The organism is Trinickia camelliae, from assembly GCF_053525655.1.
Genome location: NZ_JBCHAA010000018.1, coordinates 57319 through 114302 on the forward strand (window position 1 = coordinate 57319; position 56984 = coordinate 114302).

The 56984-nt window shown below is 61.5% G+C and carries 54 protein-coding genes and 2 riboswitches (1 of these 56 running past the window's edge); of the genes, 19 read left to right on the forward strand and 35 right to left on the reverse strand.

The annotated features are described in order from the left end of the window. Positions 1 to 622 precede the first annotated feature (622 nt). The gene (locus AAHK20_RS26415; RefSeq protein WP_449184427.1) at positions 623 to 1645 is read left to right on the forward strand and encodes a ParA family protein; all 1023 of its coding nucleotides are present in this window, start codon (positions 623 to 625) and stop codon (positions 1643 to 1645) included. A gap of 274 nt (positions 1646 to 1919) precedes the next feature. Then, on the forward strand, positions 1920 to 2939 hold the full coding sequence (locus AAHK20_RS26420; protein ID WP_449184428.1) for a DUF2806 domain-containing protein: 1020 nt from the start codon (positions 1920 to 1922) through the stop codon (positions 2937 to 2939). Between the two features lie 189 nt (positions 2940 to 3128). Here AAHK20_RS26420 and AAHK20_RS26425 read toward each other — a convergent pair whose 3' ends face one another. Both AAHK20_RS26425 and AAHK20_RS26430 read right to left on the reverse strand, forming a co-directional pair. Beyond that, on the reverse strand, positions 3129 to 4127 hold the full coding sequence (locus AAHK20_RS26425; RefSeq protein WP_449184429.1) for an ABC transporter substrate-binding protein: 999 nt from the start codon (positions 4125 to 4127) through the stop codon (positions 3129 to 3131). A 144-nt stretch (positions 4128 to 4271) separates the two neighbouring features. Further along, positions 4272 to 5195: a LysR substrate-binding domain-containing protein gene (locus AAHK20_RS26430; protein WP_449184430.1), complete on the reverse strand. Its 924-nt coding sequence runs from the start codon at positions 5193 to 5195 to the stop codon at positions 4272 to 4274. A 110-nt stretch (positions 5196 to 5305) separates the two neighbouring features. On the opposite strand from AAHK20_RS26430, the gene gtdA reads away from it, so the two are divergent. The 4 genes from gtdA to AAHK20_RS26450 are packed head-to-tail and all read left to right on the forward strand — an operon-like array spanning position 5306 to position 9010. Next, entirely contained in the window at positions 5306 to 6355 is a 1050-nt protein-coding gene (gene gtdA / locus AAHK20_RS26435) for a gentisate 1,2-dioxygenase (protein ID WP_449184431.1), read from the forward strand. 45 nt (positions 6356 to 6400) lie between these two features. Further along, positions 6401 to 7099, forward strand: coding sequence for a fumarylacetoacetate hydrolase family protein (locus tag AAHK20_RS26440; RefSeq protein WP_449184432.1), 699 nt, complete (start codon positions 6401 to 6403; stop codon positions 7097 to 7099). A gap of 31 nt (positions 7100 to 7130) precedes the next feature. Next, positions 7131 to 7772, forward strand: a complete 642-nt coding sequence (gene maiA / locus AAHK20_RS26445) for a maleylacetoacetate isomerase (RefSeq protein ID WP_449184433.1) — start codon at positions 7131 to 7133, stop codon at positions 7770 to 7772. 29 nt (positions 7773 to 7801) lie between these two features. Continuing rightward, entirely contained in the window at positions 7802 to 9010 is a 1209-nt protein-coding gene (locus AAHK20_RS26450; RefSeq protein WP_449184434.1) for a 3-hydroxybenzoate 6-monooxygenase, read from the forward strand. Positions 9011 to 9077: 67 nt separating this feature from the next. Here AAHK20_RS26450 and wrbA read toward each other — a convergent pair whose 3' ends face one another. The 4 genes from wrbA to AAHK20_RS26470 form a co-directional block, all read right to left on the reverse strand. Next, entirely contained in the window at positions 9078 to 9677 is a 600-nt protein-coding gene (gene wrbA, locus AAHK20_RS26455; RefSeq protein WP_449184435.1) for an NAD(P)H:quinone oxidoreductase, read from the reverse strand. A 204-nt stretch (positions 9678 to 9881) separates the two neighbouring features. Next, positions 9882 to 10328 carry a hypothetical protein gene (locus tag AAHK20_RS26460; RefSeq protein WP_449184436.1) on the reverse strand — a complete coding sequence of 149 codons (447 nt, stop codon included), beginning with the start codon at positions 10326 to 10328 and terminating at the stop codon, positions 9882 to 9884. 220 nt (positions 10329 to 10548) lie between these two features. Beyond that, positions 10549 to 11055, reverse strand: a complete 507-nt coding sequence (locus AAHK20_RS26465; protein WP_449184437.1) for an Imm42 family immunity protein — start codon at positions 11053 to 11055, stop codon at positions 10549 to 10551. Between the two features lie 2 nt (positions 11056 to 11057). Continuing rightward, positions 11058 to 12233 carry a hypothetical protein gene (locus tag AAHK20_RS26470; protein WP_449184438.1) on the reverse strand — a complete coding sequence of 392 codons (1176 nt, stop codon included), beginning with the start codon at positions 12231 to 12233 and terminating at the stop codon, positions 11058 to 11060. A 580-nt stretch (positions 12234 to 12813) separates the two neighbouring features. Between AAHK20_RS26470 and AAHK20_RS26475 the strand changes: the two genes are divergently transcribed. Next, positions 12814 to 13518 (forward strand): hypothetical protein, encoded by a 705-nt coding sequence (locus AAHK20_RS26475; protein WP_449184439.1) that lies wholly within the window; start codon positions 12814 to 12816, stop codon positions 13516 to 13518. Positions 13519 to 13530: 12 nt separating this feature from the next. Here the strand turns inward: AAHK20_RS26475 and AAHK20_RS26480 are convergent, their stop codons facing one another. The 11 genes from AAHK20_RS26480 to AAHK20_RS26530 all read right to left on the reverse strand — a co-directional run bounded on the left by AAHK20_RS26480 (position 13531) and on the right by AAHK20_RS26530 (position 24967). Next, on the reverse strand, positions 13531 to 13896 hold the full coding sequence (locus AAHK20_RS26480; protein WP_449184440.1) for a response regulator: 366 nt from the start codon (positions 13894 to 13896) through the stop codon (positions 13531 to 13533). Positions 13897 to 13920: 24 nt separating this feature from the next. Further along, positions 13921 to 14874, reverse strand: a complete 954-nt coding sequence (locus AAHK20_RS26485) for a chemotaxis protein CheX (RefSeq protein ID WP_449184441.1) — start codon at positions 14872 to 14874, stop codon at positions 13921 to 13923. A gap of 24 nt (positions 14875 to 14898) precedes the next feature. After that, positions 14899 to 15438 (reverse strand): hypothetical protein, encoded by a 540-nt coding sequence (locus tag AAHK20_RS26490; RefSeq protein ID WP_449184442.1) that lies wholly within the window; start codon positions 15436 to 15438, stop codon positions 14899 to 14901. Continuing rightward, the gene (locus tag AAHK20_RS26495) at positions 15435 to 16169 is read right to left on the reverse strand and encodes a methyl-accepting chemotaxis protein (RefSeq protein WP_449184443.1); all 735 of its coding nucleotides are present in this window, start codon (positions 16167 to 16169) and stop codon (positions 15435 to 15437) included. Before AAHK20_RS26495 ends, AAHK20_RS26490 begins: the two co-directional genes overlap by 4 nt. A 61-nt stretch (positions 16170 to 16230) precedes the next feature. Further along, positions 16231 to 18645, reverse strand: coding sequence for an ATP-binding protein (locus AAHK20_RS26500; RefSeq protein ID WP_449184444.1), 2415 nt, complete (start codon positions 18643 to 18645; stop codon positions 16231 to 16233). A gap of 265 nt (positions 18646 to 18910) precedes the next feature. Continuing rightward, complete coding sequence (locus tag AAHK20_RS26505) at positions 18911 to 19585, reverse strand: response regulator transcription factor (RefSeq protein ID WP_449184445.1); 675 nt, start codon at positions 19583 to 19585, stop codon at positions 18911 to 18913. A gap of 171 nt (positions 19586 to 19756) precedes the next feature. Next, the gene (locus AAHK20_RS26510; protein ID WP_449184446.1) at positions 19757 to 20509 is read right to left on the reverse strand and encodes a maleate cis-trans isomerase family protein; all 753 of its coding nucleotides are present in this window, start codon (positions 20507 to 20509) and stop codon (positions 19757 to 19759) included. A 24-nt stretch (positions 20510 to 20533) separates the two neighbouring features. Further along, entirely contained in the window at positions 20534 to 21850 is a 1317-nt protein-coding gene (locus AAHK20_RS26515; RefSeq protein ID WP_449184447.1) for an MFS transporter, read from the reverse strand. 201 nt (positions 21851 to 22051) lie between these two features. Beyond that, positions 22052 to 22936, reverse strand: a complete 885-nt coding sequence (locus AAHK20_RS26520) for a LysR family transcriptional regulator (RefSeq protein ID WP_449184448.1) — start codon at positions 22934 to 22936, stop codon at positions 22052 to 22054. Between the two features lie 42 nt (positions 22937 to 22978). Continuing rightward, positions 22979 to 23944, reverse strand: a complete 966-nt coding sequence (locus tag AAHK20_RS26525; protein WP_449184449.1) for a D-2-hydroxyacid dehydrogenase family protein — start codon at positions 23942 to 23944, stop codon at positions 22979 to 22981. Positions 23945 to 24016: 72 nt separating this feature from the next. Beyond that, the gene (locus tag AAHK20_RS26530; RefSeq protein WP_449184450.1) at positions 24017 to 24967 is read right to left on the reverse strand and encodes a GlxA family transcriptional regulator; all 951 of its coding nucleotides are present in this window, start codon (positions 24965 to 24967) and stop codon (positions 24017 to 24019) included. A gap of 119 nt (positions 24968 to 25086) precedes the next feature. Here AAHK20_RS26530 and AAHK20_RS26535 point away from each other — a divergent pair, with 119 nt between their 5' ends. The 4 genes from AAHK20_RS26535 to AAHK20_RS26550 all read left to right on the forward strand — a co-directional run bounded on the left by AAHK20_RS26535 (position 25087) and on the right by AAHK20_RS26550 (position 27957). After that, a complete protein-coding gene (locus tag AAHK20_RS26535; protein ID WP_449184451.1) occupies positions 25087 to 25884 on the forward strand; it encodes an SDR family NAD(P)-dependent oxidoreductase in 798 nt (265 codons plus the stop codon). A gap of 54 nt (positions 25885 to 25938) precedes the next feature. After that, complete coding sequence (locus AAHK20_RS26540; protein WP_449184452.1) at positions 25939 to 26700, forward strand: SDR family oxidoreductase; 762 nt, start codon at positions 25939 to 25941, stop codon at positions 26698 to 26700. Between the two features lie 100 nt (positions 26701 to 26800). Continuing rightward, positions 26801 to 27208, forward strand: coding sequence for a nuclear transport factor 2 family protein (locus AAHK20_RS26545; RefSeq protein ID WP_449184453.1), 408 nt, complete (start codon positions 26801 to 26803; stop codon positions 27206 to 27208). Between the two features lie 26 nt (positions 27209 to 27234). Then, positions 27235 to 27957: a hypothetical protein gene (locus tag AAHK20_RS26550; RefSeq protein WP_449184454.1), complete on the forward strand. Its 723-nt coding sequence runs from the start codon at positions 27235 to 27237 to the stop codon at positions 27955 to 27957. A gap of 84 nt (positions 27958 to 28041) precedes the next feature. Here the strand turns inward: AAHK20_RS26550 and katE2 are convergent, their stop codons facing one another. The 8 genes from katE2 to AAHK20_RS26590 form a co-directional block, all read right to left on the reverse strand. Further along, entirely contained in the window at positions 28042 to 29481 is a 1440-nt protein-coding gene (katE2, locus tag AAHK20_RS26555; RefSeq protein ID WP_449184455.1) for a catalase KatE2, read from the reverse strand. Positions 29482 to 29708: 227 nt separating this feature from the next. Further along, positions 29709 to 30893 carry a thiolase family protein gene (locus tag AAHK20_RS26560; protein ID WP_449184456.1) on the reverse strand — a complete coding sequence of 395 codons (1185 nt, stop codon included), beginning with the start codon at positions 30891 to 30893 and terminating at the stop codon, positions 29709 to 29711. Between the two features lie 109 nt (positions 30894 to 31002). Further along, positions 31003 to 32559: a DHA2 family efflux MFS transporter permease subunit gene (locus AAHK20_RS26565; protein ID WP_449184457.1), complete on the reverse strand. Its 1557-nt coding sequence runs from the start codon at positions 32557 to 32559 to the stop codon at positions 31003 to 31005. A 17-nt stretch (positions 32560 to 32576) separates the two neighbouring features. After that, a complete protein-coding gene (locus tag AAHK20_RS26570) occupies positions 32577 to 33737 on the reverse strand; it encodes an HlyD family secretion protein (protein WP_449184458.1) in 1161 nt (386 codons plus the stop codon). 66 nt (positions 33738 to 33803) lie between these two features. Next, entirely contained in the window at positions 33804 to 35321 is a 1518-nt protein-coding gene (locus AAHK20_RS26575) for an efflux transporter outer membrane subunit (RefSeq protein WP_449184459.1), read from the reverse strand. A 402-nt stretch (positions 35322 to 35723) separates the two neighbouring features. After that, positions 35724 to 36164: a MarR family winged helix-turn-helix transcriptional regulator gene (locus AAHK20_RS26580; protein ID WP_449184543.1), complete on the reverse strand. Its 441-nt coding sequence runs from the start codon at positions 36162 to 36164 to the stop codon at positions 35724 to 35726. A 123-nt stretch (positions 36165 to 36287) separates the two neighbouring features. Beyond that, complete coding sequence (locus AAHK20_RS26585; RefSeq protein WP_449184460.1) at positions 36288 to 37205, reverse strand: LysR family transcriptional regulator; 918 nt, start codon at positions 37203 to 37205, stop codon at positions 36288 to 36290. A 67-nt stretch (positions 37206 to 37272) separates the two neighbouring features. Then, positions 37273 to 37737 carry an Lrp/AsnC family transcriptional regulator gene (locus AAHK20_RS26590; protein ID WP_449184461.1) on the reverse strand — a complete coding sequence of 155 codons (465 nt, stop codon included), beginning with the start codon at positions 37735 to 37737 and terminating at the stop codon, positions 37273 to 37275. A gap of 103 nt (positions 37738 to 37840) precedes the next feature. On the opposite strand from AAHK20_RS26590, the gene hppD reads away from it, so the two are divergent. The 3 genes from hppD to AAHK20_RS26605 all read left to right on the forward strand — a co-directional run bounded on the left by hppD (position 37841) and on the right by AAHK20_RS26605 (position 40476). Further along, positions 37841 to 38881 (forward strand): 4-hydroxyphenylpyruvate dioxygenase, encoded by a 1041-nt coding sequence (gene hppD / locus AAHK20_RS26595; RefSeq protein WP_449184462.1) that lies wholly within the window; start codon positions 37841 to 37843, stop codon positions 38879 to 38881. Between the two features lie 30 nt (positions 38882 to 38911). Then, on the forward strand, positions 38912 to 39331 hold the full coding sequence (locus AAHK20_RS26600) for a RidA family protein (RefSeq protein WP_449184463.1): 420 nt from the start codon (positions 38912 to 38914) through the stop codon (positions 39329 to 39331). A 131-nt stretch (positions 39332 to 39462) separates the two neighbouring features. Beyond that, positions 39463 to 40476: a carbon-nitrogen hydrolase family protein gene (locus tag AAHK20_RS26605; protein ID WP_449184464.1), complete on the forward strand. Its 1014-nt coding sequence runs from the start codon at positions 39463 to 39465 to the stop codon at positions 40474 to 40476. Positions 40477 to 40502: 26 nt separating this feature from the next. Here the strand turns inward: AAHK20_RS26605 and AAHK20_RS26610 are convergent, their stop codons facing one another. Continuing rightward, positions 40503 to 41579 carry a zinc-binding dehydrogenase gene (locus AAHK20_RS26610; RefSeq protein WP_449184465.1) on the reverse strand — a complete coding sequence of 359 codons (1077 nt, stop codon included), beginning with the start codon at positions 41577 to 41579 and terminating at the stop codon, positions 40503 to 40505. A gap of 121 nt (positions 41580 to 41700) precedes the next feature. On the opposite strand from AAHK20_RS26610, the gene AAHK20_RS26615 reads away from it, so the two are divergent. Further along, entirely contained in the window at positions 41701 to 42642 is a 942-nt protein-coding gene (locus AAHK20_RS26615; RefSeq protein ID WP_449184466.1) for an AraC family transcriptional regulator, read from the forward strand. A gap of 93 nt (positions 42643 to 42735) precedes the next feature. Further along, the gene (locus AAHK20_RS26620; protein WP_449184467.1) at positions 42736 to 45450 is read left to right on the forward strand and encodes a winged helix-turn-helix domain-containing protein; all 2715 of its coding nucleotides are present in this window, start codon (positions 42736 to 42738) and stop codon (positions 45448 to 45450) included. Positions 45451 to 45502: 52 nt separating this feature from the next. On the opposite strand, the gene AAHK20_RS26625 is transcribed toward AAHK20_RS26620, so the two are convergent. Further along, positions 45503 to 45919 carry a plastocyanin/azurin family copper-binding protein gene (locus AAHK20_RS26625; protein ID WP_449184468.1) on the reverse strand — a complete coding sequence of 139 codons (417 nt, stop codon included), beginning with the start codon at positions 45917 to 45919 and terminating at the stop codon, positions 45503 to 45505. A gap of 235 nt (positions 45920 to 46154) precedes the next feature. Here AAHK20_RS26625 and AAHK20_RS26630 point away from each other — a divergent pair, with 235 nt between their 5' ends. Then, positions 46155 to 47243: a TIGR03118 family protein gene (locus tag AAHK20_RS26630; protein WP_449184544.1), complete on the forward strand. Its 1089-nt coding sequence runs from the start codon at positions 46155 to 46157 to the stop codon at positions 47241 to 47243. A 75-nt stretch (positions 47244 to 47318) separates the two neighbouring features. Here the strand turns inward: AAHK20_RS26630 and AAHK20_RS26635 are convergent, their stop codons facing one another. Then, complete coding sequence (locus AAHK20_RS26635; protein WP_449184469.1) at positions 47319 to 47906, reverse strand: TMEM165/GDT1 family protein; 588 nt, start codon at positions 47904 to 47906, stop codon at positions 47319 to 47321. A 10-nt stretch (positions 47907 to 47916) separates the two neighbouring features. Further along, a riboswitch (yybP-ykoY riboswitch) is annotated at positions 47917 to 48098 on the reverse strand. A gap of 94 nt (positions 48099 to 48192) precedes the next feature. Next, positions 48193 to 48367, forward strand: a riboswitch (yybP-ykoY riboswitch). Between the two features lie 7 nt (positions 48368 to 48374). Between AAHK20_RS26635 and mntP the strand changes: the two genes are divergently transcribed. Next, positions 48375 to 48941 carry a manganese efflux pump MntP gene (gene mntP / locus AAHK20_RS26640; protein WP_449184470.1) on the forward strand — a complete coding sequence of 189 codons (567 nt, stop codon included), beginning with the start codon at positions 48375 to 48377 and terminating at the stop codon, positions 48939 to 48941. A gap of 20 nt (positions 48942 to 48961) precedes the next feature. On the opposite strand, the gene AAHK20_RS26645 is transcribed toward mntP, so the two are convergent. From AAHK20_RS26645 to AAHK20_RS26670, 6 genes are all read right to left on the reverse strand, one after another. Continuing rightward, a complete protein-coding gene (locus tag AAHK20_RS26645) occupies positions 48962 to 50143 on the reverse strand; it encodes a DUF445 domain-containing protein (protein WP_449184471.1) in 1182 nt (393 codons plus the stop codon). Between the two features lie 104 nt (positions 50144 to 50247). After that, a complete protein-coding gene (phaZ, locus tag AAHK20_RS26650) occupies positions 50248 to 51090 on the reverse strand; it encodes a poly(3-hydroxyalkanoate) depolymerase (protein WP_449184472.1) in 843 nt (280 codons plus the stop codon). A gap of 70 nt (positions 51091 to 51160) precedes the next feature. Further along, positions 51161 to 51583 (reverse strand): phasin family protein, encoded by a 423-nt coding sequence (locus AAHK20_RS26655; RefSeq protein ID WP_449184473.1) that lies wholly within the window; start codon positions 51581 to 51583, stop codon positions 51161 to 51163. Positions 51584 to 51652: 69 nt separating this feature from the next. After that, entirely contained in the window at positions 51653 to 53359 is a 1707-nt protein-coding gene (locus AAHK20_RS26660) for an alpha/beta fold hydrolase (protein ID WP_449184474.1), read from the reverse strand. 53 nt (positions 53360 to 53412) lie between these two features. Next, on the reverse strand, positions 53413 to 53889 hold the full coding sequence (locus tag AAHK20_RS26665) for a MaoC family dehydratase (RefSeq protein WP_449184475.1): 477 nt from the start codon (positions 53887 to 53889) through the stop codon (positions 53413 to 53415). Positions 53890 to 53918: 29 nt separating this feature from the next. Next, a complete protein-coding gene (locus tag AAHK20_RS26670) occupies positions 53919 to 55562 on the reverse strand; it encodes a fatty acid--CoA ligase (RefSeq protein ID WP_449184476.1) in 1644 nt (547 codons plus the stop codon). Positions 55563 to 55777: 215 nt separating this feature from the next. On the opposite strand from AAHK20_RS26670, the gene AAHK20_RS26675 reads away from it, so the two are divergent. Next, positions 55778 to 56458, forward strand: coding sequence for a Crp/Fnr family transcriptional regulator (locus AAHK20_RS26675; RefSeq protein ID WP_449184477.1), 681 nt, complete (start codon positions 55778 to 55780; stop codon positions 56456 to 56458). A gap of 25 nt (positions 56459 to 56483) precedes the next feature. On the opposite strand, the gene AAHK20_RS26680 is transcribed toward AAHK20_RS26675, so the two are convergent. Further along, positions 56484 to 56984, reverse strand: the 3' end of a protein-coding gene (locus AAHK20_RS26680; protein WP_449184478.1) for a porin. It continues 645 nt past the right edge of the window; 501 of the gene's 1146 nt are visible here — the last part of the coding sequence; the start codon falls outside the window, past its right edge — the gene reads right to left on this strand; it ends in the stop codon at positions 56484 to 56486.

The window sequence follows — 56984 nt, forward strand, 5'->3', positions numbered from 1 at the left end:
TACCATAAAAGACGGTAGTGTATTTGAGGAGGCCATACACCCTCGGCGTCAAGTGTACGTGACGCTTCGCGGCAACTAGTCACGACGTGTTGTCGGTGATAAACGCAATCAGGGCGCAAAGTTGCCTCACATTGGCCAGGAGAGTGCTACCTATCAGGCCTCGGCATCTTTCCCCTCCGCCGGCTATCGAGCTCGCCTCGATATGAGAGTGATTGCGCATTGGACTGCGAATACTTACCGACCCCATACGATCCTCGGAATCTCGCCGGCCATTGCCCCATACCGCCGGCGATACTCGGCCCGAAAGTGCCCCTCCCGGGCGTCTAACTGCACCGCGCAAAACGGCCGTCAGCTACGGGGCAGGTAGTCGTTCAGACGGGCCCCGCATGTTCCTTCGTTGATCCTTTCAACACAGCAGCCACAAACCATGCGCCGTTAAGGTAGGTCCGCTGCCTGTTGCCGGGACAATATGAATGTCGATCATCCCGTCTGACTTGACCGAAGCGCCAGTTGTAAGCGCCCGCAATCGGCCAAAAAGCCAATTCTTAGCAAAAAAGTTGTCTTGAAAAGCCAGCCATAACGTTATATTATTGGCTTTTAATCCACCAAAGCAGGAATTCGCATGGATATCCGGTACGCCTTCTGGAACAACAAAGGGGGAACGGGCAAGACGAGCTTGGCCTTTCAGGCAATTGCGGGCTACGCGGAGGTACACCCTAAGCGCAGAGTGTTGGCCGTGGATATGTGCCCGCAGGCCAACCTGTCGGAACTGATGCTCGGCGGCCTAAACAATCGGGGCAGCGAGCGGCTGCTTCAAGTACAGCAGAAAGCACCACGCTGCACCATCGGCGGTTACTTCCAAGCCCGGTTGCCGTCGCCGTATTCGATGCCGACGATCAACCCAGCAGACTTCATCACTCACGCCTGGCAGTACAACCCCGGCATCCCGAGGAACATCCACTTGGTTTGCGGTGACCCGCTCCTCGAACTGCAGTCAAATGCTGTTAACACACTGGCGAACAACCAGATCCCGGGCACGAACGCCTGGGTCAAGGTCATCGACTGGCTGAACGACTTTCTCTCCTTAGTCAGCAACGACTACGACACTGTCTTCATTGACTGCAATCCGAGCTTCAGCATGTACACGCAGATCGCGCTGTCTTCAGTGCAGCGGCTCGTGCTACCTGTGATGGCCGACGATTCGTCGCGGCGCGCACTTCAGAACGCGTTCTCCTTGGTGTACGGTCTTCAATTGCCTTCGGCCATCTACGCGGCCTACGCGTTCGGCACAAAGCTCACGAACGAGCGCCGCCAACTCCCAAAGGTTCACCTGATCGCGAAGAACCGGCTAACGCAGTACATGGGGGCCGCATCGGCATACTCCGCCGTGCTTACCGCTATCGATAGCGACGTCGCTCAGCTATTGAGGACGAACCCGGAAATCTTTGACTTTGCTGATCATGAAACCGGCTTTGTGGAGGTGCGCGACTTCCAGACCACGGGCGTGGTGGCCTTCGCCAAGGGCTTGCCTTTTTCGCAGCTCACCACAGGCCGCCAAAGCGTCAACGGGCAACGGGTAGACATCAAAGCCGATTACCTAGAAAACGCTCGACGTGCGATGGCAGGGCTAGTGGCCAAGCTCTGACCTCTGACGCAAAAGGCCATTACATGGTTGATAGGCCATGATGCGCTTCCCCGCTTTGACGTATCACCGAACCGGACTGCTCGAAAGCCGGCTGTGCCGGACAGCAACTGATGACCGAACCCAGAAGTTTCTCGATGTCGACAGTTTGCCGTTCAGCTAGCGACTTCGAGTTTCCGTAACCGAGGCAAAGCCGCTACCACTACTTGCCAAACCGGCCGCTCTAACAAAACCGCTCGCTGGCAGAGTGGCCACTTTATCGAATAGGACACGCGAAATGGATGACTTGCCGGACTCGGAGATCGAACCGGTGTCGGATGCCGACGATGGGATACTTGCGACGATAGTTGACGCAATCGGCACGCACTTCGGAAAGATGCCTGCCATGGTCACGAAGAACGTAGCTAAGGCGTTTAACCACCTAATGAAGTTGCCCAATGCTTATATCGACGGATGGGCAGCCGAGGTGAAAGCGACTTCCGAAGCGCGTGTTTTGGTAATAAAGGCAACAGGAAAGACTTTGGCCAAATCAATCGAAGTAGACCGATCGCTTGCCGCGGTCGCGACGGCAACCCACGCAAGCCGCATTCTCCGGCAACAAATCAACGCAGCGAAAGTTCTTCAGCAGACAGCCCAAGAGATTAAGCACGAAGATGCAGCCGCGATTGCTAGCGAACCCGAGGAGATTAGTGAAGACTGGTTGAACGCGTTCGAGCGCGAGGCCGTGGACATGAGTAGCGAGCACATGCAGAGATTGTTCGGCAAGATTCTTGCCGGCGAAATCAAGCGCCCCAAGTCATACTCAATCCGCACGGTAAAGCTGATGGCGCAGCTAGACAACCGAGCAGCGGAGTTGTTCCAAATACTCTGTTCATTGGCATGCACGCTCCAAACCGGGTCATATATCTTGGACTGCCGCGTGTTAACCCTTGGTCAAGATGCGGCGCAGAACGGTTTAAAGAAGTTCGGTCTAGGCTTTTCCGAATTAAACATCTTGTTCGAGTACGGGCTCATCATCAGCGACTTCGGGTCACAAATGATGTACGGGTCTACCTTCGTTCAAAACAATACGGTCGCCATTCCTTTTCGATACATGAGTCGTCACTTTGGCCTACTCCCGAAAGGGGTACTGACTTCAGCGCAAATGACAAACTTTCGCGTGAGCGGCGTGCAGCTAAGCCAAGCAGGCAAGGAACTCTTGGGCATCGTCGAAGTGACGGAGAATCTGCAATACACGGCCGATCTCACCAAGCACTTTGATAGCCTTGGTTATACGATGGTCCCCGTCAAAACTTGATGCGAATGGTCAGGCCGATAGATCAAGCCGTTGTCGAGTCGTGTTGCGGTTGATCTAACGCTGGACGCCTGCGGATTCAACCTGTCGATGCAACGCACAAGACAAAATCAACCACGAAATGCCGGCACCCATCATTTCGAATGCGCCCCCGTGTGCCCGCCAACTCACCAGCAGACACGCAACCCCCAATCAAATCTTGAAGCTCTCAAGACTGGCCGGATGAAACAACTCACGCGCTTCCAACCGTCGACTCGATAGCCCCTCCGCATGATGCCGAGCGAGAAACCGATCAACGACATGCTCGTTCGCCGCAAACCCATACGACCAAAAGTCAAACCCCATCAACTTCCGCGCCGCCCGCAACTGATCCTCCACAAACGGCAACGTCACCTTAGTCGCCGCCGTATCGCTTAGCCGCGCGAGCGCGAGCGCTTTCGATTTCTCAAACGCCTTCATCACCGCTCCAGGCAGCCACGGATGCTGCTCCGCCAGCGTCTTCCTGATCCCAAGCGTATGCATGATCGGAAACAGCTTCGTCCGCGCATACCAATCGGCAGCGGTCTTATGCGGATCGTCGAAGAGATACTTGACCTGCGGATGCCCTTGATCGAAGCACGAAGGCGCGCGCGGCCCGATAACAGCGTCGATCTTCCCCGCGGCCAACAAGCTGGAGATCGTCTCCCCTTCCGGCGCATCCTCGAGCTTGATATCGCCGGGCAGGTTCAGCGCGATTTTCTCGACCCTCGACGGGTCTTCATATCCGCCGCGCACCCAGGTCACATCCGACGCCTTCACGCCATATTCCTCTTCGAGGAACATACGAACCCAGACATTAGCGGTGAGCTGATACTCAGGCACGCCAATCCGCTTGCCTTTCAGGTCCTCGGGCTTCTCAATCCCGCGATCCGCGCGCACGTAGACCGACGTATGCCGGAACGCCCGCGACGGAAAAACGGGGATGGCGATATACGGCGACGTCCCCGCAGCGGTCTTCACCGAATAGCTGCTGAGCGATAGCTCGCAGATGTCGTAGTCCGCGTGCCGGAAGGCCCGAAAGAAAATCTCCTCGGGATCCTGCAGCATGAAAACGGGATCCACGCCGTCGATCTGGACATCGCCATCGACCAGCGGCCGTATGCGGTCATAGTTGCCGACGGCGATCGAAAGCTGGAGCTTGTGATTTCCCATTGCATCTCCTCTCTATATAGAACCAAGCGAAGCGTAAGCGACGGCTTGGCCATTCGAGTCGAGAGACCGGGTCGATCGCCGTCATTTCATCCTATATCGCATGATCCTACTGTGTATAATGCATTGTCAAGGATCATTGGGAAATCACGGCTGAGCATCGGCGGTCGCGCTGGCTCGCAAGCAGTCCAGCGCGGCGGAAACCGCGGTGCGGCTGAGGCTGTCGGGGCGCCAGTACATCGACACCGAGCCGAAGCCGGCAAGCTGCACGGGCAGGATCCTCACCGCGTTCATCCGCTCGAAACGCAGCGCGCCCCGATGCGACGCGACGCCAAGGAGGTCGGTGTGATTGAGAAGCGTGATGTTGAGCAGCGACGAATTCGATTCCACGCTACGGCTCGGCAGGGTCTGTCCGGCGGCTGCGAGTGCGGTCTCGAACGCGGTGCGCACGGGCGTGCCGCGAGGCCAGACGATCCACGGGTACGCGAGCAGGTCTTCCCAATCGACTGCGCCCTTCTCCGCCAAGGGATGCTGCGGCCGGCACACGAAATGAATCGGCTCCATGTAGAGGACCTCGGCTTCGATCTGCGGGTCAGCATTGTCCGGGGCCGAACGGCCGACGACGATGTCCAGTTCGCCGCGCACGAGTTGCGGAATCAGCTGGTTCATCGTGCTTTCGACAAGGCGCACCTGCGCTCGCGGCAGTCGCTCCAACAGCCGCGACACGGCGAGCGGCACCGTATCGCCGGACGCGACGCCCGAGGTGCCGATGGTCACGAGCCCGCTGCCGCCGTCGAGCAAGGCCTGCATGTCGTCGCGCGCGCCGTCGAGATGCGCCTCGATGCGCCGGGCGTGCTCGATCAGCGATTCGCCGAAGGCAGTCGGCCGCAGACCCCGCGCGTGCCGCTCGAACAGCGGCAGTCCGACATCCGCTTCAAGCTCCTTGAGCCACTTGGAGAGCGCGGGTTGCGTCGTGTTGAGGGCCGTCGCGGACTGGCTGAGGTTGCCGGTCTCGGCGAGGCTCACCAGGACCTGCAGATGCCGCAGGCGCAATCGATAAGTCCAGTCCATCGAGCCCCCCTCTTAGGTATATCCAAAACAATATGGATCAGAGCAATTCTTCATTTTACGAGGTATAGCTCGCGGACGTATAAATCAAGCAGACGCCTTAGGAGACATCGATGCCCGCCGACGCAACCGCGCGCGAACAACGCGCCGCCTACTACAAGCTGATCGCGCATCAGCAGATGGCCCCACTCTGGGAATCCCTCCACACCCTGGTGCCCCCTCGACCGAAGCCGCAAGCGCAGGCCGCGATTTGGCGCTACGCACAGATTCGCGATCTGGTGATGCAGGCCGGCGCGGTCATCAGTGCGGAGGAGGCGGTGCGCCGCGTGCTGGTGCTGGAGAATCCGGGGCTCCCGGGCAAGTCGAGCATCACGCCGAGCCTTTACGCGGGACTTCAATTGATCCTCCCGGGCGAGATCGCGCCGAGTCATCGTCATACGCAATCGGCCCTGCGCTTCATCGTCGAAGGCCGTGGCGCATGGACCGCGGTCGACGGCGAACGCACGACCATGCGTCCCGGCGACTTCATCATCACGCCGTCATGGACGTGGCACGACCACGGCAACCCGTCCATCGAGAATGGCGGCGAACCGGTGGTCTGGCTCGACGGGCTCGATATTCCGCTCGTCGCGAGTCTCGATGCTGGCTTTGCCGAGACCTACCCGGAAGCGACGCAGCCCGTCACGCGCGCCGAGGGCTACAGCTTTGCGCGCTTCGGCCACAACATGGCGCCGGTGCGGGAGCGCGTTTCGAACCCCACCTCGCCTATCTTCAGTTATCCGTACGAACGTAGCCGCGAGGCGCTCGACACGCTCTATCGCCACAGCGAGCTCGACGCGTGGGACGGCGTGAAGCTGCGCTACGTGAATCCCACGACGGGCGGCTGGCCGATGCCGACGATGGCGACGTTTATGCAGTACCTGCCCGCAGGCTTCAAGGGCCGAGCCTCGCGCAGCACCGACGCCACTGTGTATTGCGTTGTCGAAGGACACGGCACGGTCAACATCGGCGGCGCTGAGTTTGCATTCGCGGAGCACGACGTGTTCGTCGTGCCGTCGTGGCAAGCGGTGCAGTTGTCGGCGCAACGTGAAAGCGTGCTGTTCAGCTATTCCGACCGGCCCGTGCTCGCTGCGCTGAACCTGCTGCGCGAAGAGCGCATCTGAACGCGTTCTCTCTTTTTCTAATTCTGTACGAGCGAGTCGATCATCATGGCATTTGTTTTCCCGCCCGAAGCCCCCATTGGTATTCCCGTCGTCGGCAGTGACGACCAGTTCGCGGTGCGCCGGGTCTACTGCGTCGGCCGCAACTACGCAGCCCACGCGCGCGAGATGGGTTTTGATCCGGACCGCGAGCCGCCCTTCTTCTTCTGCAAGCCCGCCGATGCCGTGGTGCCGGTCGCGTACGGCGAAACGCTCGAGCTGGCTTATCCGGCGCAGACGCAGAACTACCACTACGAAGCGGAACTGGTCGCGGTCATCGGCAAGGGCGGCTCGGACATTCCGCTGGCTCAAGCGCTCAACCACGTCTGGGGCTATGCCGTCGGCGTCGACATGACGCGGCGCGACTTGCAGATGAAGATGCGCGAGATGGGCCGCCCGTGGGAAATCGGCAAGGCGTTCGACCGCTCGGCGCCAATCGGTCCGATTCATCCGGCCAGCTCGGTCGGTCATTTCGAGCAAGGCGCGTTGTGGCTGACCGTCAATGGCGAAACGAAGCAGAAAAGCGATGTGTCCCATCTGATCTGGTCGGTGGCTGAAACGGTCAGCGATCTGTCCAAGTACTTCCGCCTCGAGCCGGGCGACGTGATCTTCACCGGCACGCCGGAAGGTGTCGGCGCAGTGAAGCGCGGGGACGTGATGGCCGTCGGCGTCGAACGTCTCGGCGAATTGACGGTGCGCATCGTTTAAACCGTTTAAACCGAACCAGGCGGACGCTATCGTGCAGCTTCATAGCTTTTTCAATAGTTCGACGTCCTGGCGTGTGCGCATTGCGCTCGCGCTCAAAGGGCTCACCTACGACTATCTTCCGGTCGACATTCGTGCCGGCGCGCATCGCGAGCCGGACTATGTCGACCATGTCAATCCATCGGCGGCGGTGCCCGCGCTCGTCGACGACAACTTTCGCCTCGGACAGTCGCTCGCCGTCATCGAATGGCTGGACGCGCAGTATCCGGAGCCTCGGCTGATTCCGCTCGAACTCGACGCACGGATCCGTGTACTCGAATTGTCGTATCTGATCGCTTGCGACATTCACCCGCTCAACAACCTCCGCGTGCTGCGCTACTTGCAAGACGTGCTGCGCGTGACGCCGGAACAGAAGGATGCGTGGTACCAGCACTGGATCGCGCAAGGCATGGCCGGGGTGGAACGCTTGCTCGCGCGATACGGGCACGGCCCGTGGTGCTTCGGCGCGGCGCCCACACTGGCCGATTGCTGCCTCGTGCCGCAAATCGGGAACGCGCAGCGCATGGGCTGCGATCTCTCCGCCTATCCACGCAGCCTGGCGGTGTACCACCATGCGATCGAGCACCCGGCGTTCGAGATTGCACAGCCGGCGCGTCAGCCGGACTACAAGGCCTGAGGCTGCGGGCTTGAAGCAAGGAGACAAACATGAGTGAGACAAGCAAAGGCACACGCCGCGTGATCGTAGTCGGCGGCGGCATCGGTGGCCTCGCCGCAGCGCTAGCGCTGGCCCGGCAGAACATCAGCGTCGAATTGCTGGAACAGGCGCCCGAGATTGGCGAGATCGGAGCAGGCATCCAGCTCGCGGCGAACGCGTTCAACGCACTCGACGCGCTCGGCGTAGGCGAAGCGACCCGCCGTCGCGCGGTCTTCACCGACTATCTGAAGCTGATGGACGCCGTCGACGCCAGCGAGGTCGTGCGAATCGACGTCGGCGCACCATATCGGCAGCGCTTCGGCAATCCCTATGCCGTGATCCATCGCGCGGATATTCACCTGTCGATCCTCGAAGCGGTTCGCGAGAGTCCGCTGATCCAGTTCCGCACCAACACGCAGGTGCAGGCGATCGAGCAGGATGAACACGGCGCGACCGTCATCGATCAACGCGGCACCCGCTATCGCGCCGACGCGGTCATCGGCTGCGACGGCGTCAAATCCGCGGTGCGCGCCGCGCTGATCGGCGACGAGCATCATGTGACCGGGCACGTCGTCTATCGCGCGGTGGTCGACGTCGAGAACATGCCGCCGGATCTGCAGATCAACGCGCCGGTGGTCTGGGCCGGGCCGCATTGCCACCTCGTGCACTACCCGTTGCGCGGCGGCAAGCAGTACAACCTCGTCGTGACGTTCCATAGCCGGCAGCAGGAGCAATGGGGTGTCACCGACGGCAGCAAGGAGGAAGTGTTGTCGTATTTCGAGGGCATTCATCCGTTGCCGCATCAGATGCTGGACCGCCCGACCTCGTGGAAACGTTGGGCCACGGCCGATCGCGATCCGGTCGAGCAGTGGAGCGTGGGCCGGGTCACGCTGCTCGGCGACTCGGCGCATCCGATGACGCAATACCTCGCGCAAGGGGCCTGTCAGGCGCTCGAGGATGCGATCACGCTAGGCGCCGCGGTCGAAGCGGCCGATGGCGACTTTGAGGCCGCGTTCAAGCTGTATGAAAGAGCGCGCATTCCGCGCACCGCGCGGGTGCTGTACTCGGCGCGCGAGATGGGCCGGATCTATCACGCGAAGGGCGTGGAGCGCCTTGTGCGCAACTCGCTGTGGATCGACCGCACGCAGGAGCAGTTCTACGATGGGTTGCAGTGGCTGCACGGATGGCGTGCAGAGGATTGTCTGAAAGGTGTCGTCTAGTTTGCTGCATGCGGGCCGGGGCCCGCATGCAGCTCTCTCATAGATAGAGAGCGAGCCAGCGTAAGTTTCAGCCGAACAACTTGTTGGCTGTCTTGGCGATCAGTTCGCCCTGGTGGCGAGCGCCTTCGAGGTCGATCGCGCTCGGCTGGCGCTGACCTTGCGTACCCGCGACGGTCGTGGCGCCGTACGGAGAGCCGCCGACGATTTCGTCGATCGTCATCTGCCCTTGGTGACTGTACGGCAGGCCAACGATGGTCATGCCGAAGTGCAGAAGGTTGGCGATGATCGAAAACAACGTCGCTTCCTGTCCACCGTGCTGCGTGGCGGTCGACGTGAAAGCGCCGCCTACCTTGCCGTTCAGCGCGCCACGCATCCACAAGCCGCCGGCTTGATCCAGGAATGCCGCCATCTGCGACGAGATGCGCCCGAAGCGTGTCGGCGTGCCGACAACGATCGCATCGTAGTTGGCGAGATCGTCGACTACGGCAACCGGCGCTTGCTGGTTCAGCTTGAAGTGGGCGGCCTCGGCCACGCTCTGCGGCACCGTTTCCGGCACCCGCTTGACGTCGACCGTGGCGCCTGCCGAGCGCGCACCTTCGGCGACGGCTTCCGCCATGGTTTCAACGTGACCATACGAGGAGTAATACAGCACCAGAACTTTTGACATTTCTGCTCCTGTTTCTGTCTGCGGCGATGCCGCGATGGGAAGTGACGTGCTTGAGACAACGCGCACGACGAGTTTCATACACCCGTATAGGACCGTCGCCGATCGGTGAGGGTGCGGACTCAGCGTGCATGCTACTCCGCAATTCGGGGGGAGCGCGTGAAGCTCAAAGGCCGCTTGCCGCAGCGCCTCTTGCTTCTACCCCGATCAATCCGAATCACAACCGGCCATCTCGATGAATACCGCATTGCCTACATACGTTGTTTTATCGACGGTTCCAGGGCGCAGTACAGCGCAGGTGAGCGGCTGATCAAACAACAAGCAATCGTCGAGGTTGATCTCATACCAAGCCGCTCCCTGAAATTCTTCAATATCATCCTTCGTAGCTGCAAATCGAAAAACAGGTACAGACTCCCTCATGTTTAGCAAGTCGCACACTCTTGCAACAAAGAAATTCTCTCGCCCCTCGAATTGAAGCGCGTGCGCAAGATGAGTGGCATCGGCATCGAATATAGATTTGTCATCGATCCACCCGACCACCCAATCGCGCCTTGTTATCTCCTCAGCATTCAACCCACCGCTGTTCGAGAGAATCATCCTCACCTCAACCAAGGCACGAGCTTGTAGGTGCATCAACCTTTCACTTCGATCCATATCGGATCTCGTTCGTCGTACGGCCGTTTGCATTCTGAAATTCGATGGTCGTACGGCCGTCCTTGCTTGGGCGCAGTATCACCGCACTTCCACCATCCAATGTCCCGATGCTGACATCGCCTCGACCTGTGGATACGGTCTTCACATTTGAGCGTTGCATTACTAGGCACATCCCCCTGTGTATGGCCCACAGCCTCCACTTACCGGCGTTTCTAACTCGTCACTGGAATGTCTCCAACAGGCCATCGAGTTTTTCGCAGACCGAAGAAGCTATCGTATCGAATTCTCCTAGCGGTAACTCGATAGCCACCACGGTATTTCCTCCGTCCGCCGAACAAACAATCTTCGAAATCTCTCGCGCATCCACTAGGTAGATATGCCAAGCGTCGAAGATGTCAACGCGCGGACAAATGTCAAATTGTCCCGGCATTAACTCGGCAGGAATCAGCTTTGATATACCGTCGCCGCTTTCGTCCAAAGACTCCTGAATCAGGCGAAAAATTTCCTTCGTATCGCAAAGTGCCAGAGACGGTGCTGTACGGCTTCCTGCATCACCAATGATGTACTTCATCGAAAACAGGACATCACGCAATGAGGTTCCCTCATCAAAGCTCCCTACTTGTTCGCCACCGATCCAATAGCAAAATCTGCCAAACATCCACGCGCCACCAGGATCATCGTTCAAGTCAAATTCGATCCCGAACCTTTCTTTGTCGCCGTATAGCATACTTATTTCCTAAAGATTTTTAGGACGCTCGCTGGAACCTTCGAGGCCTGGATTGTCCCGCTAAAGTGGACCGTTCCAGCGTTGTCTGAGAAATATTGGTAATAGCCAGTTTCACCTTGCGCGTACCATGTTCCCATACCACCGCGTACCGCGCCGTTCTCGTATGCACTTCGAGCGTCTGACGGCTCTGGTGTTTTCCGAGGGTTGTACAACGGGTTGCTCGTATCGTGCGCCGGATTCGTTTGATACTTGGGCTTGACGCGCGCGTCGACATTGGACGGATTATATGGATCACCTGATAGCGCGGGGCTCGGGGTGTCATTACCGTCACCCGCTACCTTCGAAAGGATCGCATTACTAGGCACATACCCCGGCACGACCCTCGCCAACGCCCTCACCGCAGCCCCGGCCGGCGCCATCCCAGGACTTGCCCCCGGCGGTAACCTTCCGCCGACTCCCGCGATCGCATCCAGGGCGTTGGCAACACTCTGCAACGCCAGGGCCGTCTTTGACTGTGATGTCCAGTCGTCACTTCGACCACTCGCGCCCGTCAACTCATCTTCATCGGTTCGTGCGCGGCTTCCGCCCATCGTTGGCCAGATGCTCCCCGAGCGATCCGCCACCAACACCCCAGGCTTCGGCGCATGAAACTGTGCCCGAAACGGCTCCCCTGATAGCGGCGTACGGTTCGGCGTGCTCGTCCGCCAGCGCCGCTGAGTCACTTCATTCAAGTGCCGGACCAACGCACTGCCATTTTCTACGCTTTTCCACTGCCAACACAGTTGCCAGCGCCCGCCCCCAAGCACTCCGGCGTCTTCCACCCATTCGACCATGTTGCATTCGGTCCACCCCAGCACCACCCAGTGTCCGCAGTCAATTTGATCTCTGAGCCTTTGCAGTTGATTGACCCGTACCGCATGCTCGCGTACCGGTGCTCGGCGCCAATCCGAGTCGATCGTTTCGTTGAGGAAGTCGGCTAGCTCGTAGCCGTCGACATGCTCCCACTGACGCTCGATGTTCTGGTGCATCAGCGCCGCTTCCGCCTTGGACTCGATCGCGAGCCACGCACTGTTCGGATAGCGCACCCAGGACGCGTCTTCCGGCTCCAAGTCGCGCATGCGCATTAGCTTGGTCTGGGTATCGTACCTGCGCGCTCGCAGCCGCTTCGGCGCGCTCATCGGGCGCACCTCCTACATGATTCACGCCTCACATCCGGTTGAATGCGCCACCGCACCGAATGCAAGGGCGTCGCGCTATCGATCGAACGTGGCTCTACACAATCCAGATCATCCATCGCTTGCTCTCCATCTTTTTTATTTTTGGAGAACGAAACATATCCGATAGACCGCATCACCTCATATAGGAATTGTCCGAAACGCCAATCCTATGCATTCCGAATGCGGGTTAATCGCACAAGCGATTGCGCATGCTTCGAAGTGTCATCTCGGGAGGCGGCGACATTTCGCCGCCGGGGGGGGCGAATCCTGGGCTGATGCTGATACAGTCCGCAGCGATTTCGCTGGCAAAGGCCTTGCCGAGCTATGCAATCGGCAATGCGATCTTCAAGCCACGCGTTCAGTCATGAGCTTGCCGGTTTTCAAGCTGTGAAAGAAAACAGCAACTCGTGGCGATGAGCGACGCAAGCTGCGCGATGAACTGCCGAATCGCAAATGGTTCCGCAACCGCACTGAAGCCAAGGTGCACATCGAGCACAGGTAGAACCGACACTGGCTTTCAACAAACACGAGAATCATCTTGATGTATTCACTAGAAAAACTCGGCAAGTGTGTGCTGCTTGTGCTCGCATTGGGAATCGGGTGCGCAGAGGCAGCCCCGGATACCGAGAAAAAAATCCAAGGCGCGCCGATCTACAACCCCTACCCGGAATCCGCCCCCATCCATGCGAGCTACGCAAGACTCGCCATACGGTTGCGCAATGACCCAACCCTTCAGGCGTTCACGGCAAAAACGAAGCGCGAGGATGTATTTAGAAAAGGAACCGATTTGTCGCTCTATGGCCTGAAGAGGCTTGACGATGCATCGCTCGAGACCAGGATGAGAATTGTGTCCAAGATACTCGACGACGCAAGCGAAGCCGAGTGCGTGTCGATCATTCAGGGACCGTCATCAACACCGGGGCCCAGCGCAATGGACAAGGGCCTGATCGAGCTCAACCAAGCTGACGCCGATTTCTGGTTTACGCTCGCGGGCGACGCGGCGCTAGCCGAACTGCGACAAGATCGCATTCCTTCGGTTAAGCAGGAGGATGTTGACGAAGCCTTGTCCAGAATAATGGCGACGCTGTCTCCGCAGGAGACGCTGAAATTCCTTTCGGCGCTGCAAAACCTGCGCGCGGTCTCTCCTTCCGAAGCATGCTGGGCGATGCGCATCCTGTTTCGGGAAGGGACAGCGCTAGCCGAACCCTATCGCGCAGCGATTGCTAGGGCAGCCCTCCCTTATTGATTAGAACCGGCTTTAAGCCGCCAGCTTCTTAAACGTCTCCAACACCGCCTCGCCCTTGAACGGCTTCACGATCCAGCCCTTCACGCCCGCCGCCTTGCCGCGTTCCTTCATCGCCGGGCTGCTTTCCGTCGTCAGCATGATCACGTTGACGGTCTGATTCGCCAGCTCGCTGCGAATCTTCTCGACCATCGTCAGGCCGTCCATGTTCGGCATGTTCACGTCGCTCACGATGAGGCGAATGCCCGAGTCCGCCTTCAGTTTCGCAAGGCCGTCCTTGCCGTCCACGGCCGTTGCGACGTCGAGGCCGGCCTTCTTGAGAAAGCCCGCCACTTCGTCGCGCACCGTGCTCGAATCGTCCACCACCAATACCTTAGCCATGTCATTTCCCCTTGTTGCAGAAGCTCAAAATAGATCGAGTTCGCCCGCTTCGACGAGCTCGTCGACGTCCGCGGTCTTCTCCGAAAAATCTTCCGGCGACCAGCTCAGACTGAATACAAAACGTTGGTCGATCGTGACCGCCTGTCCGGTCGCTTCGTCCGTGAGGCGGTAGCGGAAGCACAGTTGTGGATTGTTCGACCCAAACGAGATATACCGGCGCCGATGGTTGACGAGCAGCGGCACCTGAATCTGGCTTTGTGCCGTTAGCGGCTGCTGGTCAAGAAAGCGGTTCTTGAACGCGCCCCAGATCAGGTTCGTCAGTTCGCCGAGCACGTTGTTGAGGTCACGAAAACCCGCCGGCACCTCGCCGCCGCGCGAAATCATCGCGAGCAGCGGCTCCTCGTCGGTCTGGATCAGCATGTAGCCGCGGCACCATGCGCTCTCGAGCGGAATCAGGCTGAACACCTCGCCGAAGATGATGCGGTCGCGCACGATGCTCGGCGTGTCCCACGTCACCGCGAGTCCGCGGAACAGGCTCGCGAGGCGCGCCTCGGTGATCTCCGAGATGCCGCGCACGAGCGCATTCGGAAAATCGAGGCTGAAGATGTACTCGTCGACGGCGGCGCTGAACGTCGCCATGTCGGTCGTATCGAAGCTCGCGCAGACGGCGTCGCGCAGCGCGGCGGGCAGCGCGTCGAACGCCGTGCCGGACGAGCGGCGCAGAATCACCGGCAGCTCCGGCCGCAGCGCATCGATACGCGCGGCGACCGCGGCGGCTTCGGTGACCGATCCGCCGTAATCGTCGCCGAGCAGCACGCCGCCCAGATCGATGTTCGAGCGCAGCACCGACGTCAGCCGGTGGCCGCGCGCGGTCAACGCGATCAGGTTGTGCTCGTCGCAGAAGCGCTTGAGCGCGGCGGCGTGGTCCGGATTGTCGTCGAGCACCAGCACTTTGCTGACGGGCCTGTTCGTATTCATCGTGTTTCTCGCGTGACAGGTAGATCAGAAGAGTTCGAGTTCGCCTTCGCTCTGGGTTTCTTCGACCACGTCGGCCCTGAAATCGAGCGGCGCCTTCGTGCAGACGCACAGCGTCACACCCAGTCGCGCCACGCCACCGATCAGCACGTCGTACGCCCAGACGTGGTCCGGTTTCAACTCGTCGACGTAGTCGACACAGCGGCTGCTCAACTCGTACGGCGTCGACATGCCGAGGTCCGGATAGTGCGCGACCAGTTGCTGGTTCATATAACCGCAACACAGGTTGCCAGTTTCGGTGAGCACCTCGGACAACGTGCGGCTCGTATCGGCGCCCAAGTAGTATTGGCGCGTGGTCTCGTCGTCGTGGAAATGCAGCACGAACAGCAGCCGGAACGCCATCGACGAGATCGTCAATACGAGCGCGCGCGGCCCGAGCGTGTCGCCGCGCCCTTGCGGATCGGCCACCGTGATCTCGCAGCTATCGCCCGCATTGGGTGCGAGACGCGAGCGCGCGGCCTGCGCGAAGATCGTCTCGAAGCTCTTCCTGGCGTCGTCGGTGATCACGCGGCAACCTGCTCGAGCTTCGACTGGAACTGATTCGCGAGCATCTCGACGCTGCCGAGCGACGCGGTGATCATCTTGCCGCCCGCCTGGATGTCCTGGAACGTCGCGGCGGTCGTCAGGTCATTGCGATGCAGGCTGTCGCGGTAGCTCTTCGACAACTCCTGCGAGCGCGACGCGAGCGTGCGCACCTCGCTCGCGACGATCGAGAAGCCGCGGCCGGCCGAACCCGCGCGCGCCGCTTCGATCGACGCATTCAGTGAAACGATCAGCACGTGCTGCACGATCGACGCCAGCTCGTGATTCTTCGCGTGCATGTCGCGGTTCTGCGCCATCAGCGAAATCATCTGCTCGTGCCACCGCTCGAACGTGATCGAGAGTCCCTTCAGGCGGGCCGATTCGCTCGCGATCCGCGCTGCGTGCTGCAGCCATTCGTCGTTCTTTGCCGTCGCGGCGGCGAGCGCGGTACGCAGTTCGCGCTGTTCGCTTTCGCTCCGATCGAGCTCGCTTTGCAGCCGTGCGAGCTCTTCCTGAAAGAGCGCCTCGCGCCGCTTGGCTTCCTCGGCCGCCTGCGCCTCGAGCTCGGCCGCGCTGCTGCGCGCACGATCCTGCAGCTCGGCGGCCAACGCCTGCTGCGCGCGAGCCGCGCGCCTCGCTTGCCAGCGATAGAACCCCAACGCGATGAGCGCGACGAGCGCGCCCCCGGCACAGGCCGCCACCAGATAACGTTCCATTACCACCTGCTCCGTTGCCCTGCTTTTACTTCGATGGTGACTTCGATTGTGACTTCGATGCCTACGCCGTCGCCGGCTGCTCGTCGCTCGCCGCCGCGCCCTTCGTCACGCCGTCAAGCTTCCCTGTCGTGCCGAGGCTGTCCACGGCCCAGTCTTCGCGCAGATAGACGATCGTCTGGAAGCGGCGATAGTCGGCGCCGGGGTGGTCGTCGGTGAAGCGCAGCTCGATGCGGCCCTGCTCGCGGCGCACGAAATCGCGCACCGCATCCATGCCGACGCCGCGTCCCGACACCTCGCTCACCGTCTGCGCGGTCGAGAAGCCCGGACGGAAGATGAATTCCGCGATCGCTTCGTCGCTCACCTGCTCGCCCTCGGCGAGCCAGCCATGCTCGATCGCCTGGCGACGGATCTTTGCGAGTGCGAGGCCGCGGCCGTCGTCGCTCACCGTGATCTGCAGCGCGTGATGGTCGACGCCGACTTCGAGATCGATCAAGCCCGCTGCCGGTTTGCCCTGCGCGACGCGCTCGGCGGCCGGTTCGATGCCGTGGTCGACGCAGTTGCGCAGCAGGTGCGTGAACACGTTGCGCAGCATGCCGGACGCCTCGTGGCGCACCCAGTAACCGTTGTCGTCGATGCGCACTTGCGGCGCTTCCTTGCCGAGCTCGTTCGCGAGCGACGGCAGCGACCCGATCACGCCGCTCAGCGCGTCGCCGAGGCTTTCGGTGCCCAGCAGGCGCAGCGTGCGGTACAGCGACTCGCGCATCGACAGCAACGCGTGCGTGTCCGCCGGATCGGCGCTTTCGAGCAAGCGCAGTTGCTGCTGGATGTGCTCACGGTCCACCATCAGGTAACCGCCGGCGCTGGCCTGCTGCCCTGCACCTGCACCCGCGCCCGCACGCTTGCGGCCGAGACTCACCTCGTTGATCGTCGCGTAGCTTTCGAGCGCCGACCTGACGCGCTCGAGATCGGAGATCAACAATTGCTGGTCCCACAGCTCGCCGCCCTGCTCCTGACGCAGCGCGTCGTAGCGCTGCTCCGTCTCGTGGACGATGCTGGTCAGGTGCTGGAAGCTATAGGTGCGCGCATTGCCCTTCACCGTGTGCATGTTGCGGAACAGCTTCGCGACCGCTTCGTGGTCGGGCACGTCGTGCTGGCGGATGATGTGTTCGTTTTCGTGGATGAAGCTGCTCGAGCTCTCGACGAACTGGTGGAACTTCTCTTCGCTCACCGCGAGAATCTCGCCGATCATTTCCAGGCGGCGCTTCTGCTCGCCCGCTTCCGCGGCGAGCTCGCGCAGCTCCGTCACGTCGCGCACGCACAGCATCAAGCGCGCGACGATGTCGTTCTCGTCGGTGATCGCCGACCAGCTCAGGTCGAGGATCTTCACGCGGCCATCGGCCATCGTCTTCGCGATCTCGTTGACGAGCAGATGCTCGTTGAACGCGAAGTTCATGCTGTCTTCGCCAAGGCAGGCGTCGAGCGCGGCTTCGATTTGCGAGCGCGCATCGCTGCCCACGTCCGTGCCGTCGAACACGAGTTCGAGGAGCGGCTTCCCGGCGATCTCTTTGGTTTCGAAGATCGCCTCCAGAAACGCCGAGTACTCCGGGTGCACGACGCCACCGTCGACAACCGTCAAAATGCCCTGCTGCATGTTCTGCAGCATCGCCTGGATGTCGGCGGTCTTCTGCTTCAGTTGCACGGAGCTTTGCTGAATCTTTTCGATCATGCCGTTGAACGCGACGATCGAACAGCCAATCTCGTCCATGCGACCGACCGGCACGCGGCGCGTGAAGTCCTGGCTCGTTGCGATCTCGCTCATCTCAGCCTGCATGCTCGACAGCGGCCGCGTGATCTGGCGATACAGCAGCAAGCTGATCCCGATCAGCAGCGCGATCGCCGCGCCGGTCGCGCCGGCGATGCCGGTCGTCGTGGTCGCGAGCGCGCCATTGAGCGCAGCGATCGCGTCGTCCTTCTGGCGATTCTTTTCGATGCGCAGCGTCTCGACGATGCCTTCGAGCTCGTCGCGATACTGCGCGACGTTCGCGAACAGGAACGCTTGCGCGAGCTCGTTCTTGCCGGCCGCCTTCATCTGCGCGGTTTGGTTGATCGCATCGAAATAGTTGGCGAGGCTTTCGCGCGCCTGCGCGACGAGACCCGTCTGCGCCTGGCCGCGCGCCGCTTTCGCCTGCACGTCGAGCGCGGCTTGCAGCGACGCCTGCTTGCTCTTCAACTGGTCTTGAGCCTGCTGGACCATGTTGGCGTCGGGTGCGTACACGAGCGTCATCGTCGCGAGCTGCACGTCCTTCACTTCCGACACGAGATCGGCGGAGGCGAGCGCGCTGGGCACGACGCCCTGGGTGACTTGCCGTACATCGACGGCGCTGTTGCGCGTCTGAAGAACCGCGTAGGCGCCGATCGCGGAGAGCGCGAGCAGCATCAAAACGACGAGCAAGGTAATGCGGTGGCGGATGGTCATCTGTGTTCCCCGAAGTCGAACTTCTACAACTCGACATTCGCCTGTGTTTGGCGAGCGGCCCATGTGTTTGTATTTGATTGGGCGCGGGGATTATCGTGGACGGACTGTGACAGACACGTGTCCAATCACGCGCAAACGTAGGGGTATTCGTCGATTCGATAAAAAGACTCCTTACCGAGATTTTATTTGCGGCTGCACCCTAAAGTTTGGCTCGGAGCATGCCGATATGCATGCTCCGATGCTGCCCAGCCGAGTCTGATCGCAATCAACCGAACACGTACCCGGAACCGCGAATCGTACGGATCATCGAACGCTCTCCGCAAGTGTCTACTTTCTTGCGCAAGCGCCCGACATGCACGTCGATGCGATTCGTGCCGGGATCGAAGCGGCAGTCCCAGACGCCCTCCAAAATCATCGTGCGTGTCAGGATTTTTCCGGCGTGCCGCATCATGAATTCGAGCATGCGCCACTCGGTGGGCTGCAGCTTGAGCTCACGCTCGCGACACCTCGCTTTGTGCCGTATGAGGTCGAGTTCGAGTGCCCCTTGGCGCAGCAGCGTTTCGCTTTTCGCGACCCGATTACGCCGACGCAGCAGCACTTCCACGCGCGCGGACAGTTCTTCTGGCGAGAACGGCGCCGGCAAATAGTCGTCGGCGCCCGCACGCAATCCCTGAATGCGCTGATCGACCTCCGACATTGCGCTCATCATCAACACCGGCGTCTCCATGCCGATGCCGCGCATCGTCGTGACGATCGCCAAGCCGTCGAGGTCGGAGAGACTCTGCTCGAGCGTCACCAGGTCGTACTCGCCCGCCAGCGCCTTCGCCAGTCCCTCGCGGCCCGTGCGGGCGCGGTCCACGGTCAAGCCGCTCGCGGCGAGCGCACGCACGACGTCCCGAGCGATCCGTTCGTCGTCTTCGATCGTCAATATCTTTGCCATGTCTTTTATCCGCTTTTGTCCGGCAGCCGCGTGCAATAGCACGGAGGCTTCACTCAAGCAAACACGGCGACATGTGCGTTTATTCCCGTCTACGGGTCGAAAAAAAATCGCGCCGCCTGATCACCAGGCGGCGCGAAACCGTTCTGTTGAGGAACGGGACTAGAAGCGGGCTTAAAAGCGGCCCGACAGCAGATAACCGGCGTTCGGCACTTGCGCCTTCAATCCCAGCGTCTTGAGGATGCGATAGACGGTCGCTACCGATGCCGACAGCACCGGCTTGCCGAGCCGGTCTTCGACCGCTTGAATCGCGGGCAGCGACGGCATCTGCACACAGGCGGACAGCACGACGGCGTCAGCCTGGCTGATATCGAGCCGATCCGCGTGAGCGATCAGATTCATCGGATCAAGACGGCCGACAGCGAGGTTGTCCGACACTTCCAGGCTGATCGAATCGGTCACCTGGATGTCTTCGCTTTCGATGTAGTCGACGACCTGTTGCGTCAGCGGCTTCATATACGGCGTGATGATCGCGACTCGCTTGAACCCCATCGTCTTCACGCCTTCGACCAGGGCGCCGGCCGAGCTGATGATCGGCGTGGGCGCGCCATTGCTTTCGACCGTCGCTTTCAGGCGCGATTCCGACACGCGGTGGTACCCCGCGCCCTGGCACATGATCGCGACGAGGCACGCATAGGCGAGCACGTCACAGCGCGCGTCGCTGAGTTCGAGCGCGCAGCGGTCGCTATCCACGTCCATCTTCTTCAGTTCTTCCGGCGTGACGTGCATCATGCGCATGCGCGCCGAATGGAACGTGAAGCGCTCGTCGGGGAACAGTTCGTAGCGCGAGGTCAGCATGGCCGGAATTTCCGTTTCCATCGTCGTATTGGAGCTGGGAACGATCTGGCCGATTCGATAGGTCTTCATGATGGGTACGCCAAGAGTTGAGAATCAGTTTCCGCTTGTGAGTTGAACGCCCTGCGTTTCCCGAAGCGTGAACACGAGAATCGCGGCGGTGACATAGGCAATGGAGGCGATGCAGTAAGTCGTCGTAAATCCGATCAGCGGAATCAAGGCCGGCACGAGCTTGATGCCTGCAATCGCGCCGACGCGTCCGAAGTTGAAGCAGAAGCCCGCGGCCGTCGAACGGATGCTGGTCGGAAAGAGTTCCGCGTACCACGCGCCGAACCCGCTGAAATAGCCGGTGAAAAATCCGAGCAGCGCCGACAGCGCGCCGATGATGACGATGTTCTGCGCGTTGAAGTCGAGCTTGCCGTTGGTGAGCGGAATCATCGTCGCGCCATAGGCGAATACGGGGACCGCAATCGCGATGCCGATAAAGAACCCCGCGAATGCCGCGCGGCGGCCGAAGCGCTCCGCGAGCGAGCCATACGCGAGATAGCCGAGCGTCGCGCCAATGCCTGTCCAGATCAGAAAGACCGGAGCCTGATCGATGCGCACGTGCAGCACGAACTGCAGATAGGTCGGCGTGAACGTGGTGATGATCCAGTACCCGTACATGCCGAGAATCGAGATCGTCAACGCGAGCAGTGTCGTGCGGCGGTACTGGGGCTGAAAAATCTGCAGCAGATTGCGTTTGCTCGCATGGTTCTTCAAGAACTCGCGATTTGCGAGCCACACGGGCGATTCCTTCACGAAGAAGAAAATGTAGACCGCCACGCAATACGCCGGTACTGCGGACAGCATGAAGAGCCGTCGCCACGAATCGGGATTGGACGCGTCGAGCAGCGTCCAGGCGAAGATCGCGGCCAGCAGGCTGCCGCCGGACCAGCCCGTTTGCATCACGGCGATCGCCTTTGCCCGGCCCGACGGCGGCCAGATCTCGCTGACGAGGGCCACCGCGGCGGACCACAACCCGCCTACGCCGATGCCCACCGCGAAGCGATAGACGTTGAGTTCCGCGATGCTGTGTGCGAAACCGCACAACAGGGTGCCGGTTCCGTAAGTGAGAACCGAAATCAGCAAGGTGCGCTTGCGGCCGATCTTGTCGGCGATATTGCCCAGGAAAAAGCCGCCGATGCCGGTCGCGAGGAGGAACCACGCGACCGTCGACACGACGTCGGCGAGCGATGCCGAAAACGTATGCGAGATGGCGAGAATGACAAAGCCGAACACGGTCGCATCGAGTGCGTCGAACAACCATGCGCCCCACGAACCGCTGAGCGTCACGTAACGCTGCAGGCGCGGCATGTCGGTTGAGGCGGCGTGGGCCGGCCGTGTTGTCTCCACTGCTCCAGTACTGTTCATTTATTTTCCACTGACGGCCGGGTCGACCGTGTTGATCCGAGAACTCGGATGCGCACGTCGGTGGGTGCAGTCAATGGGGGATTGGCACTGCGAACGCGCGTCGAGTGCCTTCATGCTAGGTAGAGGGGCTCGCCCTGTACATCAACGAATGGCGAGCCTGCCATCGCGAACCGTTATGGCAAGAGGGAGATGCCGAGCGCGTCAGTGGCTCGCGAGAAGGTGCTCGAAAAAGAGCCGGGCAACAGGCGACAGCGCATCCGCGCGGCGTACGCACACGACAAGCTCGCGCGTCGCCCACGCCTCGTCGAGCTTCAGCATGCGGGTGCCCGGCAAGCGGTACAGCTCCGCGTTGCCCGCAGGTAAAATGCCGACGCCCATGCCGGCTTGCACCATCTTGCACAGCGCGTCGTACGACGAGACTTCGACTTTCGCCCGCAGCGTTTTGCCGGCCTTGCTCGCCTCCGACAGCATCTGGAAGCGCAGATGCGTGCCCGCGCGCAGCACTACGTGTTCATGGTCGAGCGTTTCCGCAAACGCGACGTGCCGGCGACTCGCGAGCGGATGATCGGATGGAACGAGCACCTTGAGCTCATCGGTGCGGAACGGATGAACCTCAATGTCGGCGCTATGCGGCAGCCGCGTGAACACGCCGATCTCCGCGACGTTTTCCGCGACGCTCTCGGTGATCGCCAGGCTGTCGCGTTCGAGCAGCGAGATGTTGACGTCGGGATAGCGCTCGCTGAACGATTTGACGATGGGCGGCATGAAGGTCGAGATCGCCGAGATGTTGACGAGCACGCGCACCGATCCTCGCAGGCCATCCGAATAGGCCTTCATTTGCAGGACGATATTACGCATGTCGTCCAGCACATCGCGCGCGAGGATCGACAGATTGAGGCCGGCCGCCGTCGGCGTAATGCCCTTGTTGGTGCGCGTGAACAGCGGCGTGCCGAAGAGGTCTTCAAGTTCCTTTAGGCGCTTGCTGACAGCCGGCGCGGCGATATGTTCGAGTTCTGCGGCGCCGGCGATCGTGCCCTCGTCAACAACGCGCACGAATAGCTTCAGCGAAACAGGATCGAGCTTCAAAGCGCGCTCCCGCCGCCTTCACACGCAAAGATAGGTCCGACGTCAGCCATGTGCGGACGATTGCGTCTTATCGAGCCATTCGACGATGTTGCGCACGCTGTCGCCGTAAAACGTCTCGTACAACTCGCGCGACACGTAGCCGATATGCGGCGTGGCGAGCACGTTGTTCAGGGAGCGGAACGGGTGCGCCGGATCGAGCGGCTCGGTATCGTACACATCGATTGCGGCGCCTGCGATCTGCCCGCTCTTGAGGGCAGCGAGCAGCGCCGCCTCATCCACAATCGGGCCACGCGACGTATTGATGATGCGGCTCGTGGGTTTCATGCTGGCGAGTTCCGCGGCGCCAACCAGACCTTTCGTCCGTTCGCTCAAACGAACGTGGATCGATAGAAAGTCGGACGTCGAGAACAGCGTATCTTTGTCGACCAGCTCAACGCCTTTCGATTCCGCACGCTCGGCCGTCAAGTTCTGGCTCCAGGCAATCACATTCATCCTGAACGCCTGACCGATCACGCCGACCGCCGAGCCAACACGGCCGAGCCCAAGCAAGCCGAGCGTCTTGCCAGCCAGTTCTGTGCCGAGCGCGACCTGCCAGCCGCCTTCGCGCAAAGACTGATTCTCGACGGAGATATTGCGAGCCATGGCCAGAATCATCGACCACGCGAATTCGATGGTCGGAGTGGACGAGTAGCCCGTGTGAACGACCTCGATGCCTCGCTCAGCCGCCGCGTCCGTGTCGATCGACGCGTTGCCCGCGCCCGTCGAGGCAATCAGCTTGAGATTGGGCAGCTGCGCGAGGATCTCGCGCGTGAGCGGCGTGCGCTCGCGCATCACGCACAGCACATCGAACGGCTTGAGACGCTCGATCACTTGCGCGTCTTGCCCTACGTGATCATTGAACACCGTGATCTCCGCACGGTTGTTCAAGGGCGACCAGTCCGCCAGGTCGAGCGCGACATTCTGGTAGTCGTCGAGAATGGCAACTTTGACGAGGGATTGGCTAGGCATGGGTGGCATCCTCCAGGTATCGATGTGTGCATAAGCACCGGGTGACACCATCTTACGGCAAAACGAGACGGCTCACTCGACGTCCACACGCGCCTCGCGCCGCACCGCCTGGGGCGGCACGCCGAACCCGCGCACGAACGCCTCGCGCATATGACGCCGATCGCGAAAGCCGGTTTCCTTAGCGATGACTTCGAGCGGATGGCGGCTCTGTTCGATCATGAGCCGCGCCGCCTCCAGGCGCAAACCTTCGATGGCCTTGGCCGGAGACTGCCCGGTTTCGAGCGTGAAGACACGGCTGAACTGGCGCGGACTCAAATGCACGCTGTCGGCCAGCTCCTCCACCGTCAACGCCCGGCTCAGATTCTTGCGCGCATAGTTCAGCGCATTCTGAATACGATCGGACTTTGGCGCGAGATCCAGCATTTCCGAATGCTGCGACTGGCCGCCCGCCCGGCGGTGATGCATGACCAGCTTGTGCGCCACCGAACGCGCGATTTCCGGACCGAGATCCTTCTCCACCATCGCGAGCGCGAGGTCCAGGCCGGCCGTCATGCCGGCCGACGTCCAGATCGTGCCATCGACGATATAGATCCGGTCTTCCTCGACGCGGATGTCCGGAAAGCGCTTCTGCATTTCGCGCCCGAAATACCAATGCGTCGTGGCGCGCCGCTGCGCCAGCAAGCCCGCTTCCGCGAGCACGAAGGCGCCGGTGCAGATCCCGGCGATGCGCCTCGCGCGCTGCGCACCTTTGCGCAGAAACGCAAGAATCTCTTCCGGAGCCGGCGAAGTAAGCGGATCGTTCACTCCGGCGACGAACCACGTGTCCACGTCGACCTTCCCCCGCAACGGCCGCGTGCTGACTGCCACGTTGAGCGACGAGCGCACCTCGCCGCCGTCTATCGAGAAATTTTCCAGCGTGTAGAACGCCTCGCCCGTGGTCATGTTCGCGTACTCGAACACGGCCTGCGGCGCGAGCGCCATGATCTGAAAGCCGTCGCTCATCAGGAAGCCGATTCGGTGCATGTCCGTTGTCCTCCAGGCAATGTCCTAAATCATACCCCTCTACGTCATTTCCGTCATGACGGAACGAAGCCAGAATGCACTCACGGATTCACCAAAACCCTTCCCTAAGGAGTGACATCATGGTTCAGGCATATCAAGGTACGGCACTTGTCACCGGCGCGTCGTCGGGCATCGGGGCAGTCTACGCCGAGCGGCTGGCGCGCCGCGGCTACGACCTGATTCTGGTCGCACGCAACCGCGACAAGCTCATCACCCTCGCCGACCGCATCACGAACGAGACGCGCCGCAGCGTCGAGATCGTCGCCGCGGACCTCAACGATCGCGCAGGCGTTGCCGCCGTCGAAGCGAAACTGAAACAGGACGCCAGCATCACGCTGCTGGTCAACAACGCGGGCGTGGGTACGCACACGCCCCTGCTCGACAGCGACGTCGATGCGATGACGCGGTTGATCGATCTGAACATTACCGCGCTCACCTGCCTGACGTATGCCGCCGTCCCCGGCTTCATCGCGCGCGGCAAGGGCGCAGTCATCAACATTTCGTCGGTCGTCGCGATCTCGCCGGAAACGCTCAACGGCGTCTACGGCGGCAGCAAGGCGTTTGTGCTCGCGTTCAGCCAGTCGCTGCATCACGAACTCGCCGCCAAGGGCGTGCAAGTGCAAGCCGTACTGCCCGGCGCCACCGCCACCGACTTCTGGGAGATCGGCGGCCTGCCGGTCGAGCACTTGCCCGAGAGCATCGTCATGTCGGCCTCCGATATGGTTGACGCCGCGTTGATTGGCTTCGACCGCCGCGAACTCGTGACGATCCCGTCGCTGCATGACGGCGAAAAGTGGGCTGCCTATGAGGCCGCCCGTCAGGCGATGGCCCCGATTCTGTCGAACAAGGTTGTGGCCCCGCGCTATACGACGGCGTAATTTGGCGCGGATTTCGAGCCCGCTATCGATCAATCATACAAAGGATTGCTAATCATGAAACTCACCGGAAACACCATTTTCATTACCGGCGGCACGTCCGGCATCGGCCGCGCACTGGCAGAAGCCCTCAACAAGCGAGGCAACAAAATCATCGTCGCGGGCCGCCGCAAGGCACTGCTCGATGAGGTCGCGAAGGCCAACCCCGGCATCGACACCGTCGAACTTGATATCGGCAACGGCCAGCAGATTCGCGAGGTCGCCGCGCAATTGATCGCACGCTATCCGGCCTTGAACGTCGTGATCAACAATGCGGGCATCATGCCGTTCGACGACGCCGGCGGCGCACTCGACGACGAACAGGCCGTACGTCTCGTCGAAACGAACTTGCTCGGCCCGGTACGCGTTAGCGCTGCGTTCGTGGAGCATCTCAAGCAGCAGCCCGAGTCGACCATCATCAACAACAGCTCGGTGCTCGCCTTCGTGCCGATCGCGCAGACCGCGCTGTACTCGGCCACCAAAGCCGCGATTCACTCGTACACGCTGTCGCAACGCTTCATGCTGCGCAATACGAGCGTGCGCGTGCTCGAAATCGCGCCGCCCTGGGTCGACACTGACCTCATTCACAAGAGCGGCGACCCGCGCGCCATGCCGCTCGATGCATTCATCGCCGAAACGATGGAGCGCCTGGAAACCGCCACGACCGAGGTCATCGTCGACGCGGCCAAGCCGCTGCGCGATAACGCGGGTCCGAACGAGCACGCGTTTGTCGAGCAGTTCAATCAGTTCATCGTCGACAACCCGATTCCGGTCGAGTAAGGGCGATTTGCGCGCGGCGCCTCGGCCGCGCGCGACAGCCCGCGCACGAAGCCAGCGCTAATCATCCGACGCCTGTCTTTCATCGATAGCGAGATCAACCGTGAGCAAAACCACCTCTGAGCAGAACAAGGCCCTCGTCCTCGAGGCTTTCGACACGCTTTTCAACCAGCGCGACTATGCCGCCGCCGAGCGTTTCTGGTCCGACGAATACATCCAGCACAGCGCGCACATCGCGCCGGGACGCGACGGCCTGTTCAACCTGATCCGCAGCTTGCCCGCCACGCTGCGCTACGAGAACCAGGTGATCGTCGCGGACGGCGACTACGTGATCGCCCATGGCCGTTTCTCCGGACACGGACGGCCGCGGGCATGGATCGCCGCCGATGTCGTGCGCTTCGAGAACGGCAAGCTGGCCGAACACTGGGACGTGCTGCAGGACGAGGCGATGAAAGCGGAGTCGGTCAGCGGCCTGCCGATGTTCGGCGACACGTTCGCCAACGCGCAGTAACGCTCGCGCCATACAGGAAGAACGCAATGAGCACATTACTTGACGAGGCCGTGCGGGCGCACGGCGGCATCGACACCTGGGACAAGTTCCGCAGCGCAACCGCCGCGCTCGATACCGGCGGCGCCATCTGGCACCTCAAGGGCCAGCCCGATATGTTCATGGGCATCGAATTGGCTGCGGACCTGAAACGCCAGCACATCTCGATCACCGCGCCGGCAGCCGGCTGGCGCGGCACGTTCGCACCGGACGTCGTGCACCTCGACTCGCTGGACGGCCGCACCGCCGAGCAACGGCACGCACCGCGATCGGCGTATCAAGGCCACACCCAGATGACGCCGTGGGATCGCCTGCACGCGCTGTACTTCACCGGCTACGCACTCTGGACTTATCTGACGATACCGTTTCTCTACACGCTCCCCGGCTTCCAGACGGAAGAGCTGCCCGAATGGAACGAGAACGGTGAAGTCTGGCGGCGGCTGAAGGTCACGTTCCCGGATTCGATCGTCAGTCACAGCCGCGAGCAGATTTCCTACTTCGGCGAAGACGGCTTGCTGCGCCGCCACGACTACACCGTCGATGTGATGGGCGGGGCGCAAGGTGCGAACTACGCGTCGGACTACCGCGAGGTGCGCGGCGTCATGGTGCCGATGACGCGCCGGGTTTATGCCTACGACGAAGCGCGGCGTAAGGTCGACGAGCCGCTGCTGGTGTCGATCGATATTCGGAATATCGATTTCCACACGGAATAGACCCTTGCGTTGAGCAAGGTGGTCAGCGGCAGGCCGGTGACGCTCACCAGCCAGCCGCTGTTCCCTATTGAAAGCCGACGCTCGTCAGCCCTTCATTTCCAGCGCTGCGGCCACCCCGGCGCCGTAGGCCGGATCGGCCTTGCTGCAGTTCGCGATGTGCCGGCGCTTGATTTCCTCGGGCGCGTCTCCCATCGCGCGAGCCGTGTTTTCGAACAAGACCTTCTGCTGGGTCGGCGTCATCAGACGGAACAACGCGCCCGGCTGCGAAAAGTAGTCTTCGTCCGCGCGATGATTCCAGTGATCGGCCGCGCCTTCGACCGAGAGCGGCGGCTCGCGGAAATCCGGCTGCTCCTGCCACTCGCCATAGCTGTTAGGCTCGTAGCCGAGCGTGCCGCCATGGTTGCCGTCGACGCGCATCGGGCCATCGCGGTGATAGCTGTGCACAGGGCAGCGCGGCGCGTTGACCGGAATCTGATGATGATTGACGCCGAGCCGGTAACGCTGCGCGTCGCCATACGAGAACAGACGCGCCTGCAACATCTTGTCTGGAGAAAAGCCGATGCCGGGAACCACCTGCGCAGGATTGAACGCCGATTGCTCGACTTCGGCAAAGAAGTTCTCCGGATTGCGGTTCAGCTCCATGACGCCGACTTCGATCAGCGGATAGTCCTTGTGCGGCCAGATCTTCGTTAGATCGAACGGGTTGTAGGAAACCTTCGACGCGTCCTTCTCAGGCATGACCTGCACGGATAACGTCCACTTCGGAAAGTCTTTTCGCTCGATCGCGTCGTAGAGGTCCCGCTGGTGGCTTTCACGATCCTTGCCGATGGTCGCCTCGGCTTCGGCGTCCGTGAGGTTCTTGATGCCCTGCTGGCACTTGAAATGGAACTTGACCCAGTGCCGCTCGTTGGCGGCATTGATGAAGCTGAACGTGTGCGAGCCGAAGCCATGCATGTGGCGATAGCTGGAGGGAATGCCGCGCTCGCTCATCACGATGGTCACCTGATGCAGCGCCTCCGGCAGCGAGGTCCAGAAGTCCCAGTTGTTTCGCGCGCTGCGCATGTTGGTGCGCGGGTCGCGCTTGACCGCGTGATTGAGGTCGGGAAACTTGAGCGGATCGCGTAAGAAGAAAACCGGGGTGTTGTTGCCCACCAGATCCCAGTTGCCTTCCTCGGTATAGAACTTGACCGCGAAGCCGCGGATGTCGCGCTCGGCGTCGGCCGCGCCGCGCTCGCCGGCGACGGTCGTGAAGCGCGCGAACAAATCGGCCTTCTTGCCGACCGTGGAGAAGATCTTGGCGCGCGTGTACTTCGTGATGTCGTGCGTGACGGTGAAGGTACCGTATGCACCGGACCCTTTCGCGTGCATGCGGCGCTCGGGGATGACCTCGCGGTCGAAGTGAGCGAGCTTCTCCAGCAACCAGACGTCCTGCAGCAGTGCCGGACCACGCGGGCCTGCGGTCATCGTGTTCTGATTATCCACAACCGGACAGCCTGCGGCGGTGGTGAGCTTCTTCTCAGACATCGTTACCTCCTCGTGGAGTGAGTGAACGCAAACGACGGGAGCCCATGCTTGGACATCGATCTGCTCACACGGTCTCGACCGAAGAGTGGGCAGGATAGCACCATCATTTGCGCATCGTTGTAACGGATGCGTGAATTGTGAATTGACTGCTGAGAAGGATGTTCGTGTGAGAAAAGTCGACGGGCACACGTGCCCGTCGACTTCGCGCTTGTTGCGCAACCAGCGCTTTAGAACGCTTCCAAGGCGAGCGCAATGCCTTGTCCACCGCCGATGCAAAGCGTGACGACACCACGCTTGATACCGTCGCGACGCATCGAATGCACAAGACGCGTCGTCAGTACCGCGCCGGTCGCGCCAATCGCGTGACCGTGGGCAATCGCGCCGCCTTCGACGTTCACGAGCTCTTCGTCGATGCCGAGTTCTTTCGCGACGGCAAGCGGCACCACGGCAAACGCCTCGTTGATCTCGAAGCGTTCGACATCCGCCAACGACCACCCTGCCCGCGCGAGCGCCATTTGCACCGCCGGCACCGGCCCCAATCCGAACATGCCGGGCTCGACTGCCGCCACCCCGTACGACACCAGCCTGGCGATCGGCTCGATGCTCCGCGCCTCCGCAAAACCGCGCTCGGCCACGAGCATCGCCGCCGCGCCGCTGTTCAAGCCAGGCGCGTTGCCGGCGGTGATCGTACCGTCCGGGCGGAACGCCGGACGTAGCTTGGCGAGCGTCTCGAGCGTCGTGTCGGGACGCGGCTGTTCATCGCGATCGAAGCGGATCGGCTGCTTGCGGCCCTCGATCTCGACCGCCACCAGCTCCGCGTCGAAGAGCCCCTGCTGTTGCGCCGCCACGAAGCGCCGTTGCGAACGCTCAGCCCAGCGGTCTTGCGCCGCGCGCGTGATGTCGAGCTTCGTGGCGAGGTCTTCGGTGTGCCAGCCGGAATGCTTGCTCGAGAACGCGTCGTTCAGTCCGTCCGTGAGCATGCTGTCGATCACTTCCGCATTGCCCATGCGCTGGCCCCATCGGCCGCTCTGGAGCAGGTAGGGGGCGCGGTCCATATTCTCCATACCACCGGCCACCGCCGCGTCGCCGAATCCGAGCCAGATCTCCTGCGCCGCATTCGCGATCGCCTGAGCGCCCGAACCGCACACCCGGTTCACCGTGAGCGCGGGAATCTCTACGGGCACGCCGCCGCCGATTGCCGCCTGCCGGGCCGGATTCATCCGGTTGCCGGCCTGAATCACATTCCCCATCACTACGGACCCGATTTCTTTCGCGTCCAAACCGCTGCGCCGCAGCGTTTCGCGCACCGCTACTGCGCCCAGCGTCGTAGCCGGCACTTCTTTCAGCGTTCCGCCGAACGCGCCGATCGGCGTTCTCACCGGATTGCAGATCACCACTTCACGCGTACTCATCACTCTGACTCCTATTTTGTGTCACAAACACACCAGCACGTCACAAGCATGCATATGCACCTTATCACAACTATGCATATACACCCATTTAAAGAATTCTGCTTGCCGATCAATGCGCGGCCGCGGCGGCATCGCTGGAACCGCCTGCCTTGCTCGGCTTCGTAATCCAGATCAGCGGGATGATGATGATCATGATCATCGCCGATCCGTAGAACACATCGTTCAGGCCCATCATCGCCGCCTGCGTCTGCACGACTTGATCGAACAAGGCATACGAAGCGTTCCCTCCCAGCCCCAGCAGCGAATGGTATTGATGGAGCTGATCCGTGAACATCGGGTTGGTCGGACTGGACTGCTGGTTCAGGATCTCGTGATGCATGATCGTTCGGTTGTTCCACACCACGTTCGCCAGCGAGGTCCCGATCCCGCCGAAGAACATCCGCGCGAAGGTGGACAGACCGGCCGCTGCGGGCACCTTCTCCGGCGGCTGCCCCGACAGGATGATCACCGTCAGCGGCGCGAAGAACAGCGCCATCGGAATCCCTTGCAGCAGCGTCGGCAGGACGATGAAGCCCTCGCTCAGATCCGTGTAGAAGAACGAGCGCATGTAGTACACGATCGCAAACCCGATGAATGCGAAGGTGCCGATGATGCGAGCGTCCGAGCGCGGCAGGATTTTCCCCATGATCGGGGCGCCGATCACCGCGAAAATTCCGAGCGGCGCCGTGGCGAGCCCCGCATCCACGGCCCGGTAGCCGAGGTATTCCTGCATCCACTGCGGAAGCAGCACGAGGGTGCCGAAGAAGATCGCGTACGCCACCGCAATCGAAATCGTTCCGCCCAGAAAGTTGCGCTGCTTGAACAGTGTCAGGTCGACGATGGGATTCTTGTCCGTCAACTCCCAGACGATAAAGAACACGAGGCCGACTGCCGCTACGATCGTCAGCACGACGATGGTGGTCGAGGAGAACCAGTCGAGATCCTTGCCTTTGTCGAGCATGATCTGGAGCGACGCCACCCATGTGATCAGCAGCAAGAGTCCGACGACATCGATGGGCAGTTTCCGTGCCGGCGTATCGCGGTCGCGATAGAGCATCCAGACCGCGCCTGCGGCGATCAAACCGACGGGAATGTTGATGTAGAAGATCCATGACCAGCTGTAGCTGTCGGTCACCCAGCCGCCGAGCGCCGGCCCCACGATCGGCCCCGTGACGACGATCATCGAGAACAACGCCAGCGCCAGCGACGACTTGGCCTTCGGCCATGAGCTGAGCAAGAGCGCCTGCGACATCGGAATCAGCGGCCCGGCCACCGCGCCTTGCAGCACGCGCGCCGCCAGCAGGATCGGCAAGGTCGGCGCGATCCCGCACAGCCAGGACGCGAAGACGAACAGCAGAATCGAGCCGATGAAAAGACGCACCTGACCCAGACGCTGAGTCAGCCAGCCGGTCAACGGAATCGCAACCGAGTTCGCCGCCGCGAAGACGGTAATGACCCACGTGCCCTCGTCGACCGACACGCCGAGGTTGCCCGAGATGGTGGGAATGGCGACGTTGGCGATCGACGAATCGAGCACCGTCATGAAGCCCGCCAGGCCCACGAACAGCGAGCCGAGGGCCAGTTTGGCCCCCGTTAGCGGGGGGTGATTGGGGTGAGCGTTAGACATGGTCGTCTCGAGTTCCGTTATTCGTTGGCCGCGATGATGCGAGCGATCGCCGCTTCGGCGTCGTCACCGTAGTTTGCGAATACGTCAGTCTTGTAAGTCGACGTCGGGTCGGTGCCGAGTTGTGGGCCGTTCGCGTTCTTGACGTCGACATCGACGTTCATCGACAGGCCCACTCGCAGCGGATGCTTCTCCAGCTCCTCGACCGGTATCACGATGCGCACCGGCAACCGCTGCACGACTTTGATCCAGTTGCCCGTCGCGTTTTGCGCCGGCAACAGCGCCAGCGCCGAGCCGGTGCCCGGCGAGAAGCCTTCGACCTTGCCGTGGTAGACGATCGACGAACCGTAGACGTCGGCGGTCAGCTCGACCGGCTGTCCGACGCGAATGTGCCGCAGTTGCCACTCCTTGAAGTTCGCATCGACCCAGACCTGGTTGAGCGGCACCACCGACATCAGCGGCGTGCCGGGCGACACACGCTGCCCCACCTGCACCGAGCGCTGCGCGACGTAGCCCGTCACCGGCGCGGGCAGCGTGGTGCGCGCATACGCGAGATAGGCGTCGCGGACCTTGGCCGCGCCGGCGAGCACGTCGGGGTGCTGCTCGATGCCGATGTTCGCCGTCAGCGCGCGATTGGACGCGAGCTTTTGCTTGGCGGAATCGAGCGCGGCCTTGGCGGAGTTGACCGCGTCGCGTGCGTGCGAGATTTCCTCCTCGGACACGGCGCCCGATTCGCCCGTCGACAGCCGGCGGCGCAAATCGTCCTGCGCCTTCGAGAGATCCGATTCGCGCTGCGCGATATCGGCGCGGTACTCGTCATCGTCGACGTAAAGACCATGCACGCGGCGCACCGTCTGGCCGAGATCCGCCTCGGCCTGCTGCAACGCGATATGCGTATCGGCCGGATCGAGCTTGACGATCGGGTCGCCCATCTTGACGGTCTGCGTGTTGTCGGCGTTGACCGCGACGACGGTCCCGGTGACTTGCGGCGTGATCTGCACGACGTTGCCGTTCACATACGCGTCATCCGTATCGACGTGGTAGCGCGCATCGAGGAAGTAGTAGGCCCCGTAGGCGGCAGCGCCCACGGCGAGCGCCGCGACGAGCGACGAAATCAGCAGTTTCCGCTTTCCGGGCTTGGTTTCTTGCTCGTTCTTCAGAGATGGGTTGGTTTGGTTCATGTTAGGACTCCGTTAAATTTTGTGTACGCTCGCGACGGGCGCGGCTAGATGACTGGCAAAACGAATTCAGTTGGAAGCAGACTTGGTGTGAAGCGGCCAAGGCGACGTGGTTGGCACGGCTGTCGTGGCCGCCAAGTTCGATTGCGTGGAATCGAAGCCGCCGCCCAAGGCCTTGATCAGCGAGATCTGCTGACTGCGGCGATCCATATCGAGGTTGGCGACGGCCTGTTCCGCGGCGAGCCGGTTGTCGTCGGCGTTGAGCACCTGCAATTGCTGGTTCAAGCCCGAGCTGTAGCGCACGACAGCGAGCTGATAGGCCTTGGTCTGCGCATCGAGCGCCTGCTGCGCATCGACGCGTTGCTTATCCGTCGAGTGGATCAGCGACACTTGGGTCGCGACATCCGACAGCGCGTCGATCAGCGTCTTGTTGTAGTTCGCGACGTCGAGATCGAAGTCGGCATAACGGCCCTTGAGTTGCGAGCGCAGTGCGCCTGCGTCGAAGATCGGCAGATGGATCGCCGGACCTGCCGCGATCTGGCGGCTCGATGCCGTCAGCAAGCGCCCCCAGCCAAACGCGTCCAGCCCTGCCGCGGCCGACAGATTGATGTCCGGGAAGAATTCCGCTTTCGCTTCCTTGACGCCGTGCGTGGCGGCGTCGACGCGCCAGAACGCGGCGACGATGTCCGGCCGGCGCGACACGAGATCGGCGGGCAGGTTATCGGGCAAGGCGACGACGTCCCCCTTTCCGAGCGTCGGGTTCGCGATCTTCAAACCGCGATCGGGTCCCGCGCCGAGCAGTGCGCCGAGTTCGTAGCGCACCGTCGTAATCTGGCCGTCGAGATTGCTGACGCTCGTGCGCTGCGTGGCGATGTCGCCGATGGCGGTCTGCTTCTCGACGTTGGTGTCGAGCCCGGCGCCGACCCGGCCGTTCGTGATGCGTTCGATCTGCTCGCGGTTATCGAGCTCGCGTTGTGCGATATCGCGCAGCTCATACAGTCGCGCCAACTGGTTGTACGTTCCCGCCACCGACGACGCCAGCGAAACCCTCACCTCCTCCATGTCGGCTTCCTCGACCTTCTGTTCAGAGGTCGCCTGCTGCAACCGCGCCCGGTTCTTTCCCCACACGTCGAGGTCTAACGAAGCGCTGGTCAGGAGCGTGTTTTCGCTCTCCCAGCTTCCCCCCTGCGGCGGCGGAAAGAGCGCGTTGTCCGACTCGATCTCGCGGGACCACGAATAGCTGCCGCTCAAATTCGGATAAAGCGCGGACTTCGCGCTGCCGGCATAGGCGGCGGCTTTGTCGATGCGTGCGCGGGCTTCGTCGATGGACGGGTTGTCCTTCAATGCCTCCTCAATCAACTGCGGCAATTGCGGGTCGCCGAATTGCTCCGACCAATCGAGCGACGGCCACTTGCCGCCTTCCGTCGGCAGGCTCTCGCTTGCCTCGTAGGTGGAGGGAGCAGCGATATGTTTGTCGCTTTTGATGCCGGCGTAGTTGACGCATCCGGCCAAGGCAAGAGCGGCCGCGGCGGTCGCCAACGGGGTGGCCCAGCTTCCGATGTGTAGTACCGAGCGCTTGAGTTTCATCGTCGTTTCCGTTTCAAAGAAGGTTGCTGTTGCATGTCTGCGCACGTCGATACGTGCATACGCACAGAATATTGATCCGCCTGCTCACCTTCAATGCACGGGACAGCATCTGATTGTTTCACTTCTGTTATCGGACTCGGCGCGGAGTCGGGGACTAGACGTCCTTGTCCATTGCCTGATATCGCTCGAATTCGGGAATGTTCGGAAATGCGTAGCCCTCCCGGATGCCTAAGCACCGAGAGTCAGGGCGGTCAGATCGGGAATCGAACTACAGGCAGGAGAAAGGCAGGTGTTACAGCGAGAACAACAATCGGTTGCAGCGGCGCGTGGCTGTCACGGCGCTGTCACACCTCGGCGCGGCATACGGCAAACATCCGGCAATCGTCGGATCAACCGATCTCATCACCGTTTAGCGTAGGAAACGTCGCGCGTAATGCGGAAGAGTTCGTTTCTGAGGTCCGTGGCCTGTTGCTGCCCGAAGCTGCCCTCGAAGCTGGCCTGGGCCGCACGCCAATGCCCCGCCGCTTCTTGCAGCTTCGTACAGCCGCTTTCGGTCAGCGAGAGCCGCAGGCGGCGCTTGCCATGCTCCTCGGCCGATTCAGCGACGAGCCGGTCACGGAGCAAAGGTTTCAGCGCTCGCACGAGCGAGGTCCTGTCCATCACCATCGCGTCGGCCAGCTCGATCATCGTAGTGCCTGGTCGGCGCACCAATTCGTTCATGATGCTGAACTGCGTCGGCGTCACGCCGGCTTCGGACAGATGGCGCTCATACAGCTTCGAGATATGTCGAGCGGCCTGGCGGACGGCGAAGCAATCGTCACTTTCGGGGGGTAGTAGGTTCATGGCCGCAGCATAGCGGCGCGGTTGCCGGCGATCCATCCTCCACGGCGTACCAGATTGTCACCAAAGCGAAAAGAATCGCCCAAGGCTTTTGTATGCGGTCGCCAATCTCAACGGCAAACACGTTTACGACGACGGCTGCTCGCCCGTCAGCTCCTCGTAGAACCCGGTGGCGTGATCGATGAACGCTCTGACCTTGGCCGGCAACAGCGTGCGCGTCGCGTAGGCCAGCCGGATTTCGATCGATTCCTCCATGATCTCGTACTCGTCGAGAAGACGAACCAGCCGCCCCGCCTGGAGCTCCGGCTGCACAAGAGCCAAAGGCAACAGGCCAAGACCCAGACCTCGCAAGACCATTTCCCGATTGAACACCGCGTTGTTCGACACGATGTCGTACTTGATGGGCACCGTCACCTCCTCCTCTTCGGTCCGGAATGTCACGTGAGGCTTGCGTAGCGCGGGAGGCATCGTGACGAACAGGTGTTCTTCGATTTGCGCCGGATGGGTCGGACGTTGATGGCTTTTCAAGTAGTCGCTGGTCGCGAAGACGGCTAGCGGCATGCGTTCCAACAGGCGTGTCACCGCCGTATCGGTACTCAGCATGAACGGCAACACGATGCCCAGATCGAAGCCTTCGGCGACGAGGTCGACGGGCCGCTCGGTCAGCGTCACATCGAGGCTGATGTTCGGATACTTCAGTTTGAAGCTTGAAATCAGCGGCACGAGCCGTTCGACCGCCGCGGTCGTGTGAGCCACCAGCCGCAGGATGCCGGCCGGCACATGCGTCTCGGTCGTCGCTTCGGCTTCGAGCACGCCCAGATCGTCCAGAACACGGCAGCACCGTTCGTAGACACGTTCCGCGGATTCAGTCAGCGATATCTGTCGAGTGGTGCGATTGAACAAGCGCGTGCCGAGCCGTTGCTCGAGTGAGGCGATCGCGCGCGAAACGATGGGCGGCGCCAAGCCCAGCATGTCCCCTGCCCGCCTGAAACTCTTTGCCTCCACCACGGCACGGAACACGCGCAAGTTCTCGAGATAGTCCATCGGAATCCTCGCTGTTTAGACTTCTGACCGAATGCTGGCTTGCGGCTCGATCGCCTTGCAATTCACCCTAAAGCACTTGGCTTACGCGTTCGGACGCAGGCACGGGTATCGAAAGCACAAGCGACGTGGTGATTGTGCCAAAGCTGCCGATTCTGTCGATGACAGCCTCCAGTTCCACGCTCGAACGGGCCAGCACCTGGAGGATGTAGCTGTCCGAGCCGGTGACCCGCAGCACTTCCACGACGTTTGGCGTCTCGCGAAACGTCTTGAGAAGGCTCGTGCCCCGCTCGGCCGTAGCGGCGATTCGGATCACCGCGTGGATCGGAAAGCCAAGGCGCGTCCAGTCCACTTCGGCGCGATACCCCTTGATGACCCCGCGCTCCTTTAAGCGGCGAACCCGCTCGGCACACGCCGGCGCCGTGAGCCCGACTTCAGCCGCAAGCGACTTGTAAGGCGCTCTGCCGTCACGAAGCAGAATCTTGACCAGCTTCAGGTCCATCGCATCGAGAAAGTTTCGGTCCGCGTTTTCCATGAAAACAAAAGTGTCAGCGCCTGGTGACTTTTGATTCTAAAGCTCATGGGAAGCGAATCAGAAGCAAAATTTAGCCGTTGCTAACTTATTTGCGGACAACCCTATGAAACACGTTACGACTGCGGGATTCGCCTTTGTCGAGTTTGTGGGCCCGGACCCGGAGGCGCTCGTTTCCCTGTTCGAGAAGTTTGGGTTCGGGGTGGTCGGGCAACATGAAAAGACCGGCTCCGTTCTTCTGCGTCAGAACGAGGCGGCCTTCATCGTGAATCCCAAACCGAACCCGTTTCGCGATCTCCACGGCGCTTCGGCGCGGGCGATCGGGATCAAAGTGGATAGCGCAGCGAATGCGTTGGCGCAGGCCCTGGCAGGCGGGGCGTGCTTGGCGTCGCCCGCCGATTTTGGCGAACACGTCGTCAAGTCGACCGCCATTGTGGGTATCGGCGACAGCTTGGTCTACTTCGTCGAACATGACTTCGCGTCCGAGTTTTCCGTTTCGTATCGGCGGGACCCGGCTACGTCGGTTATCGATGCCGCGATCGAAGCGATCGATCACACGTCGAATATCGTGAAGCCGGAAAACCTCGATCGGTGGGCCGACTTCTATCAGGACACCTTCTCATTCGTGCAGAAGCAGTATCTCGACGTGAAGGGCAAGCAGACGGGCATGCGGGCCAGGTCGATGGTCAGCCCGTGCGGGAAGGTCTCGATCCCGATTGCCGCTGCCGCGCACGACCAGCCCGGCGTGCTGAATCAGAACGACGAATTCATCCGCGACTACAACGGCGAGGGCATTCAGCACATTGCGTTGCTGTCGTCGAACATCGAACGGACCATTGCGGCTTTAGAAACGGCCGGGATCGAGTTCATGGATGCGCCGCCGAAGACCTACTACCAGCATCTCGACGCACGGGTTCCTGGCCACGGTCAGAAGCTCGACAGCATCGAACGCCGGGGCATTTTGCTGGACGGCAAGGGCGACGGCAGGATCTTGCTGCAGCGGTTCACGCGACGCCAGATCGGCCCCATCTTCTTCGAGATCATCGAGCGACGCGGCGAGGACGGCTTCGGCGAAGGCAATTTCAAGGCGCTGTTCGAATCGCAGGAGCAGGACCAGGTTCGTCGCGGATCGCTCAGCGCTTCTTAACTCAGCGCGAAATTTTTTAAGGACCTCATCATGCAAGCCTCCAAAACCACCCTCGCCCTTTCGAATCCCCATCCCGTTCTCGGCAGCACGGATGTGTTCAAAACGTTCAACTACGCGCCCGCGGTTGCGGCCGGCGGTCTGCTGTTCGTGGCCGGCCAGATCGGGCTCCGGGCTGACGGGACGATTCCCGCCAGCGTCGAAGAACAGATCGATCTCGCTTTTCAGCGGCTCGGCGCGATCCTGCAAGCCGCCGGACTGGGCTTCGAGGATCTCGTCGAACTCGTCAGCTATCACGTCGATATCGACAAGCAGCTTGCGGCGTTTCGCGAGATCAAGGACCGTTACATCAAGGACAACGCGCCGGCATGGACCATTCTCGGGGTCGCGGCATTGGCCAGGCCGACGCTGTTCGTCGAGATCAAGGCTGTCGCCGCAACACGCGGCGTGTGAGCGGTCGAGAAACATTCACTGATTCGATACCGGGATTATCGACAGCCCCTCACAAAACACGAATTATCAAACCATGCGGCGATACCTACGATGTGCCAGTCCGACGATTGATTTCTTAAAGGAGCGTATCCATGGGCATGAGCCATCCGAACTTCAAAGCGGCTGTCGTGCAGGCCGCACCGGTTTTTCTCGACCTCGATGGCGCGGTTGACCGGGCCGTATCGCTCATCGCCGAAGCCGGTCGCGAAGGTGCGCAACTGATCGCTTTTCCGGAAACGTGGATTCCAGGCTACCCGTCGCACATCTGGCTGGGCAGTCCGGCTTGGGCGATGGAACAAGGCTTCGTGCAGAGGTACTTCGACAACGCCCTGCAATATGGAACGCCCCAGGCCGAGCGAATCTCGTCAGCCGCAGCGGCCCACAAAATTACGGTTTCCTTAGGATTCGCAGAACGTGACGGTGGAAGTCTTTATATCGCACAGTGGCTGATTGGTCCTGACGGGCAGACAATTTCGCGGCGGCGAAAGCTGAAGCCGACTCACGTCGAGCGCACCGTGTTCGGCGAGGGCGACGGCAGCGATCTTGCTGTGCTCGACACGGCGCTAGGGCGCATCGGCTCGCTCAGCTGCTGGGAGCATCTGCAACCACTGTCGAAATACGCCATGTACGCGCAGAATGAACAGATCCATATTGGCGCGTGGCCCAGCTTCTCGCTGTACCAGCCTTTTGCGAACGCGCTCGGTCCCGAGGTCAACATCGCGGTGAGCCGCGTATACGCCGTCGAAGGGCAATGCTTCTTCCTCGCGCCGTGCGCCACCGTCTCCGAGTCCATGATTCAAGCGTTGTGCGATACGCCGGAGAAGCATGGTCTGATTCGGGCCGGTGGCGGTCACGCAGCGATCTTTGGCCCGGACGGCCGCCTGCTGACACCTGTTGTGGACGACACTTACGAGGGTCTGCTATATGCCGACCTCGATCTCGGCGTCATTTCAATCGCCAAAAGCGCAGCCGACCCGGCAGGACATTATTCGCGGCCCGATGTCACGCGCCTGCTGCTGAACCGGACGCCCTCGAAGCGCGTTCAAGAGATGACGACACCGTTCGATACTGTTTCGGATCCCGAATTACTTGAACAGGTGAAATAGCCCGAATTGCGCGCCTGCCGTCGGCGTTAGGCCTCATGGTCGATCAGAACGCACTCGACGCCCGACGCATCGGCGGCACGATCGATGGCGGCCTCGATTTGCGTCATGCCGAAGACCACCGGATGCAGCGCGCCGACATCCAACGCGCCCGTCCCCATCAACGACAGCAGCCGTCGATACGCATCGCGCGGATACATGAACTGGCCGATGATTTCCCAGCCGTTCAACATGACCTCCGTATAGGGAACGGGGAGATCGACCGCCATGCTGCCCATCAGCACGAGCCGCCCTTCGCGTCCGAGGCTGCGCAGCGCGGCAAGCGTCAGGTTCGGATCGCTTGCGTTTCCGACCATGTCGAACGCGAGATCAACGGGGCCACGCGCGGCATCGCGAATCGATGCCGCGTCGTGCGCAACGTCGCCGGAGACCACCACCGGCACGATCCGGCCGCTGCCTCTCTCATCGAGTGCCTTTAGCGCTTCCAAATTCCGCCCAACGGCAACGACCCGCCCAGCCCCCATCGCCACCGCCAGCAATGCCGCTGCGCTGCCATAGGCGCCCGTCGCGCCGGACACGGCGACCGTCTCGCCGACAGTGAGCCGCCCTCGCAACAGTCCACCGAACGGCACGACAAATCGCGTCGACAGGGCAAGCTGTTGCGCGTCCAGATCGTCGAGCGCGTCGGCTGCGGTCAACGTCGATGCCGGCAGCAACGCGTATTGCGCGAGCGTGCCGTCCGGCCAATCCGCTTGCATCGCGTAGCCAACGCCGCCCGCCGCGGTGACACCGATCAGCATCTGCGCCGGATCGCGGACGTTCTCGTTGGCCACGAAGTGCGACGAAATCACGACGCGCTGTCCGGGCTTCAAGTGCCACACGTCCCTGCCCACCGCATGCACGATGCCCACGCCGTTGCCTCCCGGGATGAACGGACGGTCCGGCGCGTGATAGACCGGCAGCGCGCCGGCCACGTAGCGGCGCATGTAGGACATCACCGCCGACATCTGCATCTTGACGACGACACTGCCGGGACGAGGTTCGGGTAGCGGCACGTCGACCAGTTGGAGATCGCCGCCCGAGCGGCTCAGTTGCCAGGCTTTCATAAGGCGTGCCTCATTCAAAGAAAATCCGCGGTTTTCCGGCGCCGCGTCAGCGTGATCTTCCCGCACGCAACTAGAAGTTCATATAATCAATCAGCCCAATTTTCTTATCGATCGTACATTTATGGACGCTTTGTCCGACGTCTTGTCGGTGCTGAAGGTGGCGAGCAGCCTCTCTTCCCGCTTCGAGGGCGAGGGTGCATGGGCCTTCCGGTTTCCCGCGTATCGGCACATGAAGTTCGGCACGGTGCTGCGCGGACGGCTCTATCTGCGCATGGCCGACGATGCCGAGCACCGCGCAATCGACGAAGGAGATTTCTATTTGCTGACGAACGGACAGCCGTTCTGTTCGGCCAGCGATCCCGCGTGCGCGCCGCTCGATGGCCCGGCGACCTACCCCACGATCCGTGGCGCGGACGGCGTCGTGCGATTTCGCGGTCCCGGCAACGTCGCGCCCGTCAGTCTCGCGAGCGGACGTTTCGTCTTCGACAACGACGTGACGGGCATGCTGCTCCAGCATCTGCCGCCGCTCATTCATCTGCGCGCCGCCGACGTCGCGGCCCATGCGCTTTCCCACGTGCTCGCGCTGCTCCGGATAGAAACGGGCGATTCCGCGCCGGGCTCGGAGGTCGTCAAGACCAGCCTCGCGACACTGGTCCTGGTGCAGACCCTGCGCGCCTATATCGCCGGGGGCGAACTCGCCGATGGCTGGCTGAAGGCGCTGTCCGACGTCAAAGTGGGCCCGGCGCTGTCGATGATGCACGGCTCGCCGCAGCAACGCTGGACGGTCGAATCGCTCGCGTCGAATGTCGGCATGTCGCGCACGGCATTTGCGACGCGCTTCCGTCAAATGGTGGGAAGCGCCCCGCTCGACTATCTCCATCAATGGCGCATGGCGCTTGCGATGACAGCGCTCAAAGACTCCGACGAACCGCTGATGTCGATCGCCGAACGCATCGGCTACCTGTCGGACACGGCGTTCAGCATCGCTTTCAAGCGCATGACCGGCGTGAGCCCGGGGCGCTATCGCACCGCGCAGCGCAACCATAACGAGCCGGCCCAGTAGCCTGGACGGTCTACCCCGAAATACCCGGTCTTATACCTAGTGCCCAGAATGGTGCATCGCACTAAGATCGACACTCTCCGAGCAACGCCTTCGATGAGGCAATCCGTGCTGCTTGCCACCAAGGTCGTTCCGCCACGCTTGCCCACGGGCTTGATCGATCGCCCGCGCCTCGCCGGCCTCGCCGCGCAGACAGAAAAGAAGCGCCTGACGGTGATCAAGGCGCCCGCCGGTTTTGGCAAGACCTCGCTCGCGCTCACTTGGCTAAAGGTCCTCGGAGCCAACAGCGCCCGGATCGCGTGGCTCTCTCTCGACGCCGAAGACAACGAACCCGCTCGCTACTTCAATCATCTCGCGCATGCATTGCAGCAAGCTTGCGGCGACGTCGGCGCGTCGGTGATCGGCTTGACCGCCGAAGCGACGTTCGTGCCGGCGAATGCGCTGGCGACGACGCTGATCAACGAGCTGATCGACGTCGACGACGAGGTCTACCTCTTCATCGACGACTACCACCTGATCAGCGAGGCGCCGATTCACGAAGCGATGGCGCTCTTCATCGCCAACATGCCCTCGCAGGTCCACGTGGTGCTGTGCAGCCGAACCGATCCCCCGCTTCCCACGGCCAAGCTGCGCGCGCGCAACGATCTATTGGAACTCGACGCATCGACGTTGCGATTCAACTTCGACGAGACGCGCCGCTTCGTCGAGCACGAATGGCGCGGCAAGGTCCGCGGCGCAGACGTGAAGTCGCTGTTCGCGACGACCGAAGGCTGGGCCGCGGCATTGCGCATCTCCGCATCCGTGCTGGCGCGCGATGATCGCCCCCGAGGCTGGACGGCGAGCGTGCCGACCGGCGCATCGAGGCCGCTGGCGGATTACCTCGAAGACATCCTTCAGTCTCTACCTGCCGAGATGCTCGAGTTCATGGTGCGTTGCGCGATACTCGATCGTCTGAGCGCGCCGCTTTGCGAAGCGGTCACCGGCCTTGGCGTCGGACCGAGCCAAGACATGCTGGACGCCATCGTCGCGCGCCAGTTGCTGCTGGAGCCGATGGATTCGGAAGGACATTGGTTCCGCTATCACCCGCTGATGGCCGAGTACCTCCAGCGTCAGTTGGAAGCGCGATACCGCGACGAAGTCACCGAGCTGCATAGGCGAGCGTGGCAGTGGTATGCAGCTGATCGCCAGTGGACCGACGCCGTCAGGCACGCCATCGCGGCCGGCGCGACCGACGACGCCATCCGCCTCATGGAGCACTGCGCCAAGTCGCTCCTTAAACAAGGCGATCTGCTCACGCTGGTCGGCTGGCAGCGTCAATTCCCATCCGACTTGATGCGAGCGCAGATCACCGTCACGCTGGCGACGGCTTGGGGCACGGTCCTCGCCATGCGTTTCGACGACGCGGTCTCGCTGGTGGAATCGATCGAGCGCGATGCCGCCAACCGAGCCGCCGACGCCGACACCATCCGCTGGGAGTGCGTGGCGATTCGCTCGGCGCTCGCCGCCTTGCAGGATGATCCGCACACCGCGCTCTCGCTCGCGCAGCAATATCTCGCGCGATCGACGCGCGATTCATGGACCTCCAACGCAGTCTCGAACGTGGCGCGCTTCGCCCACTGGAAAACGGGCAATCTCGAGGCCCTGCACGCCATGCCCTGGATTCCCGATTCGATCGAGGAAGATCAGCGCAGCGTGTTCTCGTCGGTCTATCGGCTTTGCCTGCTCGGCCATGTGGAAATGCAGCAGGTGCATTTTTCGCACGCGGAGCGCCTGTTTAGCGAAGCGCTGGATCTCGCCGAGCGCCACTCTGGCCGGCACTCGATCGCGGCCGCGCTGTGCGCCCCGATGGTCGCTCAAATGCGCTACGAGCAGGGCCGGCTCGACGAAGCCGAGGCGATGCTCGTCGACCTCATGCCTATCGTCGAACTCGCGGTATTTCTCGACAGCGTCCTGATTTGCTACCGCGTGCTCGTTCGAATCGCCGTCGCGCGCTCCAATTTTTCGCATGCGTATGCGTTGCTCGACAACGCACAGGCGCTGGGTCAAGCGCGCGGATGGAACCGGCTGGTCGCCGCCGTGCTTTCGGAGAGAACACGGCTCAATCTGAGAGAAGGCCGGTTTGCCGAAGCGGGCGCATGCGTGACGCAACTCCGTCAGTTGGCTGCCGCCGACGCGGAGTCGTCTGGCGCGGTGTCGCCGGAGATCGAGAACTATCGGGACTTCGGGGCCGCGTATCTCGCGATAGCCAGGCATCAAACGCAAGAGGCCGTCGAGCGGCTCAGCGACGCCGTGGAGCGGCTCGAGCGCCTAAACGGAAGGTATTTCGCACTGCGCCTGCGCACTGTCCTCGCGCTTGCGTGGTTCAACGCAGGCGAGCGCGACCAGGCGCTCGAGATATTTTTTGAAGTGGCGGCTATCGCGGCGCCGGGCGGCGTCTTCCAGTCGATAGTCGATCAAGGACCGGACATCGGCCCGCTATTGCTCTTGGCGCGCGACAGCGCTCGCACCACGGCCAAGGCGCAGGAAATCGTCGCGTGGCTAGACCGTCTCGTGAATAGCTGGCAAGCACTGCACGAACCCGACAGCAAGCCCCGGCCAGAAGTCGAGCGAGACCGCCTCAGCTCACGCGAGCGCGGCATCATCGAGCTGATCGCAAAGGGACAGTCCAACAAAGAAATTGCGCGCACGCTTGGGATCACACCTGAAACGGTCAAGTCCCACGTCAAGAGCATCTTTATGAAGCTCGCTGTCGACAAACGCGCTCAAGCTGTCTCGCGCGCGCAGGCGCTTGGGCTAGTCAAACTCAACTAGTCGCGCAGCGTTTATTCCTCCAAGTTGGAACACACAAACTCGCTGGCGCCAATCACGGTGTCACGGTAAGCGAGGTATGCATCCCCATCGAATAATGTCCCGGCTTGTTGCAAACGAGCACGTAGTGACCAGGAACGAGCTTGAGCGTCAGGCGCCGACTCTTACCCGGAGCGACATCTTCGACTTCACCCATCTTTTGAAACTTCCGTTCAGGTACCTGGCCCTTGCTTACCGGAAGTGCGTCATCGGCGACGGGCGTCTTTAGTACAACGAGTTCGTGAACCATGCTGTTATCGGCAGCGTTATGGACATCGAACGTTACGCTCCCCGCTTTGACTTGACTGGTTTCCAGGTGAATCGAGTTCGACAAAAGCGTCGCTTTCAGGACCTGCTGCGCATAGCTGTAACCCGGAGAGACACCGAGCGTAATCGCGCTGACGAGAATCATCGTTTGATGGGCGAGACCCATGATCGCACCTTTCGTTGAACTGGCCACTTGCCGCCGTCGACTTATCGCGCGCAAGGATGCTTGTTTCCATGCATACGCACGCAACAGCGTTGCGCGGGCAGCGTTGGCCGTGAATACCATGCCGACTAAACGAGTGGCCCGTGTGACTTATTCCAGGGATTCAGTGCGGAATAATGCGCCGCTGCCGTTCGTTTACTGCTTGCGATGTGCATGCGGCGACGCAGGAGACGGCACGATGAAATCTGTAGCTACTGTATTGAGCCTGATTGCAGGAACTGTCGCGCTAGCGACGATCGCCTCGTGCGGCGGTGGCGGCGACAGCTCCTTTACCCCAACGTTGTTCACTCAGACAGCGCTGGTCTCCGATGGCGCTGTGCCCGCCGCGCACACCGATCCGAACTTGCAGAATTCGTGGGGCATCGCGTTCAATCCGGCAGGCTTCGTTTGGGTTGCCGACAATGGCACGTCGGTTGCGACGCTGTACGACGGCAACGGCGTACCCCAAACGCTCGTGGTCACCATTCCGCCAGGCTTCAGTGGACCCGCGGACCCCACGGGCATCGTGTTCAACAGCACCAAGAGCTTCAGCGTCAGCCAGGGCGGCAAGACCGGCGTTCCCGCATTCATCTTCGACGGCGAAGGCGGCACGATCACCGCGTGGTCGCCCGCCGTCAACCCGACTGTGGCAATCCTTGCCTTTGACGACGCTAGCGGAGGCGCCGTCTACAAAGGTCTCGCGATAGCAAGCAACGGGGCAGCGAACTTTCTTTATGCGACCGATTTCCACAACAACAAGATAGACGTGTTCGACACGAACTTTTCGAAGGTCGCGATGCCCGGCAAGTTTCAGGATCCGACGTTGCCCACGGGCTTTGCTCCGTTTGGTATTCAGGCGATTGGGTCGAAGCTGTTCGTGACCTACGCCATGCAGAATGCGGAGAAGCACGATGACGTCGCGGGTGCGGGGTTGGGGTTCGTCGACGTCTACGATACGGCCGGAAACCTGCTGCAGCGCTTTGCATCCGGCGGTCATTTGAATGCGCCATGGGGAATCGCGCAGGCGCCGGGCAACTTCGGCCACTTTAGCGGGGACATCCTGGTCGGCAACTTCGGCGATGGTCTGATCAACGTGTTCGACCCGGCGAGCGGGGCGTTCATCGGGAGCATCACGCTGTCCAATAACACGGTGTTCCAACAAGATGGACTCTGGGGTATTGCCTTTGGCAATGGGCTCGATAACCAGCCCACGAACACGTTGTTTTTTGCCGCGGGCCCGAATAAGGAAGCGGACGGCGTCTATGGGCGCCTTGACTTGAAGATGTGAGAGGACATGCGTGACAACACGCATGTTCCTCGATACGCGCGATAGGGTTCGATACCGTGCTCACGCCCCGATGCATCACAACAGGGCGTGAGCTTCCGGATAAAGCGCCGTCCTCAGAGCAAGACCACCCATCACGATGAAGATGATGGCAGCCACCACATGCACGGCCTTGGTCGGCAGGCGATCCGCGAATCGGCTGCCAAAGTAGATAGCCGGTACATTCGCGAGCATCATGCCCAAGGTCGTGCCCGCAACCACGCCATAGACTTCGTGATACCGCGCAGCCAAGGCGACTGTCGCGATTTGAGTCTTGTCGCCCATCTCGGCGAGAAAGAACGTCAGCACCGTGGTGCCAAACACACCCATGTGGCCCTTCGTGACGGCATCGGATTCGTCGAGTTTGTCAGGGACGAGTATCCACAACCCCATCAATACAAATGAGCAAACGACGGCCCAATTCATGATCGTTGGGCTGATCACGTTGGCCAGCCATGCGCCAAGCGCGCCCGAAAAACCGTGGTTGACCAACGTCGCGGTCAGCACGCCAAGCACGATGGGGAGGGGTTTGCGATAACGCGCCGCGAGGACGAGCGAGAGCAGTTGAGTCTTGTCGCCAATCTCGGCAAGGCCGACCACGCTGGTCGATACGAGGAAGGATTCCATGGGTTTTTGTACCCGGGCCGCACAGTCAATGATCGATGACACGCGTCCCCGCGACCCGGTTAGGTAGGGACAGGCGTCATCGGTCTTGCCAGGCTGTCGCTGCACACGCCATGTCGCCTTGCGGCCGACAAGTATGTTGACGTGCGCCCCGGAACATCGCGTCCCGGGCGGCTACTCCCCGAAGAAGTGGGCGCAATTATAACTGCTTGAAAGCAACATCACCAATAACTGCCTGAAGATGAGGACGCGGAAATAATTACAAAAACCTTTCGCCGTGATATGCTCGCGCCTCGTCTTTGGGGAGTAGCCTGCTTCTGCTCTATGCAGAAGCGCCTGCGTCAACATACTCGGTCGCCCAGACCGTGGTGCAGGCAGCCATCCGGTTGGCAAGACCATCGACACCCCACGCGACCGGTCGGGCGCGGAGGGGTGTCGCGGTTTTCCGCCCGACCTTGAGCCTCTACTCTCATGAATCCCGTCGCAACGCTGTTCCTCGCCTTTGCCATGTCCACCGACGCTTTCGCGGCCGCAATCGGCAAAGGCGCCACGCTTCATCGCCCAAGCTTGCGGGAAGCGCTCAGAACCGGCCTCATCTTCGGCGTCATCGAGGCGCTGACTCCCCTGGTCGGCTGGTTCCTTGGAAAAGCCGCCGCGCAATACGTCTCCGCGTGGGATCACTGGATCGCCTTCGCGTTGCTATTCGTCCTCGGCGCCCGCATGATTTTCAACGGCTTGTCCAAACAGGCTGAAGAGGCGAAGCCCATGTCCCACTCGTTCTGGCTGCTGGCGCTGACGGGCTTCGCCACCAGCATCGACGCCATGGCGGTGGGCGCCGGCCTCGCGTTTGTCGACGTCAATATCTACTCGACCGCAATCGCGATCGGTCTTGCGACGATGACGATGGTCACCCTCGGCGTGATGCTTGGACGTGTCATCGGGAACGTTGCAGGCAAGCGTGCGGAGATGGCTGGTGGCGTGGTGCTGATCGGCATCGGCACGACCATCCTTGTCGACCATCTGCAACTCATCGGCTAGCTGCAGGCTTTGCGTGGCGCTTAGCGCACGACAACGAACAGGCAGGCATGGATCACGACACCGACCATGCCGCCGACAAACGTGCCGTTGATTCGAATGTATTGCAGGTCTCGACCGATCTCCGCCTCGATCTTCCGGCTCACCTCTTTCGCGTCCCAGCCTGATACGACGTCGGTGATCAGGGCCGACAGATGATGGCGGTGACGCACCACGAGCCGCTTGGCGACATCGAGCCACCACGCATTCAGTTTTTGCTGCATGGAAGCGTCACGCGCCACGCCTTTGCCCAAGGACACCAGCGTACTTGCGAGCATGTCCCGCACGACGGAGCGCTCGCCTCCGAGATCGGCAAGCACGAATTCGCGGACATGTTCGAGGAGGACACGGTAATAGCCACCCTCGTCCAGATGCCGAATACAGTCGCGCAACAACAGCCTGCCATACCGGCGATACACCGCTGACGTGCGCAGCTCATTGGATAAATCGTGGATGGCAGCGTCGAATCGGCTCCTAAGCTCATGCTCCGGATTCGCGACGACCTCATGGATCAGCGCGACGACGCCATCGATAAACTTCTTGACGATGTAGGCGTCCAGCGCCGCCGGCGTGAACTTGGAAGCCTCGCTGAATTTCGCTTGAATCAAGTCTACGTTGCCGCTCAACCAAGCTTCCACTGCGATCAATCCGCGATCCAGAAGAGGCTGATGCCGGTTGCCTTCGGTGAGGATATTCAGGACCCCGCTCGCGACGCGAGAGACCTCGAGCTCGCGCAAGCGTGGAATCACGAGTTGATCGAAGAGGTGTTCGATGTCGGTCTCGTCGATGTCATCGAGCATTCGGGGTAGCGAGGCGGCGGCCGCCTCCGCGATGAACGCGCTATTTTCCCGCGCTGAAAGCCACTCCGCCAGCGCTTGCGCCGCGTTGAAGCCACTCAGCCGCCCGACGATCACCTCGGGTGTCAGGAAGTTCTCTTCGACAAAGTTGCCGAGACTCTCCGCGATGCGCTGCTGGTTTTGAGGAATGATCGCGGTGTGCGGGATCGGTATGCCGCACGGTCGGCGGAACAACGCGACCACCGCATACCAATCCGCAATCGCACCGACCGTACCGGCCTCGGCGAAAGCACGCGGCCACGCCAGCCACGGATACGCGGACTGCCAGATCGCACACGTGAGCAGCAAGACGATCATCGCCGCGAGCAAGCAGGTCGCCGTCGTGCGCATGCGCTTCAGCCGAACGAGCTTCTCGTCCCCGGCTGAGTCCATCTCCGCGCGCGCGGCATGTCCGTCTCGCTCCGTGACGAAGCTCAACTCGACTCCTCCCGCAGAAACCGCTTCACCAAAGGAGCGACTTCGCCTGCCCGCGTGATCAGAAAAAGATGGCCGTCATCGATCACGTGCAGGGTCGATTGTCGAATCCTCGCCGCGAGAATCTTGGCGTTCGTGAGCGGCACGATCGGATCGTCGTTGCCGTGCATGATGAGTGTCGGTTGCCGAAGCGCGCTCAGCCACGGCAAGCTGGTCCACCCCGATGCCGCCAGCAATTGATAGAGATAGCCGCGGCCGCGCGGCGGCTGGATATGGCGGCTGTGCTCCTCGAGCAGCGCGGGATCGCGCCGGTATGCGCCGCCGTAGATCTCCGCCCCGATTTGCCGCAGGTACTTCGGATCGGTATAGCGTCGCGGCCCGATCAGTTTGGAAAGCACAGACAGCCGCGCCGGCACCATGATCACCCCCGGCGACGTCGCGGCGAGAATCAGCTTGCGGCAGCGTCTCGGATAAACGAGCGCGAACTGCTGGGCGAGCGCTCCGCCCCATGAGACGCCGAGCACGTCGACAGCGCCGGCGTAGCCGAGCCGCGTCAGCAGTTTGTCGGACAGGACGGCAAGCGTCGAAAACCGATAGGGGATCAACGGCGCAGGCGAACCGCCGACGCCGGGGACGTCGAAGATAATGACCGTCACGTCATCGAGTGCTTCAACGAACGGCTCGACCAGTTCGAGATTCGCGCCGATGCCGTTGAACACGAGCAGCGGCGGCGAGGCGTCGCTGCCGCGCCGCACGCCGACGCGCAGCAACTGGCCGTCCAGATCGATCGTCTGAATGTGCATGGCGTCGACTAACTCCGGGCTTGTTGGTATGTCGTTCATCCGGTCGTGTTCCTGTTTGTAGGCTTCGTTGCAGCGGCGGCTTGCAGCCGGTTTGCACGCATCGGCTAGATCACTTCTTCGGCTGCATGAGCGCTTTCAATTCTTCGACGTGCTCCGCAAAGCGCTTCGTGACGACAGCGATGCTGTCGGTTTGAGCGCGGTACGCCGCATCCGCGAGCTCTTGCATATCGACGAAGGCCTTTTGCAGCGTCTTTTGCACGCCCTCGCCCGTTGCCGCAGCGGATTCGCTGCCCGGGGACCGCAAGCGCGTCACGAGCGATTGCAGTTCCGCCGTCGTCGAGCGGACGATCTCGATCTGCTTCTGACCGAGTTGCTGCACACCGGCGAGCGCGGCCATATTGGCTTCGGCGAGCGCTTCGATGTCCTTGCGGCGCGATTCGAGGATGGCGGAGAGGTCGAGGCCCGGCAGCTTGAACTGCGTGATGAGCTTCGTGTATTCCGCAAAGATGTTGTTCGGTTGGGTCGCTGCCATGATGATCTCCTTAGAGAAGATTTAAAAAGTCGTTCTTGAATTCGCTATCGGTAAGCGGCCATGAGCTGGTCACGCTTCCGATACGTAAGTGCCGGGTGCTGCCGCGCCGGCCGGGTGACGTTCGCTGCCGAGCGCCGCGGGCGCTGCACGCTTGTCGCCCGATCGCTCGGTCAGCCAGTCTCGCCAGTTGCCCCACCACGAGTCCGCTTCAGTCTTCGCGCCGGCGAGCCATGCATCGGCGTTCGCGGGCAGCTCGGGGTTGAGGTAGTACTTCGCCTTCGGATTGCCGGGAGGATTGATCAGGCTCTGGATGTGACCGCTCGAACTCAAGACGAAGCGCGTGTTGCCGCCAAACGTGGTGGCCGTGTTGTACACACCCTTCCACGGCGTGATGTGATCGGTGATGCCTGCCACCACGTACTTGTCGCACGTGACTTGGGACAGGTCGATCGGCGTGCCCAGTATCGTCAGCCCGCCCGGCTTGCTGAAGAGGTTCTGCGTGAAGATGTCGAGCAGTTGCCCATGCAGCTTCGCCGGGAGGCGAGTCGTGTCGTTGTTCCAGTAAAGGACGTCGAACGCGGGCGGTGTATTGCCCATCAAGTAGTTGTTGACCCAGTAGTTCCACACCAGATCGTTGGGTCGCATCCAGGCAAAGACGCGTCCCATTTCCTCGCCCTCCAGCACGCCGCGCGAAATGCTGTGCTGCTTGGCGGCCGCGATGGCCTCGGGTGTCGCAAAGAGACCGAGCTGCGAGTCGGCGGTGTTGTCGAGTACGGCGACCATCAGCGTGGTGGCATGAACCGTCTTCTCGCCGCGGCTCGCGAGATGTCCGAGCAAAGCCGAGATCGTCATCGCACCGGAGCAAGCGCCATGCAAATTGACGTCGTCGCTCCCGGTGATCTCGCGCACCGCCGCGATCGCTTCGATGAGCGCGCTCACGTACGTGTCCAGATCCCAGTGACTTTGCGCCGCGGTCGGATTGCGCCAGCTGACGACGAAGACCTGGAGTTCGTTCTTGACCAGATAGTCGACGATGCTCTTGCCTTCGGAGAGATCGAAGACATAGAACTTGTTGATCTGCGGCGGCACGATCAGTTGCGGCCGGCTGTAGACCTGTTGAGTCGTCGGCGCGTACTGGATCAGTTCGAGCACTTCGTTGCGAAAGACGACCGAGCCCTTGGCGGTGCCGAGGTTCTTGCCCACCTCGAAAGCCGTCTTGTTGACCTGCGCGGGCATGCCGCGATTCTTGAGCAGGTCCGTCACGATGTTGTTGCAGCCGTCGAGCAAGCTCGCGCCGCCGGTATCGATGACCTTCTTGAGCGCGGCGGGATTGCCAAGGAGCGTGTTGGTCGGCGACGCCGCGTCTGTAAGGAGCGACATCACGAACTTCGCGCGCTCCTTGTTATCGGGATTCAATCCGGAGCGCTCGACGAAACCCTCGAGCGCATTGCGCCACGCGAGGTAGCCTTGCAGCGTCATGCGATACAGCGAATTGTTCTGCCATGCGGGGTCGGTGAAACGCTTGTCACCCTTCGGGGGCGTGGACTCCGCCTGACCCGAGAAAAGCCCGAACAGCTTGCGAACCAAGGCCATTTCCTGCTCCATGACCAAGCCCGGTTGCCGCATCGCCTGTGCGCCGATTTTCTGAGCGGTGGCGACGATGTCGCACGGCCGCAGGCCGACAAACGGATTGGGTCCCAGCATGCCGTCGGCGGCCGATGCCGCGAGATCGTCGGCCTTGTCGCTTTGCTGCGGGCTTTCAGTGGTTACCGCCATTTCGCTGCTCCTTCAGGAATTCGTTCGCAACGCCTGCATTCACGTTTCACGCGTCAGGCGACCAGCATCGCAAGGGTTTCTGCAATCAACGCGGGCTTGTCCTCGCCATCGATCTGCAGTTCGTTCATGGCCTTGATCAGAATGCGGCCGCCGCCCTTCTGCTCCGCCGAGACCAGCGTGACGCGGCTGCGCACGCGCGCCCCCGCTTTCACGGGCGTCATGAAACGCACTTTGTCGAGGCCATAGTTGAGCCCGGCCGTTGCGTCCTTGGGGACCATGCCGATCTCGATCGACAAACCCCCGAGCAACGAAAGCGTCAGATAGCCGTGCGCGATCGTGCCGCCGAACGGACTCTCGCGTTTCGCCCGCTCAACGTCCACATGAATCCATTGCTTGTCGCCCGTGCACTCGGCGAACGCATCGATGCGCGCTTGATCGACGACGACCCAGCTCGACACACCTAGTTCGCGACCCACGAAGTCATTGATCGTGGCGACGCTGTAATTCCCGCTGTCATTTCCGCTACTCATGGCTTGTCTCCTCCAAATCCGCTAGCCGTTCAGACGAGCTGCTCGCGCAGCCCCTTCTTGTTGATCTTGCCGACGCTCGTTTTGGCGAGCGCATCGACAAACTTCACGATCTGCGGCACCGCGTACTTCGATATCTTTCCGGTGGTGCTGAACGACAAGACGTGCTGCTTGATGTCGTCCTCCGTGACGGCGGCGCCCTCTTCGAGCACGACCAGCGCCACCGGCCGCTCGCCCCACTTGTCATCCTTGATGCCGATGACAGCCACTTCCGATACGCCCGCGTACTGAGAGATCAAGTTTTCTATCTCGAGCGACGACACCCATTCGCCGCCGGACTTGATGACGTCCTTGAGACGGTCGGTGATCTGGAGGTTGCCCGTCGGATCGATGTGGGCGATGTCCTGCGTGTGGAGATAACCGCCGGCCCACAGCGTCTCGGAAGCGTCGGGATTGTTCAGATAGCCCTGCGTGAGCCAAGGTGCGCGCGCCACGACCTCGCCGGTGGCGTGGCCGTCACGGGCGACATCGTCCATGTTGTCGTCGACGACGCGCAGGTCGACGAGCGGAACCGGCCGTCCGGTCTTGCAACGCAGACGAACTTGCTCATCGGCATCGAGCGCTTCCGCCCCGGGCGGAAGCTGCGCGAGACTGAGCACCGGGCAGGTTTCCGACATCCCATATCCGACGAACACGTCGATGCCCCGCTTGACCGCTGCTTGCGCGAGACCTTGCGGCAGCGCGCCGCCGCCGATGACGATCTTCCACTTGCTCATGTCAGTCGCCTTGCCTTCTTCGCAGGCGAGCAGCATGTGAAGAATCGTGCTGACGCAATGCGAGAACGTGACGCCCTCGTCGCGCACCAGCCGAGCGATCCGGTCCGGCATATAGCGGCCGGGATAAACCTGCTTCACGCCCAGCACCGTGGCGATATACGGCATGCCCCACGCGTGGACATGGAACATCGGCGTGAGCGGCATGTACACGTCGCCGCGATGAAAGCGCTGTCCCGAGACCGGGCTCGCCAGCGCCGCCATGAGCGTGATCGTGTGCAGCACCAACTGCCGATGCGTGAAGTAGACGCCCTTCGGAAGACCGGTCGTGCCGGTGGTGTAGAACGTGGTGGCGCGCGTGTTCTCGTCGAAGTCGGGGAACGCGTAGCTCGTGCTGTTCGCCGAGAGCATCGCCTCGTATTCCGCCGAGAACGGGATGCTGTGCGCTTCCGCCACGCTGCCGGGCTCGTCGATCCAGATGAAGGTCTTCACCGTTTCCAGTTGGTCCTTGATCGCTTCGACGACCGGCAGAAAATCGGTGTGAACGAGCAGGACTTCAGCGCGGGCGTGATTGATCGTGTAGGCGATCTCAGCCGGCGACAGACGCACGTTCACGGTCTGCAGGACAGCGCCCATCATCGGCACGGCGAAATAGCATTCGAGGTAGCGGTGGCTGTCCCAATCCATGACCCCAACGGTGCTGCCGTGCTGCACGCCAAGCTGGCTCAAGCCGTTGGCGAGGCGTCCGATGCGCTCGCGCAGCGTCGAATAAGTCATCCGGAACTGGTCCCGGTAGACGATCTCCTCGTCCTGCGCCTGTACGAACGGCGTGAGCAGCAACTGCTTGATCAGCAGCGGATAGGCGTAGGCAGTGGAAGCGGTCGTCTTGGCGTTGTCCTGCATCGATGTCTCCTTCAGTGTCCAAATGGACAGCAGGCGAATTCGGATCTAGTTATTTTTCTCGCCCTGCTGCGGTATTCCTGCGGTATTTCGTTGGAAGAATCATGCGGGTGTCGGGGCTTCGGAAATACCCCCTGAATGGGGGAGTGCCGTCCGCATTGGGGTGGCTAGAATGATTTCAGCCCCGCGTACTTTTTACTGCCTCAAACATGGCGTCCATGACCGACACGTCCGAAGAGATGCGAACCAACCAATGGTTCTGCTCCTTGCCTGCCGCCGAGCAGGAGGCGCTGATTGAGCGAGGCGAATTGATCACGCTTCAGCCCGGCGAATACGTGTTCCGCCGGGGCGATACGCCGAGCGGCTTTTATGGTCTGAAGAAAGGCCGACTCAAAGCCTTCACGCTCCGAGAAGACGGCAAGGAGGCGATCCTGGCCGTCATCGAAGCCGGCAACTGGTTCGGTCAAACCTCCCTGACCACGCGTCAGCCACGCCTGCGCGATGTCGCAGCCATCGAGCGATCGACCGTCCTCATGGTCCGGGCACCGGCCTTCGAGGAACTGATGCAAAGTCAAACCTTCTTCCGGGCCATCTCCGAGCTGCAGTCCCTCCACATGAACTGGCTCTATCGCATGGTCGAAGACGCCACGCTTCATTCGACGCGCGCACGCATTGCGCGGCGCCTGCTGCTGCTCGCGTCGGGCGACGTGACAGCGTGGCCGGAAAGCCGGCCCGACGTCAGCGTCTCCCAGGACACGCTGGCGATGATGCTCGGCATCACGCGCCAGACGCTGTCGCTCGAGCTCAAGGCGATGGCCGAAAAAGGAGCGATCGCGCTCAGGTATGGCCGCATCGAAATCTGTTCGAGGGACATCCTGGTGTCGTTTCAGGATTCTTAGCGATCGCTCCCGCCGGCCTCCCTCGCTAGAACAAGTGCCGCACGCCGGCCATGACGCCCAGCTGCGTCGTGCCAAACGCCGAACTCAGCGCATTCACGCCTTGGAACTGGGCGCCCACCATGCCGCCGCGATACAGCGAGTAGTCGGTCTCCAGATAGACATCCGTGCGCTTGGACAAGTAGTAGTCCGCGAGCACCTGGAATTGCGTCGCGTTGCCGTCGGCGGCTTGCGTTTTACCGGTCTGAATCGTGCGCCACACGTTCGCGGCAAGGTGGATCTTGTCCGCGAGCTCCTGCGACACGCCGCCATAAAACATTTGCCGTGTGCCGAACGTATTGAACTTGAGCGCGGTGAGTTCCGGCGCGCTGAACGGGCCGTTAGGGAAATTGCCTTGAAAGCCGGCATCCTGCCGGTTCACGGCCCAGCCGGCAGTGACCGTCGTGCTGCCGAATGAATAGGACCCGCCGGCGGTCCACGATCGGAAATGCGCCGACGTGTTCACGGCATCGCGCGAGTCCAGGTACGC

Coding starts and splice junctions, on each gene's coding strand:
- AAHK20_RS26580 (WP_449184543.1), bottom strand. CDS start 36,164: ATGAACCTACTACCCCCCGAAAGTGACGATTGCTTCGCCGTCCGCCAG.
- gtdA (WP_449184431.1), top strand. CDS start 5,306: ATGCCCGCCGACGCAACCGCGCGCGAACAACGCGCCGCCTACTACAAG.
- AAHK20_RS26660 (WP_449184474.1), bottom strand. CDS start 53,359: ATGGCGGTAACCACTGAAAGCCCGCAGCAAAGCGACAAGGCCGACGAT.
- AAHK20_RS26610 (WP_449184465.1), bottom strand. CDS start 41,579: ATGAAAGCCTGGCAACTGAGCCGCTCGGGCGGCGATCTCCAACTGGTC.
- AAHK20_RS26600 (WP_449184463.1), top strand. CDS start 38,912: ATGCAAGCCTCCAAAACCACCCTCGCCCTTTCGAATCCCCATCCCGTT.
- AAHK20_RS26440 (WP_449184432.1), top strand. CDS start 6,401: ATGGCATTTGTTTTCCCGCCCGAAGCCCCCATTGGTATTCCCGTCGTC.
- AAHK20_RS26485 (WP_449184441.1), bottom strand. CDS start 14,874: ATGAATACGAACAGGCCCGTCAGCAAAGTGCTGGTGCTCGACGACAAT.
- AAHK20_RS26625 (WP_449184468.1), bottom strand. CDS start 45,919: ATGGGTCTCGCCCATCAAACGATGATTCTCGTCAGCGCGATTACGCTC.
- wrbA (WP_449184435.1), bottom strand. CDS start 9,677: ATGTCAAAAGTTCTGGTGCTGTATTACTCCTCGTATGGTCACGTTGAA.
- AAHK20_RS26635 (WP_449184469.1), bottom strand. CDS start 47,906: ATGGAATCCTTCCTCGTATCGACCAGCGTGGTCGGCCTTGCCGAGATT.
- AAHK20_RS26575 (WP_449184459.1), bottom strand. CDS start 35,321: ATGAAACTCAAGCGCTCGGTACTACACATCGGAAGCTGGGCCACCCCG.
- AAHK20_RS26605 (WP_449184464.1), top strand. CDS start 39,463: ATGGGCATGAGCCATCCGAACTTCAAAGCGGCTGTCGTGCAGGCCGCA.
- AAHK20_RS26500 (WP_449184444.1), bottom strand. CDS start 18,645: ATGACCATCCGCCACCGCATTACCTTGCTCGTCGTTTTGATGCTGCTC.
- hppD (WP_449184462.1), top strand. CDS start 37,841: ATGAAACACGTTACGACTGCGGGATTCGCCTTTGTCGAGTTTGTGGGC.
- AAHK20_RS26425 (WP_449184429.1), bottom strand. CDS start 4,127: ATGGGAAATCACAAGCTCCAGCTTTCGATCGCCGTCGGCAACTATGAC.
- AAHK20_RS26540 (WP_449184452.1), top strand. CDS start 25,939: ATGAAACTCACCGGAAACACCATTTTCATTACCGGCGGCACGTCCGGC.
- AAHK20_RS26615 (WP_449184466.1), top strand. CDS start 41,701: ATGGACGCTTTGTCCGACGTCTTGTCGGTGCTGAAGGTGGCGAGCAGC.
- phaZ (WP_449184472.1), bottom strand. CDS start 51,090: ATGAACGACATACCAACAAGCCCGGAGTTAGTCGACGCCATGCACATT.
- AAHK20_RS26450 (WP_449184434.1), top strand. CDS start 7,802: ATGAGTGAGACAAGCAAAGGCACACGCCGCGTGATCGTAGTCGGCGGC.
- AAHK20_RS26670 (WP_449184476.1), bottom strand. CDS start 55,562: ATGCAGGACAACGCCAAGACGACCGCTTCCACTGCCTACGCCTATCCG.
- AAHK20_RS26550 (WP_449184454.1), top strand. CDS start 27,235: ATGAGCACATTACTTGACGAGGCCGTGCGGGCGCACGGCGGCATCGAC.
- AAHK20_RS26480 (WP_449184440.1), bottom strand. CDS start 13,896: ATGGCTAAGGTATTGGTGGTGGACGATTCGAGCACGGTGCGCGACGAA.
- AAHK20_RS26655 (WP_449184473.1), bottom strand. CDS start 51,583: ATGGCAGCGACCCAACCGAACAACATCTTTGCGGAATACACGAAGCTC.
- AAHK20_RS26585 (WP_449184460.1), bottom strand. CDS start 37,205: ATGGACTATCTCGAGAACTTGCGCGTGTTCCGTGCCGTGGTGGAGGCA.
- AAHK20_RS26590 (WP_449184461.1), bottom strand. CDS start 37,737: ATGGAAAACGCGGACCGAAACTTTCTCGATGCGATGGACCTGAAGCTG.
- AAHK20_RS26460 (WP_449184436.1), bottom strand. CDS start 10,328: ATGGATCGAAGTGAAAGGTTGATGCACCTACAAGCTCGTGCCTTGGTT.
- AAHK20_RS26530 (WP_449184450.1), bottom strand. CDS start 24,967: ATGCACCGAATCGGCTTCCTGATGAGCGACGGCTTTCAGATCATGGCG.
- AAHK20_RS26620 (WP_449184467.1), top strand. CDS start 42,736: ATGAGGCAATCCGTGCTGCTTGCCACCAAGGTCGTTCCGCCACGCTTG.
- AAHK20_RS26415 (WP_449184427.1), top strand. CDS start 623: ATGGATATCCGGTACGCCTTCTGGAACAACAAAGGGGGAACGGGCAAG.
- AAHK20_RS26665 (WP_449184475.1), bottom strand. CDS start 53,889: ATGAGTAGCGGAAATGACAGCGGGAATTACAGCGTCGCCACGATCAAT.
- AAHK20_RS26495 (WP_449184443.1), bottom strand. CDS start 16,169: ATGGAACGTTATCTGGTGGCGGCCTGTGCCGGGGGCGCGCTCGTCGCG.
- AAHK20_RS26535 (WP_449184451.1), top strand. CDS start 25,087: ATGGTTCAGGCATATCAAGGTACGGCACTTGTCACCGGCGCGTCGTCG.
- AAHK20_RS26510 (WP_449184446.1), bottom strand. CDS start 20,509: ATGAAGACCTATCGAATCGGCCAGATCGTTCCCAGCTCCAATACGACG.
- AAHK20_RS26420 (WP_449184428.1), top strand. CDS start 1,920: ATGGATGACTTGCCGGACTCGGAGATCGAACCGGTGTCGGATGCCGAC.
- AAHK20_RS26675 (WP_449184477.1), top strand. CDS start 55,778: ATGACCGACACGTCCGAAGAGATGCGAACCAACCAATGGTTCTGCTCC.
- AAHK20_RS26630 (WP_449184544.1), top strand. CDS start 46,155: ATGAAATCTGTAGCTACTGTATTGAGCCTGATTGCAGGAACTGTCGCG.
- AAHK20_RS26565 (WP_449184457.1), bottom strand. CDS start 32,559: ATGTCTAACGCTCACCCCAATCACCCCCCGCTAACGGGGGCCAAACTG.
- AAHK20_RS26430 (WP_449184430.1), bottom strand. CDS start 5,195: ATGGACTGGACTTATCGATTGCGCCTGCGGCATCTGCAGGTCCTGGTG.
- AAHK20_RS26465 (WP_449184437.1), bottom strand. CDS start 11,055: ATGCTATACGGCGACAAAGAAAGGTTCGGGATCGAATTTGACTTGAAC.
- mntP (WP_449184470.1), top strand. CDS start 48,375: ATGAATCCCGTCGCAACGCTGTTCCTCGCCTTTGCCATGTCCACCGAC.
- AAHK20_RS26525 (WP_449184449.1), bottom strand. CDS start 23,944: ATGCCTAGCCAATCCCTCGTCAAAGTTGCCATTCTCGACGACTACCAG.
- AAHK20_RS26505 (WP_449184445.1), bottom strand. CDS start 19,585: ATGGCAAAGATATTGACGATCGAAGACGACGAACGGATCGCTCGGGAC.
- AAHK20_RS26560 (WP_449184456.1), bottom strand. CDS start 30,893: ATGAGTACGCGTGAAGTGGTGATCTGCAATCCGGTGAGAACGCCGATC.
- AAHK20_RS26475 (WP_449184439.1), top strand. CDS start 12,814: ATGTATTCACTAGAAAAACTCGGCAAGTGTGTGCTGCTTGTGCTCGCA.
- AAHK20_RS26570 (WP_449184458.1), bottom strand. CDS start 33,737: ATGAACCAAACCAACCCATCTCTGAAGAACGAGCAAGAAACCAAGCCC.
- katE2 (WP_449184455.1), bottom strand. CDS start 29,481: ATGTCTGAGAAGAAGCTCACCACCGCCGCAGGCTGTCCGGTTGTGGAT.
- AAHK20_RS26515 (WP_449184447.1), bottom strand. CDS start 21,850: ATGAACAGTACTGGAGCAGTGGAGACAACACGGCCGGCCCACGCCGCC.
- AAHK20_RS26470 (WP_449184438.1), bottom strand. CDS start 12,233: ATGAGCGCGCCGAAGCGGCTGCGAGCGCGCAGGTACGATACCCAGACC.